This window comes from Acinetobacter sp. A2 (assembly GCF_012371325.1).
In the GTDB taxonomy this organism is placed as follows: Bacteria; Pseudomonadota; Gammaproteobacteria; order Pseudomonadales; family Moraxellaceae; genus Acinetobacter.
Window position 1 is genome coordinate 1 of sequence record NZ_JAAZQX010000019.1, and the last position, 51826, is coordinate 51826.

The 51826-nt window shown below is 40.5% G+C and carries 48 protein-coding genes, 5 tRNA genes and 2 pseudogenes; 23 read left to right on the forward strand and 32 right to left on the reverse strand.

Annotated features, from left to right (window positions below):
* Positions 1–2: 2 nt before the first annotated feature.
* The 4 genes from HHA43_RS08490 to HHA43_RS08505 all read right to left on the reverse strand — a co-directional run bounded on the left by HHA43_RS08490 (position 3) and on the right by HHA43_RS08505 (position 2093).
* Positions 3–75: transfer RNA gene (locus tag HHA43_RS08490), tRNA-Glu, on the reverse strand.
* A 25-nt stretch (positions 76–100) separates the two neighbouring features.
* Positions 101–176 (reverse strand) — tRNA-Glu (locus HHA43_RS08495).
* Positions 177–488: 312 nt separating this feature from the next.
* The gene (locus tag HHA43_RS08500) at positions 489–1907 is read right to left on the reverse strand and encodes an amino acid permease (protein ID WP_168461202.1); all 1419 of its coding nucleotides are present in this window, start codon (positions 1905–1907) and stop codon (positions 489–491) included.
* A gap of 110 nt (positions 1908–2017) precedes the next feature.
* Positions 2018–2093 (reverse strand) — tRNA-Glu (locus tag HHA43_RS08505).
* Positions 2094–2248: 155 nt separating this feature from the next.
* Between HHA43_RS08505 and HHA43_RS08510 the strand changes: the two genes are divergently transcribed.
* The 5 genes from HHA43_RS08510 to HHA43_RS08530 all read left to right on the forward strand — a co-directional run bounded on the left by HHA43_RS08510 (position 2249) and on the right by HHA43_RS08530 (position 6084).
* Positions 2249–2911: an IS1595-like element ISAcra1 family transposase gene (locus HHA43_RS08510; RefSeq protein ID WP_168461200.1), complete on the forward strand. Its 663-nt coding sequence runs from the start codon at positions 2249–2251 to the stop codon at positions 2909–2911.
* A gap of 171 nt (positions 2912–3082) precedes the next feature.
* Positions 3083–3604, forward strand: a complete 522-nt coding sequence (locus HHA43_RS08515; RefSeq protein ID WP_034589135.1) for a hypothetical protein — start codon at positions 3083–3085, stop codon at positions 3602–3604.
* A 231-nt stretch (positions 3605–3835) separates the two neighbouring features.
* On the forward strand, positions 3836–4339 hold the full coding sequence (locus HHA43_RS08520; protein ID WP_168461201.1) for a hypothetical protein: 504 nt from the start codon (positions 3836–3838) through the stop codon (positions 4337–4339).
* Between the two features lie 172 nt (positions 4340–4511).
* Positions 4512–5261, forward strand: coding sequence for a hypothetical protein (locus tag HHA43_RS08525; protein ID WP_034589131.1), 750 nt, complete (start codon positions 4512–4514; stop codon positions 5259–5261).
* 160 nt (positions 5262–5421) lie between these two features.
* Positions 5422–6084 (forward strand): IS1595-like element ISAcra1 family transposase, encoded by a 663-nt coding sequence (locus tag HHA43_RS08530; RefSeq protein WP_168461200.1) that lies wholly within the window; start codon positions 5422–5424, stop codon positions 6082–6084.
* A gap of 56 nt (positions 6085–6140) precedes the next feature.
* Here HHA43_RS08530 and HHA43_RS08535 read toward each other — a convergent pair whose 3' ends face one another.
* The 3 genes from HHA43_RS08535 to pyrC form a co-directional block, all read right to left on the reverse strand.
* Entirely contained in the window at positions 6141–6299 is a 159-nt protein-coding gene (locus tag HHA43_RS08535; protein WP_168418627.1) for a hypothetical protein, read from the reverse strand.
* 167 nt (positions 6300–6466) lie between these two features.
* On the reverse strand, positions 6467–7129 hold the full coding sequence (gene rnt, locus HHA43_RS08540) for a ribonuclease T (RefSeq protein WP_168418626.1): 663 nt from the start codon (positions 7127–7129) through the stop codon (positions 6467–6469).
* Positions 7114–8148, reverse strand: coding sequence for a dihydroorotase (gene pyrC, locus HHA43_RS08545; protein ID WP_168461199.1), 1035 nt, complete (start codon positions 8146–8148; stop codon positions 7114–7116). The genes rnt and pyrC overlap by 16 nt, the downstream gene beginning before the upstream one ends.
* Positions 8149–8345: 197 nt before the next feature.
* Here pyrC and HHA43_RS08550 point away from each other — a divergent pair, with 197 nt between their 5' ends.
* Complete coding sequence (locus HHA43_RS08550; RefSeq protein ID WP_168461204.1) at positions 8346–9605, forward strand: GGDEF domain-containing protein; 1260 nt, start codon at positions 8346–8348, stop codon at positions 9603–9605.
* 106 nt (positions 9606–9711) lie between these two features.
* Here the strand turns inward: HHA43_RS08550 and argG are convergent, their stop codons facing one another.
* Positions 9712–11055, reverse strand: a complete 1344-nt coding sequence (gene argG / locus HHA43_RS08555) for an argininosuccinate synthase (RefSeq protein WP_168418050.1) — start codon at positions 11053–11055, stop codon at positions 9712–9714.
* Positions 11056–11415: 360 nt separating this feature from the next.
* On the opposite strand from argG, the gene HHA43_RS08560 reads away from it, so the two are divergent.
* From HHA43_RS08560 to epmA, 4 genes are all read left to right on the forward strand, one after another.
* Positions 11416–13449, forward strand: a complete 2034-nt coding sequence (locus HHA43_RS08560; RefSeq protein ID WP_168461197.1) for an NADPH-dependent 2,4-dienoyl-CoA reductase — start codon at positions 11416–11418, stop codon at positions 13447–13449.
* Between the two features lie 129 nt (positions 13450–13578).
* A tRNA-Ser gene (locus HHA43_RS08565) sits at positions 13579–13668 on the forward strand.
* Positions 13669–13828: 160 nt separating this feature from the next.
* Complete coding sequence (locus HHA43_RS08570; RefSeq protein ID WP_168418052.1) at positions 13829–14896, forward strand: 4-phosphoerythronate dehydrogenase; 1068 nt, start codon at positions 13829–13831, stop codon at positions 14894–14896.
* Positions 14893–15873, forward strand: coding sequence for an EF-P lysine aminoacylase EpmA (gene epmA, locus HHA43_RS08575; protein WP_168461196.1), 981 nt, complete (start codon positions 14893–14895; stop codon positions 15871–15873). Before HHA43_RS08570 ends, epmA begins: the two co-directional genes overlap by 4 nt.
* Before the next feature lie 160 nt (positions 15874–16033).
* Here the strand turns inward: epmA and HHA43_RS08580 are convergent, their stop codons facing one another.
* From HHA43_RS08580 to ahcY, 6 genes are all read right to left on the reverse strand, one after another.
* Positions 16034–17269, reverse strand: a complete 1236-nt coding sequence (locus HHA43_RS08580) for a multifunctional CCA addition/repair protein (protein WP_168461195.1) — start codon at positions 17267–17269, stop codon at positions 16034–16036.
* A 102-nt stretch (positions 17270–17371) separates the two neighbouring features.
* Positions 17372–19651 (reverse strand): NADP-dependent malic enzyme, encoded by a 2280-nt coding sequence (locus tag HHA43_RS08585; RefSeq protein WP_168461193.1) that lies wholly within the window; start codon positions 19649–19651, stop codon positions 17372–17374.
* A gap of 138 nt (positions 19652–19789) precedes the next feature.
* On the reverse strand, positions 19790–22666 hold the full coding sequence (locus HHA43_RS08590) for a putative bifunctional diguanylate cyclase/phosphodiesterase (protein WP_168461192.1): 2877 nt from the start codon (positions 22664–22666) through the stop codon (positions 19790–19792).
* 182 nt (positions 22667–22848) lie between these two features.
* Entirely contained in the window at positions 22849–23565 is a 717-nt protein-coding gene (locus HHA43_RS08595) for a 16S rRNA (uracil(1498)-N(3))-methyltransferase (RefSeq protein WP_168418057.1), read from the reverse strand.
* Between the two features lie 36 nt (positions 23566–23601).
* On the reverse strand, positions 23602–24438 hold the full coding sequence (gene metF, locus HHA43_RS08600; protein WP_136144190.1) for a methylenetetrahydrofolate reductase [NAD(P)H]: 837 nt from the start codon (positions 24436–24438) through the stop codon (positions 23602–23604).
* 217 nt (positions 24439–24655) lie between these two features.
* Positions 24656–26038 carry an adenosylhomocysteinase gene (gene ahcY, locus HHA43_RS08605; protein WP_168418059.1) on the reverse strand — a complete coding sequence of 461 codons (1383 nt, stop codon included), beginning with the start codon at positions 26036–26038 and terminating at the stop codon, positions 24656–24658.
* 456 nt (positions 26039–26494) lie between these two features.
* Between ahcY and HHA43_RS08610 the strand changes: the two genes are divergently transcribed.
* From HHA43_RS08610 to HHA43_RS08625, 4 genes are all read left to right on the forward strand, one after another.
* On the forward strand, positions 26495–27421 hold the full coding sequence (locus HHA43_RS08610; RefSeq protein WP_167846472.1) for a DUF4424 family protein: 927 nt from the start codon (positions 26495–26497) through the stop codon (positions 27419–27421).
* A 294-nt stretch (positions 27422–27715) separates the two neighbouring features.
* Positions 27716–28315: a DUF3592 domain-containing protein gene (locus tag HHA43_RS08615; protein ID WP_104852276.1), complete on the forward strand. Its 600-nt coding sequence runs from the start codon at positions 27716–27718 to the stop codon at positions 28313–28315.
* Positions 28316–28355: 40 nt separating this feature from the next.
* A complete protein-coding gene (locus HHA43_RS08620) occupies positions 28356–28937 on the forward strand; it encodes a hypothetical protein (RefSeq protein ID WP_104852275.1) in 582 nt (193 codons plus the stop codon).
* A 102-nt stretch (positions 28938–29039) separates the two neighbouring features.
* Positions 29040–29678, forward strand: coding sequence for a DUF3592 domain-containing protein (locus tag HHA43_RS08625; protein ID WP_104852274.1), 639 nt, complete (start codon positions 29040–29042; stop codon positions 29676–29678).
* Between the two features lie 59 nt (positions 29679–29737).
* Here HHA43_RS08625 and HHA43_RS08630 read toward each other — a convergent pair whose 3' ends face one another.
* A complete protein-coding gene (locus HHA43_RS08630; RefSeq protein WP_168461190.1) occupies positions 29738–30259 on the reverse strand; it encodes a tetratricopeptide repeat protein in 522 nt (173 codons plus the stop codon).
* Positions 30260–30467: 208 nt separating this feature from the next.
* Between HHA43_RS08630 and HHA43_RS08635 the strand changes: the two genes are divergently transcribed.
* Positions 30468–30728, forward strand: a complete 261-nt coding sequence (locus HHA43_RS08635) for a hypothetical protein (protein ID WP_104852272.1) — start codon at positions 30468–30470, stop codon at positions 30726–30728.
* A gap of 77 nt (positions 30729–30805) precedes the next feature.
* Here the strand turns inward: HHA43_RS08635 and HHA43_RS08640 are convergent, their stop codons facing one another.
* Positions 30806–31192: a carboxymuconolactone decarboxylase family protein gene (locus HHA43_RS08640; protein ID WP_104852271.1), complete on the reverse strand. Its 387-nt coding sequence runs from the start codon at positions 31190–31192 to the stop codon at positions 30806–30808.
* Between the two features lie 211 nt (positions 31193–31403).
* Positions 31404–32417 carry a lipoyl synthase gene (gene lipA, locus HHA43_RS08645; protein ID WP_168461188.1) on the reverse strand — a complete coding sequence of 338 codons (1014 nt, stop codon included), beginning with the start codon at positions 32415–32417 and terminating at the stop codon, positions 31404–31406.
* A gap of 288 nt (positions 32418–32705) precedes the next feature.
* Between lipA and sthA the strand changes: the two genes are divergently transcribed.
* Positions 32706–34121 (forward strand): Si-specific NAD(P)(+) transhydrogenase, encoded by a 1416-nt coding sequence (sthA, locus tag HHA43_RS08650; RefSeq protein ID WP_168418062.1) that lies wholly within the window; start codon positions 32706–32708, stop codon positions 34119–34121.
* A 161-nt stretch (positions 34122–34282) separates the two neighbouring features.
* Here sthA and HHA43_RS08655 read toward each other — a convergent pair whose 3' ends face one another.
* The 5 genes from HHA43_RS08655 to map form a co-directional block, all read right to left on the reverse strand.
* Entirely contained in the window at positions 34283–35239 is a 957-nt protein-coding gene (locus HHA43_RS08655) for a TauD/TfdA dioxygenase family protein (protein WP_154320511.1), read from the reverse strand.
* 243 nt (positions 35240–35482) lie between these two features.
* Positions 35483–35617, reverse strand: coding sequence for a hypothetical protein (locus HHA43_RS13290; RefSeq protein WP_266096372.1), 135 nt, complete (start codon positions 35615–35617; stop codon positions 35483–35485).
* Entirely contained in the window at positions 35610–36821 is a 1212-nt protein-coding gene (locus tag HHA43_RS08660; protein ID WP_168461186.1) for an MFS transporter, read from the reverse strand. Before HHA43_RS08660 ends, HHA43_RS13290 begins: the two co-directional genes overlap by 8 nt.
* 155 nt (positions 36822–36976) lie before the next feature.
* Entirely contained in the window at positions 36977–38035 is a 1059-nt protein-coding gene (locus HHA43_RS08665) for an OmpW/AlkL family protein (RefSeq protein WP_104473685.1), read from the reverse strand.
* 313 nt (positions 38036–38348) lie between these two features.
* Positions 38349–39176 carry a type I methionyl aminopeptidase gene (gene map, locus HHA43_RS08670; protein WP_075166964.1) on the reverse strand — a complete coding sequence of 276 codons (828 nt, stop codon included), beginning with the start codon at positions 39174–39176 and terminating at the stop codon, positions 38349–38351.
* A gap of 207 nt (positions 39177–39383) precedes the next feature.
* On the opposite strand from map, the gene rpsB reads away from it, so the two are divergent.
* The 3 genes from rpsB to HHA43_RS08685 all read left to right on the forward strand — a co-directional run bounded on the left by rpsB (position 39384) and on the right by HHA43_RS08685 (position 41784).
* On the forward strand, positions 39384–40130 hold the full coding sequence (gene rpsB, locus HHA43_RS08675; RefSeq protein ID WP_168418066.1) for a 30S ribosomal protein S2: 747 nt from the start codon (positions 39384–39386) through the stop codon (positions 40128–40130).
* A 143-nt stretch (positions 40131–40273) separates the two neighbouring features.
* Positions 40274–41149, forward strand: coding sequence for a translation elongation factor Ts (gene tsf, locus HHA43_RS08680; protein WP_168461185.1), 876 nt, complete (start codon positions 40274–40276; stop codon positions 41147–41149).
* Positions 41150–41265: 116 nt separating this feature from the next.
* Complete coding sequence (locus HHA43_RS08685; protein WP_168461183.1) at positions 41266–41784, forward strand: DUF3465 domain-containing protein; 519 nt, start codon at positions 41266–41268, stop codon at positions 41782–41784.
* A 34-nt stretch (positions 41785–41818) separates the two neighbouring features.
* On the opposite strand, the gene HHA43_RS08690 is transcribed toward HHA43_RS08685, so the two are convergent.
* The 7 genes from HHA43_RS08690 to HHA43_RS08720 all read right to left on the reverse strand — a co-directional run bounded on the left by HHA43_RS08690 (position 41819) and on the right by HHA43_RS08720 (position 47928).
* Positions 41819–42274, reverse strand: coding sequence for a DUF962 domain-containing protein (locus HHA43_RS08690; RefSeq protein WP_168461181.1), 456 nt, complete (start codon positions 42272–42274; stop codon positions 41819–41821).
* A gap of 206 nt (positions 42275–42480) precedes the next feature.
* On the reverse strand, positions 42481–43089 hold the full coding sequence (locus HHA43_RS08695; RefSeq protein WP_168418070.1) for a septal ring lytic transglycosylase RlpA family protein: 609 nt from the start codon (positions 43087–43089) through the stop codon (positions 42481–42483).
* 294 nt (positions 43090–43383) lie between these two features.
* Positions 43384–44385 carry a lytic murein transglycosylase B gene (gene mltB, locus HHA43_RS08700; RefSeq protein ID WP_168418071.1) on the reverse strand — a complete coding sequence of 334 codons (1002 nt, stop codon included), beginning with the start codon at positions 44383–44385 and terminating at the stop codon, positions 43384–43386.
* 353 nt (positions 44386–44738) lie between these two features.
* Positions 44739–45389: a hypothetical protein gene (locus HHA43_RS08705; RefSeq protein ID WP_168461179.1), complete on the reverse strand. Its 651-nt coding sequence runs from the start codon at positions 45387–45389 to the stop codon at positions 44739–44741.
* Positions 45390–45407: 18 nt separating this feature from the next.
* Entirely contained in the window at positions 45408–46223 is an 816-nt protein-coding gene (gene queF, locus HHA43_RS08710; protein WP_168418073.1) for an NADPH-dependent 7-cyano-7-deazaguanine reductase QueF, read from the reverse strand.
* A complete protein-coding gene (locus HHA43_RS08715; protein ID WP_168418074.1) occupies positions 46223–46996 on the reverse strand; it encodes an ABC transporter permease in 774 nt (257 codons plus the stop codon). The genes queF and HHA43_RS08715 overlap by 1 nt, the downstream gene beginning before the upstream one ends.
* Positions 46993–47928, reverse strand: a complete 936-nt coding sequence (locus HHA43_RS08720) for an ABC transporter ATP-binding protein (protein WP_168418075.1) — start codon at positions 47926–47928, stop codon at positions 46993–46995. The genes HHA43_RS08715 and HHA43_RS08720 overlap by 4 nt, the downstream gene beginning before the upstream one ends.
* Before the next feature lie 179 nt (positions 47929–48107).
* Between HHA43_RS08720 and HHA43_RS08725 the strand changes: the two genes are divergently transcribed.
* The 4 genes and pseudogenes from HHA43_RS08725 to HHA43_RS13220 form a co-directional block, all read left to right on the forward strand.
* Positions 48108–48183: transfer RNA gene (locus tag HHA43_RS08725), tRNA-Arg, on the forward strand.
* 209 nt (positions 48184–48392) lie between these two features.
* Positions 48393–48683: a hypothetical protein gene (locus HHA43_RS08730; RefSeq protein WP_168542401.1), complete on the forward strand. Its 291-nt coding sequence runs from the start codon at positions 48393–48395 to the stop codon at positions 48681–48683.
* A gap of 85 nt (positions 48684–48768) precedes the next feature.
* Positions 48769–49554, forward strand: coding sequence for a hypothetical protein (locus tag HHA43_RS08735; protein ID WP_168542403.1), 786 nt, complete (start codon positions 48769–48771; stop codon positions 49552–49554).
* A 79-nt stretch (positions 49555–49633) separates the two neighbouring features.
* Positions 49634–49987: pseudogene (locus tag HHA43_RS13220) on the forward strand (hypothetical protein); the annotation flags it as partial.
* An 89-nt stretch (positions 49988–50076) separates the two neighbouring features.
* Here the strand turns inward: HHA43_RS13220 and HHA43_RS08745 are convergent.
* The 3 genes and pseudogenes from HHA43_RS08745 to HHA43_RS13315 all read right to left on the reverse strand — a co-directional run.
* Positions 50077–50565: a GNAT family N-acetyltransferase gene (locus tag HHA43_RS08745; RefSeq protein WP_004733307.1), complete on the reverse strand. Its 489-nt coding sequence runs from the start codon at positions 50563–50565 to the stop codon at positions 50077–50079.
* Positions 50555–50821, reverse strand: coding sequence for a DUF1778 domain-containing protein (locus tag HHA43_RS08750; RefSeq protein WP_004733309.1), 267 nt, complete (start codon positions 50819–50821; stop codon positions 50555–50557). The genes HHA43_RS08745 and HHA43_RS08750 overlap by 11 nt, the downstream gene beginning before the upstream one ends.
* A 795-nt stretch (positions 50822–51616) precedes the next feature.
* Positions 51617–51728, reverse strand: a pseudogene (locus tag HHA43_RS13315) (single-stranded DNA-binding protein); the annotation flags it as partial.
* Between the last annotated feature and the right edge of the window lie 98 nt (positions 51729–51826).

Here is a 51826-nt window from a genome sequence, read left to right on the forward strand (position 1 = left end):
GGCGTCCCTACGGGGATTCGAACCCCGGTTACCGCCGTGAAAGGGCGATGTCCTAGGCCTCTAGACGATAGGGACTTAAAAAAATACTTACTTCTGAAATTGGCGTCCCTACGGGGATTCGAACCCCGGTTACCGCCGTGAAAGGGCGATGTCCTAGGCCTCTAGACGATAGGGACGTTTCAGAGGTGGGCGTATAATAGGGCGTATATTGGGGGGTGTCAAACGCTTTTCTGCAATAATTTTGAAAAAAATGTCCGACTGGATAAAATTAAAACTATTCAGCTCAAGTCATTGCATTTAAGTGGTAAAAATCATGCTTTTCACACAATTTGAAGTGTGCACATTTTTAGTTCAGCTAGTTTAATAATTTATGTAACAACAAGATTGATCTTTAATCTAAATACAACGCAAAAATAAAACAGGAGAATAATCTTTTAGATTACCCTCCTGTTCGTATTCATTTTTAAAGTGAACTGTTGAATATAGACTTATGATTTTGGATGATAAATCGTGTAATAGCTGATATAGCACAGTGCAATAAAAATCATACAGCCAATAAAGCCAGCCCACATTTCAGGGTCAAATACCATGCTAAGGCAGGTGATAAAGCAAAACACAAAACCTAAAATAGGGACAAGCGGGAACAGTGGTGATGCAAAGCCAAGGTCTTGAACGGTTTTACCTTGTTTATACCATTGACGTCGGAAATTGAACTGGCTTAAACAAATACTCATCCACACCACTACCATAGTAAACGCAGCAACACCCAACAGGTTTTTAAAGATGGTTTCAGGTGCGAATTGTTCAGACAATAAACCTGGCATTGCCCCTAACATCGTTACCATCACTGCAATGTATGGAATACCGCGTGCATTCACTTTAGAGAAAATCTGCGGTAATTGTTTTTGATGTGACAACGACCACATCATCCGTGAAGCTGCAAATAAGCCAGAGTTTGCAGCAGACAGTAAAGCTGTAATAATCACAAAGCGAATAATATCTTCTGCATAAGGAATACCAATCTGATTAAACACGGTCACAAAAGGACTGCTGCTGACGCCTTCAGCGGCCAAACCTGCAGCCTGATGAGGCAATAAGGCACTGATCACGACAATTGTACCCACAAAGAAAATCAACAGGCGGAAAATGGCAGTGTTAATGGCTTTGGGTACATTTTTGGCAGGATCTTTAGTTTCACCTGCAGCGACACCAATTAGCTCAGTGCCTGAAAAGGCAAAATTCACAATTAACATGGTGGCAAAAATAGGGAGTAAACCTTCAGGAAACCAGCCTTGTGCGGTCAAATTGCTGAATAATGGTGCGGAGCTATAACCTTGATAAGATACAGCGCCAAAAATAGCCATTAAACCCAAAACAATAAAGGCAATTACGGTGACTACTTTGACTAATGACAGCCAAAATTCAGACTCTGCAAAAAGGCGGGTTGAAATCATATTCAAACTGAACACGACGCCACCAAAAATGAGTGTCCAAATCCACATGGAAATATGCGGAAACCATTCCTGCATGAGCAAGGCAGCAGCGGTAAACTCTGTACCCAAGGTGACTGACCACGTGAGCCAATACAGCCAAGTAATGGTATAACCCGTGCCTGGGCCAATATATTGTTTGGCATAAGCACCAAATGAACCTGAAACAGGCAAGTGTACGGCAAGTTCGCCCAAACACAGCATGACCATGTAGGCAATTAAACCACCAAAAATATACGCGATAATTGCGCCAATAGGCCCTGTTTGTGCAATCACTTCACCTGAGCCAAGAAATAAACCTGTACCAATGGCTCCGCCCAATGAAATCATAACCAAATGGCGGGTACTCATTGCACGTTTTAAAGGCTCAGCACGACCTTGATGCACAGCATCATTCTGATGATTGGATGACTGCATAAGTGATAGGAGAAAAAATAAAAGAAGCGAAGTATTGTAGAGAAAAACTACAATTCTGCAATCTTGAAAATAATATGTTTGAATTAGAAATAATCGTATAGCACGATAAATGGCGTCCCTACGGGGATTCGAACCCCGGTTACCGCCGTGAAAGGGCGATGTCCTAGGCCTCTAGACGATAGGGACGTTGTGAGGTGATGCGTATATTATTAATTTTTAAGGTGAGTGTCAAACCAGAATTAAATAAAATCCAATCACTAAATTGCAATTTGTTTAAAAAATAATAACTCACAAATAAAGAAGGCTCTAGACTAGCAAAATGATTATATTAGTCTAGAATCATGATAGAAAACAGTAAATTAAGTCACTACAAGATTAAAAAAATTATTCAATGCTTTTGTGTTGATATTCCTGCTTCCAAAACAGCCTTATTACTCAATTTAAATCGTAATACGATTAACTATTGGTACATGCTTTTTAGAGAAACTATCTATGATCATCAAACAGATTTAAGAGCTAAGTTTGTTGGTTCAATAGAAGTAGATGAAAGCTATTTTGGAGCGAAAAGGCAACGTGGGTTTCATGGAAAGTTAAAGCGTGGTCGTGGGACTCTAAAACAGCCAGTATTTGGAATATTCGAACGTAATGGGCTCGTCTATACTGAAATCGTACCTGACTGTAAAATGAAGACTTTACAAGAGGTTATCATTGGTAAAGTTTCACTTGAGAGTGTGATTTATAGTGATGGATGGCGTGGCTATAATGGTCTTGTTGATGTGGGTTATTCAAAGCATTTTAGGGTAAATCACGGAGCAAATGAGTTTGCTAGAGGAGAATGTCATATAAATGGAATAGAATCATTTTGGAGCTTTTGTAAAAGAAGGCTAGCAAAGTTTAACGGCATATCAAAAGAGTACTTTGATTATCATCTTAAAGAAACTGAATGGCGTTGGATGAGGGAACCTAATGAGTTAGCAACTGAGCTGTGGAACCTCATTAGGTAAAATTAAGTGTAAATCTGCTAGTCTAGAGCCTTTAGTTTATATGTCATTCATCTGAGGAAGCATGAGTTCTGCAAAAAATCGCGCTAAGCTAGTTAATAACCAATCCAGAACTGACTTTAATTCATTGGTCACAGCATTCAGCCTGTGACCAAGAGAAATGGGGTAAAGCCAATGAACAGCATCAGAATATCGTTATGTGGCATCCTGTTGGGCACTTGCAGCCTAGGGGTATACGCAGAGGAAGAAAAAGAGGTTGTGACTTTACCGAAGATGACCGTGATGGCCGAACCGGAAATGAGTAATGAAACCGGCTATGTGCCATTTGTACAGGAAGAGAAGAATCTGCGTGCGCTCCAGCATCAGGTGATTCGTGGGACATGGAATGCCGAGAATTTCATGGTCAATCCGGATATCGTTGCCAACCTGGATTTTCAGCCAATACCGGAACCGAATCTGAACTCCCTGTCGCCAGCGCTACAACAGTATGTCATGACCATTGCCCAAGGTTTGCAATCCAGTGACCCGACTCAAGGGCTATATACCATTCTGGGAAATTTCGGCATTGACCGTAGTAATAGTATGGATCCAGATCGTGGCATCAAGTTCAACATCAATATGGACAAGGTGAATATCGGTTTCCTGGAAAATCAGAATCATACTGTTCCTGCAGTGCAATTGCCGCGATATCCTTAAGGTATTGCTGACAGATCTATCCCCGCCAGTCGGGGATTTTTTATTTCTAGAATTTACTGGAAATGGATCATTTATTCTTAATTTCCAGCTAAAAATTAGCCTGAAACAAGCACCAGTGATCAGGCTGTAATGACCGTGTATCAACGCTCACAGGAATACTGATCACCTTTACACAAGTTCAAGCAAGAATAAGGTTTCTCCCACTGAAATGATGATGCGGAGGTTTTCCTTATGCGTCCCCTCGACACAACTTTTCTGATGTTACTGAGCCTGTTTACTGCACTTCGCCTGGTCGATGCTCATGCCGCGCCAGATCCCGTCACTTTGCCGACACTGACCGTAATGGCAGATCGTGAATTGCGAGAAGAAACAGAGTTCATGCTTCCCTTGCAAGAACAATATAGCCAGAAAAAGGCTTTAAACATGCGGATGATGAAGATTGAACGTGAACTGCAGGACTATACTGTCAATGCTGATTATGCCGGTGATATCGAGATTATACCAAGATCTAATCCGGCACGGCTGGATGACTTACCACCGGGCCTGCAGCAATATGTGCAGTCAATTGCTGATGGCTTGCGCTCCGCTGATCCGCGCGATGGTATTTACCTGATGCTGGCGCCATTTGGTATCGACCGAAATGCCACCAATGTGCAGCGAGCCCGAGAGCAGTTTAATCAGAACAATGTGGACCGGACTTTACTGAATCAATGGTGTGCAGCCAATGGCTGTTAAAAGCTTCAAGACCGTTTAAGCACGTTGCATCTTTAAAACGTGCTTAAATCGGTTGAAGCAATAGCCCGATGGCTGCTGTAGGTTTTTGTATAGCTAGATTGCTTTTTATCCAAAAAATCAGCATATTGATGAAAAGGTAATCGATGTTTACCTGCAGCAGAGGAGCATGTGCATGCCACGTGTCTTTGTCATTCTGGCTGGAGCAACGCTGGTGGTCTTTGCTGGCTTGTTCTATCAATACACCATGCAGAAGCAGGATAAAGCCCAGCTGATTGAATATGAGGCAGTGCTGACCGAAAAGACGGCAGAAATTTTCGAGCAGGCGCAGGATTGGGAAAAACCAATCCAGCTGGAGATTGAAGAAGAGCGGCTGGATGGTGACTATGCGGTGATGGCCGAGTATGTGCTGGGCCAGATGCGTGATCGTGCCGAAGAACGCAACCAGTACTTACGTGACCTCAAAGCAGCCAAGTGGGATCAGTTCCTGAATATCGACCGTCTCGCCAAGGATCAGACCCAAGGCTATAAAGAAACCGAAGCCATGCTCAAGCAAGTGCATCAGATTGTCGATGACTATGAAGCCACCATCAAGCGCCGTGAAGCCAACCAGATTGAAGAAGTGAAACAGCTCGATATCAAGCAGCGTTACCGTCAGCAGTTGGCACAGAACCTGAGAGCGACCGAGCAGGAAAATGATGCCTATGCCATTTTTGAAATTGAAAAGCAGAGTCTGGCCAAAGCCGATCAGCTCTTTGCCTTGCTAAAGAAATATAAATGGGAAAAACGCAACCGCATGTTTATGTTCCATGATGAGAAAGCGGTTCAGCCCTTTATCGCGCTATATAAAGATATTGAAAATTTAAATAAACAGATGCAGCAAATTAAGACGAAAAATCAAAAAATTGTCGAAGAAGCTTTGTAACATTTCTTAATAAATAAAATGCTATCTCCATCACATTTTATGTATATTGAATTGAATGAATAGAAAAGAAACAACCAATTGCCAGGATGGCGAGCGGTGAAATGATTCATTTGATATTAATGGCTCTAGACTAGCAAAATGATTATATTAGTCTAGAATCATGATAGAAAACAGTAAATTAAGTCACTACAAGATTAAAAAAATTATTCAATGCTTTTGTGTTGATATTCCTGCTTCCAAAACAGCCTTATTACTCAATTTAAATCGTAATACGATTAACTATTGGTACATGCTTTTTAGAGAAACTATCTATGATCATCAAACAGATTTAAGAGCTAAGTTTGTTGGTTCAATAGAAGTAGATGAAAGCTATTTTGGAGCGAAAAGGCAACGTGGGTTTCATGGAAAGTTAAAGCGTGGTCGTGGGACTCTAAAACAGCCAGTATTTGGAATATTCGAACGTAATGGGCTCGTCTATACTGAAATCGTACCTGACTGTAAAATGAAGACTTTACAAGAGGTTATCATTGGTAAAGTTTCACTTGAGAGTGTGATTTATAGTGATGGATGGCGTGGCTATAATGGTCTTGTTGATGTGGGTTATTCAAAGCATTTTAGGGTAAATCACGGAGCAAATGAGTTTGCTAGAGGAGAATGTCATATAAATGGAATAGAATCATTTTGGAGCTTTTGTAAAAGAAGGCTAGCAAAGTTTAACGGCATATCAAAAGAGTACTTTGATTATCATCTTAAAGAAACTGAATGGCGTTGGATGAGGGAACCTAATGAGTTAGCAACTGAGCTGTGGAACCTCATTAGGTAAAATTAAGTGTAAATCTGCTAGTCTAGAGCCTAAAGAATTAGCTGAACGAATCCATTTTAATGTTCGGGTGTTTGGTATTGCTTTTCTGCAGCTGTTTCTGTTGCGGGTACAGTTTGAGTTGGAGTTTCTGCCTTGTCGCTGTCACGGTTAACAATATAGATATATAACGCAGAAGGCGCCAAAATGACCAGAACCAAGAGAATCTTTTTTAACATGACAGCAAAGCACAAATAATTGAACTGACTCATTATAACCAAATAAAGGTTAAAAGAGTGATTCAGTGCCTAAGGTGAGTAAAAGATAAGTTGTTACTATAAAAAACATGGCAGACGTTTAACGGCTGCCATGTTTAGATCAATCAAAATGAGAAATTGGGGGGAGATTATGTTTCAGGGTTAAGTAGGGTTTCGACCAAGTGCGGTGCAAGTTTGTTTAGAATAAAACAAAAGAGTTCCGCTGTTTTTTGAGTATCGTACAGTGCCGAGTGAGCCTCTTTACCATCAAACTCAATACCTGCCTGAATACATGATTTTGCCAGCACCGTTTGACCAAACATCACAGCACTTAAAGTCACAGTATCGAACACAGAAAAGCTGTGGAATGGATTTTGGTTTTTAGTGCCTGTACGGGCAATGGCTGCTTGTACAAAGCCTAAGTCAAAATGTGCATTGTGACCCACTAAAATAGCATGGGTACAATTTTGCTGACGTCGCACTTCATTTATAGATTTGAAAATCCGCTTTAACGCTGTTTTTTCATCTTCAGCCATGGCCACACGCATTGGGTTAAATGGGTCAATCCCAATAAAATCCAATGAGCGACGGTCTAAATTTGCCCCTTCAAATGGGTTGATATGCGCATGATACGCTTCACCTGGAACAAATTTGCCTTCAGCATCATAAATGATGGGAATAGCAGCAATTTCCAATAAAGCATCGGTTTGGGCATTAAAGCCTGCGGTTTCAACATCGACCACCACAGGCAAAAAACCACGAAAACGTTGCCCCATAACGGGCAAAGTTGTATCTGTCACACTTTTCTCCATTGAATGGTTTTACCCGCATATAGCGGAATAATTTGTTCACCATCCAAGTAGTCTAAACTGGTTGGAATAGTTTGCTCTTCTTTTACCAAGGTAATGGTGTTGGTATTACGTGGCAAACAATAGAAATCTGCACCAAACAAGCTAGCAAAACCTTCTAGGCGATCAATACGGCCGACTTGGTCAAAAGCTTGCGCATAGAGTTCAATTGCAGTAGGGGCACTATAACAGCCTGCGCAACCACATGCATTTTCTTTAGCATTTTTTGAGTGTGGTGCACTGTCTGTGCCTAAGAAAAATTTAGGATTGCCACTGGTTGCAACTTCCAATAATGTTTGTTGATGCGTTTGACGTTTCAAAATTGGCAAACAATAGAAATGCGGTTTTACACCACCCACCAACATATCATTACGGTTAAACAATAAATGTTGTGGGGTAATAGTTGCTGCTACATTGCGACCTTGTTCTAAAACAAATTGTGCGGCTTCAGAAGTGGTAATGTGCTCAAGTACCAGTTTCAAGTTGGGGAACTGTTGTAATAAAGGAGATAACACTTCATCTAGGAAACGCTTTTCACGGTCAAAAATATCGACATGATGATGTGTGACTTCACCGTGCAACAATAAAGGCACTTGCTGCTCTTCAAGTTGCTCAATCACCGCATATACTTTACGAATGTCGCTGACCCCATTGTCTGAATTGGTGGTCGCGCCAGCAGGGTAAAGTTTAATTGCATTCACATGCGCAGATTCTTTTATTTTTTTAACTTCTTCAGGCGAGGTCTGATCGGTAAAATACAACACCATGCGAGGGTCAAATGCGATACCTTCAGGCACGTGTGCCATGATGCGTTCACGATAGGCCTCTGCTTCTTCCACCGTTTTCACAGGTGGAACTAGGTTAGGCATACAAATTGCGCGTGAAAATTGCTTGGCAAGATCGGGTACAGTACGTTGAAGTGCTAAACCATCACGTAAATGTGCATGCCAGTCATCTGGCTGGATAAGAGTAATCGTATTCAAGGCGCTGCCAGTCTGAAAAATAAAACAGATGATAATCTATAAATGTTAAAATGGTAACGTCGAAAGCCATAAAAAATAGAAATGGCTGAATTAATTTTGCTGACATTGTGTTATTTTTAAACCACTAAAAAAATTATATGGCTTGTTGGGGCATTGGGTTGTAGAACCTGAGCAGTTAAATGGAATTTAAAGCATCCATGGAATACAAATATAAATTAGCGAAATTACAGTACGACAAAGAAAAAAATGAGGCGTTGATTAAACGTCAGCGCAAACGTGCGGGGCAGGTTTTTCCAAAGCAGTTAGAGCTTGAGTTTTGGCAACAACATCTTGAACAAGCACGCCACAATATTAATCAATACTTTTGGTCGGGTGTACTGATTTACTTCATTTTGACCGTACTGATTATTACAGGTGATTATTGGATCATTGACCGTGCTGCTTTTAAGCACGATTTCATCCATTCTTTTCTAGGTTTGGTTAATGGAGCATTTTGCTTACTCACGCTGTTTTTCTTTGCACATTATCACGTATTGCGTCCGTACTACGCCTATGCCGCTATGGGGCTGATTTTCTGGGCAATTGTGTCGATGACATGGCTAACCATGACCGTACATACCGAAGTGTTCAGACACCAAGCCATGATGATTATTTGCATGATTTATATTATGGGGTATGTACTAACAGGGGTGAAGCCATTTCACATGCTGCTGACAGGCTTAATGGCGGCTGTAGTTGCGATGGTAATGCTTCTGACTTTATATATTCCTATTGATGTGATGGTGATGGGGCGGGTGTTGGTTGGCAGTACGGTGATGGGTTTTTTGATCAGTAAAATGCTGTGTACCCGTGAGCGAATGATTTTCTTGGTGATGCACCAAGCCCGACTCAGTGAAAAAATTAACCGTATCCATGCCGAAGAGTTGTTGCATTTAAGTCAGCATGATTCATTGACCAAAGTTTCCAATCGACGCACCTTTGATGAAATGCTGGACAGTTTTTTTGAGCAGGCTCGACATGATGAAACAGCTTTGTCTTTGTTATTTATCGATGTAGATTTCTTTAAAAAATACAACGACCATTACGGGCATCAAAAGGGCGATGAAGTGATTTCCTCAATTGCCAAGTCGATCAAAGATTCTATTCGCCACATGGATTTTGTGGCACGTTATGGTGGCGAGGAGTTTGTGGTGTTGCTGCCTGAAACCGATGCGCATGGTGCTTATGCAGTCGCTTCCAATATTTTTAAAGCGGTAGAGCGTTTGGCAATTCCACATAGCCAGTCTACGGTGGCAAGTACTGTTACCATCAGCTTAGGTTTTACGGTTTATAAAGGTGAGGCAGACATTTTTAAAAGCGATTTTCTGCAACGTGCAGACCAAGCGTTGTACCGTGCTAAACAGTTAGGACGCAATCAAATTTATTATCACACTTTGCAAGTGGAAGAGATGCTTTAAAAACTGTTTGTACTTAAAAAGATTTTACAGGTAGTAAGTTTCTGATTCAAAACTAAAAAAGCCGCTCATATTGAGCGGCTTTTGACTTTGCAGACAATCATCAAGATTATTTGTTTTTGTCTTTAAGTTGAGGTACAGCAGAACCTGTACCAATTGACAATAAACCTGAGTTTGTGTACAAGCCTAGTTTTGCACGTGTATCGGTAATGTCAAGGTTACGCATTGTCAACTGACCAATACGATCCATTGGCGTAAACATTGAATCACCTTTTTCCATCGTTAAACGCTCAGCTTCATAAGTGAGGTTTGGAGATTCAGTGTTCATGATGGTGTAGTCATTACCACGACGTAATTCTAAAGTTACAGTACCTGTAATCGCTTTTGCTACCCAGCGTTGTGCAGTTTCACGTAGCATCAGTGCTTGAGAGTCGAACCAGCGACCTTGATACAATAAACGACCTAAACGTAAACCGTTAATGCGGTATTGTTCAATCGTATCTTCGTTATGAATACCAGTCACTAAACGCTCATAAGCAATGTGCAATAACGCCATGCCCGGTGCTTCATAAATACCGCGAGATTTCGCTTCGATGATACGGTTTTCGATTTGGTCAGACATACCCAAACCATGACGACCACCAATACGGTTGGCTTCAAGAATCAACTCAACTGGGTTTTCAATACGCTGACCATTTAATGCAACAGGCATACCTTCTTCAAAGGTCACAGACACTTCTTCTGCTTTAACTTCAACGTCATCTTTCCAGAACGCCACGCCCATGATTGGATCAACAATTTTGATGCCAGCATCAAGATATTCAAGGTCTTTGGCTTCGTGTGTTGCACCTAGCATGTTTGAGTCAGTTGAATAGGCTTTTTCTTTTGACATTTTATAGTCAAAGCCATTGTCGATAAGAAATTGTGACATTTCCGCACGACCACCTAACTCATCAATAAAGGTTTGGTCTAACCAAGGCTTATAAATTTTAAGCGCTGGATTGGTCAATAAACCATAACGGTAGAAACGCTCAATATCGTTACCTTTATAAGTTGAACCGTCACCCCAAATGTTGACGTCATCTTCTTTCATTGCGGTAACCAACATGGTGCCCGTAACTGCACGACCAAGCGGTGTAGTGTTAAAGTAAGGTATACCACCTGTGCTGATATGGAATGCACCACATTGAATTGCAGCAATACCTTCTAAAGCTAACTGTAAACGACAGTCAACTAAGCGTGCTTTTACTGCACCGTATTCTTCTGCTTTCTTTGGAATGGCATCATAGTCATCTTCATCTGGCTGACCCAAGTTTGCGGTATACGCATACGGTTCAGCGCCTTTTTGCTTCATCCACAATAAAGCAGCTGAAGTATCTAGACCACCAGAAAAGGCGATACCGACTTTTTTGCCTACTGGTACATTCTGCAAGATAGTTGCATTATCAGTCATTGCTAGTCCTAACTTTTTTAAAATAGGCACCACATTTGGTGGCCAAGGAGAATTCTAAACTGCAAATTATAGCACTCTTTAAAATGCTTGTTTTCGTTTAAAAAGCGCATTTGATAAAAAAATCAGGTTCTCGCTTAAATTTTCATTTAGAAATGGCAAACTGAGGATAGAAGATGATAATCAAAACAGATATTTTTTGGGCATCATTAAAATGCTCTATTTTTAACAGTTTGAGATCAAGGAAAGCGGTAGATTGACGTTTGCGCCACACAGTCGAACTTTAGAGTCATAAACAGTTTATAAAAATCAGTTAAAGTATTCATGCAACAAGTTGCAAAGCTAATTATATAAGGATTCATCATGACAACTCGCTATGCAAATATTCTAAAACCATTACATTTAGGATTTACCACCATCAAAAACCGTGTCGTGATGGGTTCAATGCACACGGGCTTGGAAGATCGCTTTTATAATTATCCAAAGCTTGCAGCTTATTTTGGTGAACGTGCCAAAGGTGGTGTGGGCTTGATTATCACAGGGGGTATTTCACCTAACCGTCAAGGCTGGTTATTGCCTGCAGGTGGCACCATGAATACCCTGGGTGATGTTGCACCGCATCGACTAGTGACACACGCGGTACATAAGCACGGTGCCAAAATTTTAATGCAAATTCTGCATGCAGGGCGCTATGGCTACCAACCCTTTGTGGTTTCTGCAAGTCCAATTAAGTCACCAATTTCACCATTTAAACCCCGTAAAATGAGTGAAAGACAAATTTTAAATACCATTCAGGACTACGCCAAAACTGCCAATTTAGCCAAAATGGCGGGCTACGATGGTGTAGAAATTATGGGCTCTGAAGGCTATTTGCTGAATCAGTTTTTAAGTCGTCATGTCAATCAGCGTGAAGATCAGTGGGGCGGTTCGATTGAAAACCGTACGCGTTTTGCTTTAGAAGTGGTAAAAGCCATTCGTGCCGAAGTTGGTGAAAAATTTATTATCTGCTTCCGTTTGTCTATGCTCGATTTAGTGCATGATGGTAATACCATGCAGGAAGTAATTACAGTTGCCCAAGCGTTAGAGCAGGCAGGGGTGAACTTACTCAATACCGGCATTGGCTGGCATGAAGCACGTATTCCAACTATTGTGACATCTGTACCGCGTGCCGCTTTTGTGGATTACACCGCAGAGGTGAAAAAGCATGTGGAAATTCCTGTGATCGCCTCTAACCGTATTAATATGCCTGATACAGCAGAAGAAATTTTGGCAGCAGGTAAGGCGGATATGATTCAAATGGCACGCCCATTATTGGCAGATGCGTTTTGGGTCAATAAAACTGCAACCAATCGTGTCAATGAAATTAATACCTGTATTGCTTGTAACCAAGCGTGTTTGGATCATACTTTTAAAAATCAACGTGCGACCTGTCTCGTCAATCCACGTGCAGCTTATGAAACTGAATTGGTCTATGAAAAAACCAAACAGCCAAAACGTATTGCGGTAGTCGGTGGTGGTGTTGCGGGAATGTCTGCAGCTACAGTTGCTGCTAGCCGTGGGCATCAAGTGACTTTGTTTGAAGCAAGCAATGAAGTGGGCGGACAATTCAACTTGGCGAAAGTTGTGCCAGGGAAAGAAGAATTTCACGAAACCATTCGCTACTTTAAAGTACAAATTGAAAAAACTGGGGTCGATTTACGTTTAAATACCAAAGTGAATCGTGAACAACTAGAACGTGAAGGTTTTGATGAAGTTGTAATTGCAACAGGTGTGGTACCACGCGCCTTAAAAATTGAAGGGAGCGATGCACCACAAGTATTGTCTTATGCTGAAGTATTGCGTGGCGCACCGGTTGGTCAAAAAGTTGCTGTCATTGGTGCGGGCGGTATTGGTTTTGATGTATCCGAGTTTTTATTAAAACCTGAAAATCAGCCACAGCCGCAACCATTAGTAGATTGGCAGCGTGAGTGGGGAGTAGATCCAAATCCTAACTATGTGACCGAAGGCGGGATGTTGGCTGCAGAAGTACATCCACCTATTCGTGAAATTTACTTATTACAGCGTAAAACTACAGCTTTAGGCGCGGGTTTGGGTAAAACATCAGGTTGGGTGCATCGTGCACAATTGAAAAAACATGCAGTGCGTATGTTACGTGGGGTGCAGTATAAAGCCATTAGTAACGAAGGTTTGTGGATTGAAATGGCTGGGCAATCGCAACTGTTGCGTGTAGATAGTATTGTCGTCTGTGCAGGGCAAGAATCTGTAAAAGACTTAATGCCGAAGGCAGATGAAAACACCTTGGCAAACTATCACATTATTGGCGGTGCGAAACTTGCTGCAGAGTTGGATGCAAAACGTGCTATTCGTGAAGGCGCAGAGTTGGCAGCACAACTTTAAAAAGTTTAGGTGCTATGCTGTTGTTTTGATGAAACATACAGATAATTTGGTGAAACAATATTCATTTGAATGACTGGGTGCTATTTTTTACTTGTCATCAAATCAAAAGCTTCGTATGATTGCGCACATGGAAGCGTGGCAGAGCGGTTTAATGCACCGGTCTTGAAAACCGACGAGGGTGTGAGTCCTCCGTGAGTTCGAATCTCACCGCTTCCGCCAAATATCAGCAATAAAGCCCTGACAATGTCAGGGCTTTATTGTTTTTGGGTTATGCAATGTAAGTAGCATAGACAAAACATATTCAGATTATCTCAGCTCGAATAGTCATCCCGAACAACACAAGCTATCATAAGCAGGCAAATACACATGGGATGGCAATATGAAAATCATTGCAGATGAAAATCTGGCATATACCGATTATTTCTTTGCAGATTTGGCAGAAATACAGCATAAAGCAGGGCGCCGCCTGACGCATGAAGATGTTCAAAATGCCGATGCATTATTAGTCCGTTCCGTTACCCAAGTGAATGCAGTACTCATTCAAAATACTCCGCTTAAATTTATTGGCAGCGCCACCATTGGTACTGACCATCTGGATATTCCTGCGATAGAGCAACACGGTATTGCATGGTCAAATGCCGCAGGTTGTAATGCGCAAGCGGTGAGTGAGTATGTGATTACCGCATTGCTTCATCTCAAGCCTGAATTACTACATGCCAATCAAAACTTTACGCTTGGTGTGATTGGGTTAGGTAATGTCGGTTCCAGATTGGTCAAAATGGCACAATTGTTAGGTTGGAATGTAATTGCACATGATCCTTTTGTGCAACTGCCACAGGTTCAACAATTCAGCTTGGACGAATTATTAAAACAGGCAGACGCTGTCTCTATTCATGTGCCTTTAACTGATACGGGAGAGCATCCAACTTATCACTTAATTAATGCAGCACGATTGGCATGTATGAAGCCTCAAGCTATTTTAATTAATTCTGCACGCGGGCCAGTGGTTGAAGAAGCTGCGTTAATACATGATATTCAGCGTACCCAGCGTCTAGTGGTACTAGATGTGTTTGAACACGAACCAGAAATTTCCGCAGAACTGCTAGCTTTACTGGCTTTGGCAACGCCACATATTGCGGGTTATAGCTTGGAAGGTAAAGCGCGAGGCACTCAAATGATCTATCAGGCGTTCTGCCAAACTTTCGATTTGGAAGCAAATAAAACCTTTGAAAGTCAGTTGCCTGCTTGTGAAACCTATTTTCAAAAGCAAGACCTGAAAAGCAGTTTACAAGCACATTTAACTCAAATTTATAATATTGCACGAGATGATGCCAATTTACGTGCTTGCCTAAAAGATGGCAAAGTCGAGCAGCAGGCTTTTGATCATTTAAGAAAAACCTATCCTTTGCGTCGTGAATGGGCAGCACATGGGGGCCCGCAGGCATGAGTTCGATAATTCAGTATCAACCCACCTGTGATTTAAACAGCATGCGTGCGCGTGCCAAACTTTATGCACAAATTCGTCAGTTTTTTGCTGAGCGTGAGGTGCTTGAAGTTGAAACACCCGTGTTATCACAAGCAGGGGTGACCGACGTCCATTTGGCTTCTGTACAGGCACTTCGTCATGTGCAGGGCAAACTACATACGCATTATTTGCAAACTTCTCCTGAATTTGCCATGAAGCGTTTATTGGCAAGTGGCAGTGGGCCGATTTATCAAATTTGTAAAGTGTTTCGTGATGATGAGCACGGTCGAAAACACAATAGCGAATTTACCATGTTGGAATGGTATCGCCCTGAGTTTAGTCTGAAGGATTTAATGTTTGAGGTCACAGATTTGCTAAATCTGACTTTAGAACAGCGTTTTGGCGAAGTGCGACCTACGCTGCTGAGTTATAAACATGCATTTATGGACCGTTTAGATTTAAACCCACTGCAGGCGAGTCTGCAACAACTGAAAGATTGTTGTCATCGACTTGGGTTGAATTTGGACTTGGGGGATGACCGTCTAGGATATATCGATCTGTTATTCTCTCATTTTGTTGAACCGAGTTTAGGGTTTGATGCACCTGTTTTTTTAATCGATTTTCCACCTGAGTTGGCTTCATTGGCTAAAACAAAAAACGATGCAGATGGTGAATTGGTCGCTGCTCGCTTTGAGTTATATATCGAAGGTTTAGAACTTGCAAACGCCTATGATGAGCTGATTGATGCAGCGGTATTACGATCACGTTTCGAGGCCGATAATGCTGATCGCGCACAACTCGGTTTGCATGTGATGCCAATTGATGAATATTTGTTGGCAGCTTTGCCCAATATGCCTGCTTGTTCAGGTATAGCCTTGGGGATAGATCGTTTACTAATGGTCGCAACAAAACAGATGCGTTTAGAACAGGTGATTAGTTTTCCTGCTCAATTGGCTTAAAGCATGATGCTGGGGCATCATTAGGTTTCGTCAGAGCTTGATATTGAATTTGATTGAGTAGATAAAACCTCAGGGCTCAGCCTGAATATAAAAGCCGCTAGTTGTATTGCTAGCGGCTTTTTATTTAAAACTGGTCTAGGTAAAGAGATGAAGCAATGGTTTAAGCAGTGACTGCTAAATGACGTGCCTTTAATTGCTCAATGGCTTTAATACGTCGTTCAATCAGCATTTCACCAATATCTGGACCTTGAATATCCGCAGGTAAGTCCTGCGCTTTGATACTGCGCACAACTTGTACAGCCTCTAACACATATTGTGCTTGCGGGTAGTCACGATCTTCCAAACCCAAGCGACCTCGTGAGTCACATTCACAGGCTTGTACAAAGGCTTCGACTCGCTCAGGGCGACGTAATACATCTAAACGCTGTAATAAACGCCATAAAGTGCCAGGCTTTAAAGTCAGCGCCTGATGGCATTTTAAATGTTCCTTACATACCGCAAGCGCCAGTTGTTTGGTGTTTGTTGGTACTTTAAGTCGCTCACACACTTCTGTAACAGGTTTTAAACCACGTTCTTCATGCATGATGTGACGTGGCAATTCATCTGCAGGGGTCAGGGCTTTGCCTAAATCATGTAGAAGCACTGCAAAACGTACATCCAGTGAATAATTGGCACGACAAGCTTGCTGCAGCGACATCATGGTATGCAAACCACTGTCAATTTCAGGGTGATACTCAGGACGTTGTGGAATACCAAACAGTGCATCCAACTCAGGGAATAAAACTTTTAAAGCACCACAGGCACGTAAAGTTTCAAAATAAACATCAGCACGTTCTTCCATCAAAGCACGCGAAGTTTCTTTCCAGACACGCTCCGGTGTCAGCGCCTGTAGTTCGCCTGATTCTGCAAGTTGCTGCATTAGCAACAAGGTTTCAGGGGCAACCTGAAAACCCAAGCCGTGATAACGTGCAGCGAATCGTGCAATGCGTAATACACGCAAAGGGTCTTCTGCAAAGGCATCAGACACATGACGCAGGACTTTATTGCATAAGTCTTGCTGCCCACCGTACGGGTCGTAAACAGTGCCTTCATCATCCATCGCCATAGCATTGATGGTCAGGTCACGACGAATTAAATCTTCTTCTAAAGTCACACTCGGGTCTGTATAAAACTCAAAACCATGATAACCATGACCCGACTTGCGTTCAGTTCGGGCAAGTGCATATTCGTCTTTGGTGTCTGGGTGTAGAAAAACAGGGAAGTCTTTGCCCACAGGCTGAAAGCCTTGAGTCAGGAGTTGGTCGGGTGTCGCACCAACTACAACATAATCTTTTTCGTGATAGGGGTGACCGAGCAAGTGATCTCGAACTGCACCGCCTACTAAATAAACTTGCATGAAAAAACCTCTATTCTTCAAGCAATCATGCTACAGAATAGAGGTTTTCTCAAGTCCATAATTCTGAGTCAATGGCTCAGAATTGCATGGAGTATCTATAAATTATAGGCTGTCACGTTCCGTTTGTTGAATTTCAGCAACGGTTAACGCAGTCATATTCACTACACGACGTGTCGTAGCAGTTGGCGTCAAGATGTGTACAGGTTTCGCTGCACCCAATAAGATTGGGCCAATTGTGACATTGTTACCAGAAGTAGATTTCAACAAGTTAAATGAAATATTTGCAGAATCTAAGTTAGGCATAATCAACAAGTTTGCAGAACCTTTGAAGCGTGAGTTCGGGAAAGCAAATTGACGGATATTTTCGTCTAATGCTGCATCACCGTGCATTTCACCTTCAACTTCAAGCTCAGGTGCAATTTCGCTCAAAATTTCAAACACTTTACGCATTTTTTGTGCGCTTGGGTCTTGTTGGTCAGAGCCAAAGCTAGAGTGTGACAATAAAGCAACACGTGGTGTCATACCAAAACGACGTACTTCTTCAGCAGCCAAAATAGTCATTTCAGCAAGCTGCTCAGCAGTTGGGTTGGTGTTGACATAGGTGTCTGCAATAAACAGGTTGCGGTCTTCAAGCATTAATGCATTTAGGGTAAAGAAGTTGGTACGGCCTTCTTTTAAACCAATTACATTTTTCACGAAATCAAGGTGAATGTCATAGCTTGAGTAAGTACCACACAACATACCATCTGCTAAACCATGTTTCACCAACATTGACGCAATAAGGGTAGAGCGACGACGTGCTTCACGTTGTGCATACTCAGGTGTAACCCCTTTACGCTGCATAGTGGTGTAATAATCTTCTGCGAATTTTTCGTAATTTGGGTTGTTTTCCTGATCAACGATTTCAATATTGACACCGTGTTCAAGACGCAAACCTAATTTTTTGATATTCGCTTCAATGACCGCAGTACGACCCACCAAAATTGGTTTTGCCAAGCCTTCATCTACTGCAATTTGTACTGCACGCAATACACGTAAATCTTCACCTTCGGCATAAGCAATACGTTTTGGATCAGTTTTAGCCTGTGCAAAAATTGGCTTCATCATAAATGCTGAGTTGTAAACAAACTCAGATAGACGTTGACGATACGCTGAGAAGTCTTGAATTGGACGGCTTGCAACGCCAGAGTCCATTGCTGCCTGAGCAACAGCAGGTGCAATTTCAAGAATCAAACGCTGATCAAGCGGACGTGGAATTAAATAGTCACGACCGAAAGATGCAGATTTTTCACCATAGGTAGCGGCATCCGCTTCGATGTGCGCCATACGCGCAATGGCATGTACACACGCAATTTTCATTTCTTCGTTGATGGTGGTTGCACCCACATCTAACGCGCCACGGAAAATATACGGGAAGCACAGTGCATTATTCACTTGGTTTGGATAGTCAGAACGACCTGTCGCCATGATGACATCTGGACGTACTTCATGCGCATGTTCAGGCAAAATTTCTGGGTCTGGGTTGGCCAAAGCAAAGATGATTGGATTTTCAGCCATTTCTTTAACCATGGCTTTGGTCAAGATTCCTGCTGCAGAAAGGCCAAGGAACATATCAGCACCGCCAATGACATCGGCAATTTGTGTTCCTTCAATATCTTGCATATAGCGTTTTTTCGACTCATCTAAACCTTCACGCTTAGTGGTGATTAGGCCGCGAGAGTCAGCAACAATGATATTTTCTTTTTTTGCACCCAAGGCACATAACAAGTCCAAGCAAGATAGTGCTGCTGCACCTGCGCCTGAAGCGACGATTTTAATTTCATCAATTTTTTTGCCATTGAGTAACAAGGCATTGAGTAGGGCAGAACCTACAATAATTGAAGTACCGTGTTGGTCATCGTGGAACACAGGAATGTTCATGCGTTCACGTAGTTTTTTCTCGATGTAGAAACATTCTGGCGCCTTGATATCTTCAAGGTTAATCCCGCCAAAAGTCGGTTCTAACGCGGCAACAATATCGACAATTTTGTCTGGATCATTTTCAGCAATTTCAATATCAAAGACATCGACACCAGCAAACTTTTTGAAGAGTACGCCTTTACCTTCCATTACAGGTTTAGAGGCTAAAGGACCAATATTCCCTAAACCGAGTACAGCTGTACCGTTACTGACTACAGCAACCAAGTTACCACGTGCGGTGTAAAGTGCTGCTTTTGAAGGATCACGTTCAATCTCTAAACATGGTGCTGCGACACCTGGGGAGTAAGCGAGCGCTAAGTCACGTTGATTGACCAGCTGCTTACTTGGTGTAACGCTGATTTTTCCTGGTGTTGGAAATTCGTGATAGTAAAGTGCCTGCTGTTTTAATGATTGATCGTCCATCTGAATCTCGTATGTGACAAGTTAGCCAGCGGTGCTGGTGGATTTTTATGAATCCTATCGAATATACCATTACTTGCCCTATTAGCACAGTCGTTGCTGTTTATTTTTAGAGCAAACTTAGAGCTTTCGGGTCTAGTTTCAGATTAAGGAGCTATAAGCGCGTGAGTCCTGACGTGCTTGTAGAAACAGCGTTGCTTCCTGTTCAGGTAAAGGCTTGGAAAATAAATAGCCTTGCGCAATGTCACATTTCAAATTCTGCAAATACTGTAACTGCTGTTCAGTTTCAATCCCTTCAGCCACCACACTCATGCCCATGGCTTTGCCCATAGCAATCATGGCACTAACAATGGCTTCTTGTTTGGTATTCCCAATTTTAGAAACAAAGCTACGGTCTATTTTTAAACTGTCAATTGGGAAGTCTGTTAAGTAAGAAAGTGAAGAATAGCCTGTACCAAAATCATCTAAGGCGATATGAATATCACGTTGTTTAATTTCATCTAATAAAGACTTCACGGTTGTGGAGTTTTCCACTAAAGAGGATTCGGTAATTTCTAATTCTAAGCTTGCACCTGAAATTTGATAGGTATTAATCGCATCATCTAAATCTTGCAGCAATTGACCACGTTGCAGTTGTTGTGCAACTACATTAACCGATACTTGGATATGATCAAAACCTAACAGATTCCATTCACGAATTTGCTTGGCAGTTTGTTGAATTACAACCCGACCAATATCGGAAATTAAACTGGTTTGTTCCGCAATAGGAATAAATAGGTTCGGTGGAATAATGCCTTTGGTTGGATGTTTCCAGCGCACCAATGCTTCAAACCCAACTACCTGATAATTATGGAAATCAATTTTAGGTTGATAATATACAATTAACTCATCATTTTTAATGGCTTGGCGTAAGTCACGCTCTAAATGCACATCTTGTTCTAGCAGTTTGGTGTTGTCTAAAGCGTAATATTTAACGGTATTACCACCCAAACGCTTGGCTTCAGACAAGGCTTGTTCTGCACAATTATTCAGATAATCCAGCTGGCGTCCATGTTCAGGATAGAGGGAAACCCCCATCGACAGGGTAATAATATGTTCTTGTCCCTGCACATTAAACGGCAAATTAAAGGCTTTGGTGATGCGTTCACAGTGCTGCTGTATAGAAGGGCGAATATGAGAAATTTCATACACAATTGCAAAATCATCGCCATTTAAGTGCGCGACAAACAGCGCTTCGGCATTGGTGATGCGTAAACGCTGCGCCACTTGACGGAGTAATTCATCGCCACCATTATTGCTTAAATATTCATTTAAAGGTCTGAAACGGTCAATATTGAGTCGAATGACCGCCAATTGCTGCAATGAATCTTGCTGCGAAATAAGATATTGATGTAGTTGATAATTATAGTAAAAGCGATTAGGCAAGTCGGTCAGTGGGTCGTAATTTTCTAAATAGGATAGACGTTGTTCTTGTAGTTTATGTTCGGTTAAATCAGACACAATCCCAATATAATTAATAATGCGGTTTTGCTCATCGGTGACGGCATTGATATGCACACGAACTGCGAGTTCTTTACCAGAGCGGAATCTTGTATTCATTTCAGCATCATATTTACCTGTGCTGAGCAATTGTTGAAGAATTTCTTCTTGCGTAATGCGTTGATGTGCTTTGTGGGACTCGACCAAATCAAACAGATATTTGCCTAAAATATGGTCGCGTTTAAATCCGCTCATTTGTGCATAGAATGGATTGGCTTCAATATAGCGTAGGTTTTCATCTAAAATAAAAATACCTTCGGCTGCCTGTTCAAGTACGCTGGCAGTGAGTTTTAAGCGTTCTTGCCCAATCCGTTCTTGGTGAATGTCACGGCGAATCCCCACCATGCGTAAAGGTTTATTGGTGACAGGATCACGCTCAATCACCCGCCCAATATCATGCACCCAATACCATTGACCTGAACTATGTTGTACGCGATATGTGGCTTGATAGCGTTCAGTTAGACCCCGTAAATGTTGTTTCATGGTTTGGTGAAAGTGCGGAATATCATCAGGGTGAATCAGTTGCTGTAATTTATTCCGATGCTGTTTAGTATTCTCTAAAGGAGTTTGCTGTGCGCCACTACCAAAGACAATACTGCGTTGCCGTATATTCCAGTCCCATGCTTTTAGACCTGCGGCTTCATGTGCCAAAATTAAACTATGTTGTTGATTGATTAAATCTTGGTGCGTTTGTTCTAAGTCAAAGGTACGTTCTCTTACTTTTTGTTCTAGCATTTGATTGTTGAATTGGAGTTGCTGCTCAATGTCTTTGGACTTGTTTATTTCAGCTTGTAATTGTTGGCAGAGCTGATCTGTCCATTCCACTTGTTGTTCGGCCGTTTTTTTGAATTGGTTGTTTTTAAAATAAACACTCGATAAACGCCGATGCATGTGCATAGAAGTATTGGCGCAAATGAGCAAGGTAATGAGAGCAAAGTTAGTGGCCACGAAAAAGAAGGCCGAGTTTTCTGTGCGAATTAAAAATTGCGCAGCGATATAAGGTAAAATCGCAGGTATAAACACCCAACAAAAATAACTGAGACGTTGCGTTAAGAAGGTCAGGGCAAAGGTCTGACTGACAATAATCAGCAATGCCGCTAAAATAATGGCTTCGTAGCTGCTGAGTTCAAGATTGTGCTGCGGCAAATAGTAGTACAGTAAGCTGACGCCAAATGCGATGGCCGTGCCTGTCAGAAAACATACCAATTTTAACCAGCTATGCGCATGCTCTAGCTGATATTGTCCTGCTTTAAAATGGACTGCGGTTAAAAGTAGACACGAACCTATGGTTAATTCGGTCAGAATAAACCACACATTAAAATAAATAGATGAATGAGCAAAAGAATATTGGTAAATAAAAAACACATACAGACAGACAATTGCGATGCTGACTAAAAAAAAGCGCAGCAGTCGAATCGTATTGGTTATTTGCGCAGCATATAAATATTGCTGTAACAACTCATCCTGAACGTCTGACATATATCCCCAAAGTCTAACAAATGATCAAATGACTTCTATTTTTAAATAACTTGTTGCTGCTAAAATTCTCGGTGTTTTGTGATTGAATTTTAGACAGATATTTTTAATATATGGCTTGAGATTAATCATGTAAATCGTAAAAAGCAACGTGTTTACAGGGTAAATCTGCAAAAACAGATAAATTATTTATCCATCGTATAATTTAGAATCGATAATGCTACTACTGGCGCGGTTTCAGTGCGTAAAACACGTGCGCCAATACACCAGTTCTGAAAGCCAACAGCGTTTGCAGCAGCAATTTCAGCATCACTTAATCCACCTTCAGGGCCAATCAACAAAGCAAAATCTTGGCTTGCGTTATCCAATACATTCACTTGTTCTTTATTCGGCGCAAGAACCAGCTTGGTGTGTGGTAAATCACCATTCAACCAGTCAGATAGACTTAAGGGCGCTAAAATTTTAGGCACAAGATTCATACCGCATTGCTCACAAGCTGCAATGGCAATACCTTGCCAGTGATCCAGTTTTTTTTGATCTCGATCATATTTCAAACGCATTTCACAACGCTCTGAAGTCAGTAACTGAATTTCAGTCACCCCAAGCTCCACTGCTTTTTGAATTGCGTAATCCATACGGTCACCCTTGCTCATGACTTGACCTAATACAGTGCTAAAGCGAGGTGTGCGATTGTCTGGATTGAAGCCTTGAACTTGGACACAGGCTGTTTTTTTTGCAATTTCGGTAAGCTCAACCTGATATTCACCACCTTGTCCATTAAACAAGGTGGCGCAATCACCCACTTGAGCACGCAAGACTTTAACCCAGTGATGAAATACTGTTTCAGTCAGATCAACTTGCGTATCTACTGCTAAATCAGCCTCAATATAAAAACGGGGCATAGGTCTTACTCGTTCAGGTGAATAAAAGGTAAAGGATTAAGCCAAACCAAGATCAGTCACTAGCTGACGTGTTGGTTCAGTATTGTTCATGGTATAAAAATGCAAACTTGGTGCACCACCTGCAATTAGGCGTTCACATAGCTTGATAATCACTTCATGGCCAAAGGCTTTAATTGACGCAGTATCATCGCCATAAGTTGCCAACTGTTTACGAATCCAGCGTGGAATGTCTGCACCTGTGCTGTCAGCAAAGCGAATTAAATTGCTGGCATTGGTAATAGGCATAATGCCTGGTGCAACAGGAATATTCACCCCTTGCTTTTGAATACGTTCTATAAAATAGAAGTAAGCATCTGGATTGAAAAAGAGCTGGGTAATGGCAGCATTTGCACCTGCATTGACTTTGGTCACAAAGTTTTGAATGTCGTGATCAAAGTTATCTGCTTGAGGATGCATTTCAGGATAAGCCGCAACTTCAATGTGAAAGTGATCGCCTGAATGTTCACGAATAAAGCGTACCAAGTCCGACGCATATGGCAATTCGCCTAAACCGACCTGACCTGAAGGTAAATCACCACGTAAAGCCACAATACGATCAATACCTTGAGCTTTATAGATATCAAGCAATTCGGCAATGCGTGCTTTGTCATCACCAATACAAGATAAATGCGGTGCGACAGGTGTGCCTTTACCATTTAAATCACTAATGGCCGATAACGTGCGCTCACGCGTTGAACCGCCAGCACCATAAGTGATTGAGAAAAATTCAGGTTTTAGAAGTTGTAATTCTTGATGTACAACTTTGAGTTTTTCTGCACCTACATCGGTTTTAGATGGGAAAAATTCGAATGAAATAGGAACTTGTTTCGACATAGTTAAATCCTTTTTATAAATACTTATTTATATTCTTTCACCTCTCCTAAATCCTCTCTCTTGCGCTGGGTTTAAAAGCAGTGCTTTAAACTTGCTCAGGAGAGGACTTACCCTCGAATACATTCATTAAACAATGAATAATTCCCTCTCTTGCGTTGAACTTCAAAGCAGTGCTTGAAGTACGCTCAGGAGAGGGTTAGGGAGAGGAATTGAAAACTTAGTATTTATAAGCGTCCGCTTTAAATGGACCTTCAACTGCAACCCCTAAATAGTCCGCTTGAACTTGGGTCAATTGAGTTAATACACCACCGAAACCAGCAACCATTGCTGCAGCAACTTCTTCATCTAGTTTTTTAGGTAAGATTTCAACACGAATAGCTGCTTGTTTTTGCTCTGCAGGTAGGTCTGCAAATTTTTCTGCAAATAAGTGCATTTGAGCCAACACTTGGTTTGCAAATGAACCATCCATAATACGTGATGGGTGACCTGTCGCATTACCCAAGTTCACTAAACGACCTTCAGAAAGTAAGATTAAATAATCGTTTTCGTTTTCTGAACGGTACACTTGGTGTACTTGAGGCTTCACTTCAACCCACTTATAGCCACGTAGGTAGTTGGTGTCGATTTCAGTGTCGAAGTGACCAATGTTACATACAACCGCACCTGCTTTTAAGGTATCAAGCATGGCAGCATCACACACGTGATAGTTACCTGTAGTGGTCACAATCAAGTCAGTGTTTTGAAGAAGTTCTTGGTTGACATCGGCTTTGTTGCCTGTTTGCACGCCATTGTTATATGGAGATACAACTTCGTAGCCATCCATACATGCTTGCATTGCACAAATTGGGTCAATTTCAGAAACACGTACAATCATGCCTTCTTGACGTAAAGATTGCGCAGAACCTTTACCTACGTCACCATAACCAATCACTAATGCACGACGACCAGACAATAGCATGTCTGTACCGCGTTTAATGGCATCGTTGAGAGAGTGACGGCAACCGTATTTATTGTCGTTTTTAGATTTAGTCACAGAGTCGTTGACGTTAATTGCAGGCACTTTTAAAGAACCATCTTTCCACATTTCAATTAGACGTTGTACGCCCGTAGTGGTTTCTTCAGTAATGCCGTGAATGCGCTCTAATAATTCAGGATATTTCTCGTGAACAAGTGCAGTTAAGTCACCGCCATCGTCCAAAATCATGTTGGCATCCCATGGTGTGCCATTTACATTAATTTGTTGCTCTAAGCACCATACGTATTCTTCTTCAGTTTCGCCTTTCCAAGCAAATACAGGAATACCCGCAGCAGCAATAGCAGCAGCAGCATGGTCTTGAGTCGAGAAAATGTTGCACGATGTCCAACGAACTTCTGCGCCTAATTCAACTAAAGTTTCAATTAAAACCGCAGTTTGGATTGTCATGTGGATACAACCCAAGATTTTAGCACCAGCAAGTGGTTTAGCAGCAGCATAACGCTTACGCAGACCCATAAGGGCTGGCATTTCAGCTTCTGCAAGTTTGATTTCTTTACGGCCGTAGTCAGCAAGTGAAATATCGGCAACTTTATAATCTGTAAATGAAGCATTAACCGCGTTCATCACGATCTCCTTATAGAAAAAAATAAATGATCATTATGTTCGCGGATGCCGTTGTTGGTCTAAATGAACATTTAAACCGATGGTCGAGCCTAGCGATTTTACATTTATGTGCCTGTAAAAACGTCGCAGCATCCCTCGACTAGCGGGGTATTGTACTTGGATTTAGTTTTAGTTCCAATCTTAAATTGTTTATATAAAAAACAAGCAATAAATGCCCTGCATGTACATGAAAATTGGTTATCGTATTAAGAAATCGAAATTTGTCGTTCTTATTGAGCCTGATTTTGGCGTTTAATCGGTTATGATTTGAGGTGAAATGATTCACAAAAAATTGAAAGTTCTCACTGTTTCTCAGCAGAGCAGTGGTTTGAAATTGTGTTTAACAGAGTTAAACATAATAAAAATGGGGAAAATCAGATGAAAACAAAAATAATTTTCAACCTCATCGGGATTGTAATGGGTAGCTTGATGTTGAATATGGTTCAAGCCAACGATAGCACAGGTTATGTGGCAACCAGTGGCGTACAGTACCTGAAAAATAAAGATATTCAGATGTATAGCGAAGATCTCTATATCAGTAAAAAAATCATCAAAGTTGATTATCAATTTAAAAATTTAAGCAACAAAGACATCAAGGAAAATATTTTATTTCCTTTGCCGAAGGTGGAAAATTTCTTTGACTCGGACTTTGCAGATACTGAGGGCTTGTTGAAAAGTTTTCAGGTGAAAGTCGATGGGAAAAAGATTCAGCCCAGCATGCATGTGCGTGCTTATCTACAATTGGGTGATTGGCAGAATCCACAATATGTTGATGTCACCACTGAATTTAAACAATGTGGCTTCACACAGCAGGATTTACTGAATCCTTGGACACGTAAAGTCCGTGATTCTGACTATTACTGGGAAAAAGTACAACAATGTAAGCATCCAAAATTAAAGAAATATTTTACTGATAATCAAGGTTCACTAGAGTGGTCATCAGAAGTGATTTATAGCTGGCCGCAGACCTTTAAAGCAGGAGCAATGACACGGGTACAACATGAGTATCGTCCTTTAGTGGGTGGTTCAGTTGCTATGTATTTAGAACAAGATGCGAAAGACTTTTGTATGGATCGTGCTTTTTTAAATGGTCTAAAAAAGAAGAATGCGGAACATGCACCCATAGCAACTTTAGGTTATATCTTGACTACAGGTGCCAATTGGGCAAAGCCAATACAAAATTTTAAATTGACAATTGAGCGTGATGCAAGCGAACTGATTTCGTTATGTTGGGATGGTAAAATTAAGAAGATCAGTCCAACGAGATTCCAAATTCAAGAGAAAAAATTTACACCTCAGCAAGATTTAAATATTTTGTTTTTAGATACCACACGTCGTTATTAATTCAAAAATCAGGAAAATTTCAGATCATTCTTTCACTTGAAAATACTGGAATTTTCCTTCTGTTGCATCATTCATCCCTAGATGAAAAAGTAAATATTCCATGCATTCATCTGTAAGACTTTGAACAGGATCAACAACATATTTTTTGATTTATATCAAAAAAATTTTAATGAAAAATCTAGCAGTTTTGTAAATACACGCATTATTGGCGATACTTGCACCATTAAAGTGCTATGACAAAATCTAATCTATTTTTATAGCCGTTCTAAAAATTAAAAAATAAGGACGTCAGCCATGATTAGCTTGGTTTTTTTCTTGGTTGGGATGGGCACACTATTTTTAGCATGGGTGCTGTATCAACAGTCACAGTATTTTAAAAGTAATGTGATTGAAGTGCAGGGACGTATAGTCGATATTCAGATTCGAAAATTCAGTTCAAGTAAAACCCAGCGTATTGTACATCGACCCATTATTCACTATGTTTTTCAGGGTAAAACTTGGCAATACGAAGCAGAATATGACGTCCGCCAATACAATCAAAATACAGATGCTTTTGTCAGATTACATTTCAAGCCTGAGCATCCGAGTTTGGTTCGAAGTGAGCCAGATCTGAGAGATGGTCATATTTTAATTTTTATTTGTTTAGGTTTAGGTCTGCTTTTTAATGGTTTAGGTCTGCATTTAATCATCGATAATTTTAACGACATTAAAATCAGTTTATTGGACGAAAAGTTTTTTATCGGGATGGGCGTGATTGCTATCGTGATGTTTTTTACTTTGTTTTGGCAGCGTGAAAACCTTTTATGGATGTTCAACTTGCCCAATGCGACAAAAAAATGGGGCTTAACTGATAATGCAATTTGCCTAGAACAGGGATCAGACCATTCGATATAAAAATGTAGTGCTTCGAAAATGAACGAGTGGAGGGAGGTCAATGCTTGAAATAATCACATTTATTGGAGTCTTTTTTGTCGGTGCTTGTTTTACCTTTGTTGGCGCTATGATTTTATGGCGTAATACATTTTTTCAGCAACACGGGATAAAAATTTACGGACGTATTGTCGATTTTTCATCTGAAACAAAGGATTCGAGTCGCCGACTTCCGATCATTGAATATCAATTTCAAGCACAGAAACGTCGTTTTGTTGATCAATTTTCGGGGCAAATGACACCTGTAAAAATGAACCAAAATATTGAAATTTATGTTTTTCAATCTCATTTAGACACGGCAATGACCGTACATTTTATTGAGGAAATAAAAGCAGTGGGCTATATCTTCACTGCGATTGGTCTTGTGACCTGTATTGTTGGTTTAGTGGTGGCAAATGTGTATTTTAAAGATGGTATTGAGCTTGCCAAAATTTCAGTGGCTCATCCAATGTTTTATGCAGAGCTGTTTTTTTCTATCATGTTTTTTATCGCTGTTATTAAAGCAGCATCCGCATTTTCTGAAATCTTTAAAATTGCTTTAACTGGCATACCATTGGAGAAAAACACGGATTTGGTCGATCAATAGCACAGGAGTCAAGAGAAATGACGAGAGCAGCCTGATTAAGACGGAGAAATTGACAATATATAAAAAAGAATCTAGATCAACTCAACAAAAGAAGAATGAACAATGACTTATATTTTATTTGCGCTTATTTTTTGCGGCTTACTTACTTTGGTGATTTGGGTAAAAAAGCAAAATCAATTTTTTAAGCAACATGGGCTCAAGGTAATTGGACGTGTGGTGGCTCTTGAAGAAAAAACCATGCAGCGACCTAAAGGTGGGGGTAGCTATACAGTACAGCTTCCTGTGATTGAATATCCACATAAAGGACAGACGTGGCAGCTACAAGGAGATGCATCCGCACCGCAGCAATACAAAGAAGGTGAAATTGTCAATTTGGTGGTGCATCCAGAGCTGCCTATAGCAATGACAGAAAAAGAACTTGAGCAGCGTAATATTTTATTGCTGGTGCTGACTGGTCTATTGATTGTCCCCATTGGTCTTATTTTGGGATTTCATTCATTACTCAGCGGTGATGCTGCACAAATGATGATGTTTAAAGGGTACGGTATCACCGTTGGACATTTTTATGATTTTATGGGGGGCGCAGCACTGCTCACATTTCTTGTCAAAATGTATCCTATTTGGAAGCGTTGGAAAGAGAAACAGGATCAGGCTTTTATGGGGTTACCCTATAATGTCAAAGCGGTTAGCCCAAAAAATACCATGCATGAGCAGCAAGCATACAAAGCTCATTCAGGTTAAATATGTGCATTTATAAGATAGATTTAAAAAAGCCGAGTAGTAAATACTCGGCTTATTTCTTATTCAGTTTTCTCAGCAGCTTCTGCTTTTTCAGTCCAGTAATCGGCTTTTTCTTCATTGGCATCTATACCTAAACCATTGGCATAAATAAACGAAATATCACGCATGGCTTGGACATCGCCCAGTGTTGCTGCTTGCTCCACCAATTCAATAGAGCGAGCTGTATCTTGCTCAACCACATCGCCACGACGGTAAAAACCAGCCAATTCTAAAATTGCGGCAGCATGCTCTTGCTCGGCAGCTTGTTTGAGCCAATGGTGTGCATGTTCAAAGTAGGTTTTCGATTCTTCAGGATCACTTTCACGTAGCTCTTTGGCATAAACAGTGTAGCCTTCACCCAGCCAGTACATGGCTTCGATATGTCCATTTGCGGCTGCTTTGAGTGCCCATTCTTCGGCCAGTTCAATATCTTCATCAAAATCGCTTTGCATATACAGCACGGCAACTTCAAACTGAGCTTCAGCTTGCCCAGCAATCGCGCGGTTAATTAGTGCAGTAGGAATAGAAACAGATTCTGACATAACGCCATCCAACACAATTTTGAACTTTTGAATGAGCGATAGCCTAAAAGGTCTATCGGGAAAAAGCCATCTTCGGTGTGATTTTATTTTCTAAAATGAGGGTCTGTTGATCTTTCACTTATGCAGACAATAACAAAAAATCACTTGAGCCATATCGTCAAGTTTCAATATGCTGAATGTTAAACATGGTCATAATGAGAACAATAAGATGGCAAATTTTTTAACTGCTGAACAAGCAAAAGTTTATTCAGATCATGCCAAGCTAGATATTGAATTATATAAGCAGCGTTTGGCGTCTTTAATCGAAGAGAATGCCAAGCAGGGCAATACCGCAGTTTTTACCGTGCTGCCAAAACATTTACCTTTAGAAGATGTTCGTAATTTATCGGCACAATTAACCGATTTAGGTTATCAGGTGCGCTTTGAGTTAAATGAGTTCTTTTATAGCTTTAATGTGTATTGGATTTAAAACTCAATCACATCGACATTTCACGGAATAGTTTCAGTGAAATGTCGAGTATTTATATTTTTTGATTTAGATTGCGTTTAAGTATTTGGAGTGTGTTCTGCCAAAACTTCCAACGCCGCACGAAAAGCTTCCTGAGTTGCAGGTGCGCCACAATAAGGCAAGCTGTGTAACAAGACTTCCTGAATTTCTTCGACACTTGCCCCGTTATTTAGCGCACCACGAATATGTCCTTTAAGCTCTGTCGGGCTTTTTAAAGCAGTTAAAAAGGCGATAGTAATTAAGGAACGGTATTTGCGTGGTAGCACACCTTCACGTTGCCAAGTTGAACCCCATGCATGTTCATTAATCCAGTCTTGCAAAGGTTGGGTAAATGGTACAGTGTTGTCCTGTGCGCGTTTTACAAAGCTTTCGCCCATGACTTCAGTGCGAACTTTTAAGCCATTGTCATAGTCTTGTTGTGACATTTTACTATCCCTGTTTTATTGTTTGAGCTCGGTGTATAGATTAAGTGCATAGATTAACAATTTATGGCGATGACACCATGCGCACTTGGTCGTAGACCATCAAAAAATATTCACATCTATCTATTTTTAATATATCCACAAGGTATAAAAAACCCCGAACATAAAGTCGGGGCTGTTTTGGCTTTATCGCAAATTTGGAAATAAGCGAGTGTTAAGCCTCAATGGTTTGCACGCTAATTTTTTTAGCAGGGTCTGCTTTGCGGCGTACAGTTGGAACAGGTTCGCCATAGTATTGACGGTCTGCAAAATAACTTGAACGCACCATTGGTGCTGCCCAAATATTTTTAAAGCCAAGCTTTTGACCATGTGCGGTGTAGCGTTCAAATTCTTCTGGTGTTACAAAACGGTCAATTGGCGCATGTTCTTTAGACGGTTGCAAATATTGGCCAATGGTCACGTAATCTACGTCGTGCGCCTTAAGATCATCCAATAACGCAATCACTTCTTCTTCAGTTTCACCAATGCCCACCATCAAACCACATTTGGTTGGAATATCAGGACAGTATTCTTTAAACATTTTGAGTAAGTTTAAAGAGTGTTGATAGTCTGAACCTGGACGCATGGCTTTATATAAACGTGGCACAGTTTCAATATTGTGGTTGAAAACATCTGGCGGACATTCAGTCATAATGCGTAGTGCAATATCCATACGACCACGGAAGTCTGGCACCAAAATTTCCAATAAGGTGTCTGGACTGAGCGCTCGGGTTTCTTTAATACAATCTACAAAATGCTGCGCACCGCCATCTAATAGGTCATCACGGTCTACAGAGGTGATCACGGCATATTTTAAGCCTAAATTGGCAATGGTTTCTGCCATGTGACGTGGCTCTTCAGGGTCAAGCGCATTTGGTCGACCATGGGCAACATCACAGAATGGGCAGCGACGGGTACAAATATCACCCATAATCATAAAGGTTGCAGTACCACCACCAAAGCATTCAGGTAAGTTTGGGCAAGCGGCTTCTTCACAAACGGTATGTAATTTTTGCTGACGCAAAGTGGTTTTAATGCGTTGAACTTCTTCAGGTGCCGTCATTTTGACCCGAATCCAGTCAGGCTTGCGAGGCGTTTCAACCGTAGGAACAACTTTTACAGGAATACGTGCGACTTTTTCAGCACCACGGAGTTTGACACCCTGTTCAGGTTTACGGTTTGCAGACATATTCAACTTTTCCACTGTTTTTGAAGGGGAGAGATTTAGTATGGCTTACATTTTACAGAATGTTGAAGCAAAATATGCCAATTCCAACATGCACGGTAAAATGTCAACGAACATTCATCATAAGAGCATATTATTATAACGAAATTGTGCTTAAATTGGGTAAAAACGATATTCATATAAAAAATGTGGTTATCACGTAATATATGCACACTAAATACAGAAAATTCAAACGATTTACGTCATAATATGGCCCATTGAAAAGATAGATTTAAAGAAAAGGAGCGTTGAATGCCACGTAAAAAAGAGGTCGTTAGTGGAACTTTCGTGAAGTATGATGCGGTCGTTCTCGGTTCAGGCCCTGCGGGTGAAGGCGCGGCAATGAAACTTGCCAAATCAGGTAAGCGTGTTGCGATTGTAGATATTCGTGAACAACTCGGTGGTAACTGTACGCATGTGGGTACAATCCCGAGTAAAGCACTGCGTCAGACGGTGTCTAATATTATTCGTTACCGTCGTGACCCAATGTTTAAAAAAATGGGTGACTGGCGTCAGTTTACCATGAAGCAAGTGCTTCAAAGTGCACATAAAGTAATTCAACAGCAGGTTGAAACGCACTCACGTTTTTATGATCGCAATGAAATTGCGATTTATCATGGCCGTGCTTATATTCAAGATAAAAATACAGTTTTGGTTTTTAGTGCAGACGGCATTAAAGAAACCATTATTTGTCAGCAAATTGTGATTGCAACGGGTAGTCGTCCGTATCGTCCTGAAATTTTAGATTTCAACCATCCACGTGTATTTGATTCGGACAAAATTTTGGATTTGGACTTTTCTATCCAAAAAATTATTATTTACGGTGCAGGGGTAATTGGCTGTGAATATGCGTCTATTTTTATTGGTTTAGATCACAAAGTCGATTTGATCAATACACAGCATAAATTACTCAGCTATTTGGATGATGAAATTTCCGATGCGCTGTCATATCACTTGCGTGCGCAGGGTGTGTTGATTCGCCATAATGAGCAAATTGATCATTTAGAAACTTTTGATGATCACGTGGTTTTATATTTGCAAAGTGGTAAAAAAATTAAAGCCGATGCAATTCTGTGGTGTAACGGTCGTTCAGGTAATACCGATGGTTTAGGTCTTGAAAATGTCGAACTCAAGCCAAACAGCCGTGGTCAGTTAACAGTTAATGATCAATATCAAACCGAAGTAGATAATATTTATGCTGCGGGTGATGTGATTGGTTGGCCATCATTGGCATCTGCTGCGTATGACCAAGGTCGTTGTGCGGGTGCGAATATGAGTGGCGAAGAAAATGTGGTACCTGTAACTGATATTCCAACAGGGATCTACACCATTCCAGAAATTTCTTCGATTGGTAAGACCGAACAGGAATTAACTGAAGAGAAAATTCCGTATGAAGTTGGTCAGGCGTCGTTCCGTCATTTAGCACGTGCGCAAATTACGGGTGATACCGTAGGTGAATTAAAGATTCTGTTCCACCGTGATACTTTAGAAGTGTTGGGTGTGCATTGCTTTGGTAATAATGCTGCAGAGATTATTCACATTGGTCAGGCCGTGATGAACAGCCCGAACAATACAATTAAGTATTTTGTTGAAACAACATTTAACTATCCGACTATGGCTGAAGCCTACCGTGTAGCAACTTTAAATGGTATGAACCGCTTATTCTAAGTTGCTGCAACATCGCTTAAAGTTCATTAAAAGAAGAACCCGTAAAGTTTAGGCTTTACGGGTTTTCTTATTCTAAGTTATTCGTTTGGTGTTTTAGTTTTGGTACGTCATTTTATTTGAGTCCAATAATGGCTCGATAGATTATCTGCATGATGAACAAATTAAAATGGTCGGCTACCCGCCAAACTAATTCTTTTAAGTAAGCGCCGTTGCTCGGCAGGGAATGGCTCCCTAGAGTGTAAGGTCACTTGATTGTCCCAAAATACCAAATCCCCTTGTTCCCAATGATGCGTGTAGCGGAAGGCTGGCTTTAAAATATGTGCGCGTAGCCGAGCAATTAATTCACTGCCTGCCTGATCATCATAATTGAGCAACTCCACTTCAGAATGGGTGTTCAGCCAAAGGGCTTTACGTCCAGTTTCAGGGTGGACTCTCACCAAAGGATGTGGATAGCCATGACCAACAATAGGTTGATCATGAAAACGATACAGCGGTGAATTACCATAGCTGCCTGTCGCAGTCGTATTTTGCGCACGCACAAAAGGGTTGTATGTAATGAGTTGAAGGTGATCAATCTCCGCTTTGGTGGTTTCATCTAAGGCATCGTAGGCTTTAATGGTGTTGTACCACGTGGTTTGTCCGCCTTGTTCTGGAATTTCTATGGCATACAGCAGCGAGGCAAAAGAGGGTAACGGTGTCCATTGATGGTCTGCATGCGGTTTAAGTTCTGCATGTCCCGTATAATCACCTTGCCCAACAGCATTTGATACTGGCACTACATCAGGCGGTGTACCTGTGTCGGCTTGACTGCCCAAAACAGGATTGTCTGAACTTGGACGGAAAATAGAACCAAAGTAACTGGCAAATGCTAAATACTGTAAATCATCTAAATGTTGTTGTTTAAAAATCAAAACTAGATGTTGTGCCAAAGCTTGTTTTAGACGATAAATAGTTGCCCCTGTTTGGGCTTTTTTCGCATCTAGCCCTGTCACGACAGCACCTAAGGCAGCACCTGCTAAAGGTTGTATTTGAATATCATTAGGATTTTGTAATGAATCGGCTTGATGCCAACGTGGTGCATCGTGAATCGCTTGAGAAAGCGGGCTTAGACTGCTCATTGGTTTTTACTCTTTCTTGGTATATGGTCAAGAAAATTTAAGTAAAAACAGTCATCAGATAAAATTAAAAGAAATGCTAAACTTATGAAAAACATTATTTTTTAAATAAATGTATGATCTTGAACCATTTAACTTATTTTGCATAGATTTGCTGTTTAAATGCAATGTAGTCTATGGAACAAGTTATATCAGTTGCTCCTTTAGTATTAATACATTGATAATGAAATCGAGTGACTTAAGCGATTAATGCGCACAGAATGCCTGATTAAAATACTCAAACAGTTGAGGCGTTTGCATCCATAAAAAAATTGAAAAGACGAGCAGGACAATAACCGCTAGTGCGAGCAGCACTTTAAAATTAAATAAAGAATTAGTCATGAATAACGTGCTCCTCATTGACCCAGAAATGCACCAAGACCGCAAATGCGCTTAAGGCAATTGAAACGATCCAAATTGCATTATAGTTGCCTGTTAGGTCGTGGTTTAAGCCACCGAGCCATCCCCCAAAAAAAGAACCGACTTGGTGGGTAAAAAACACAATGCCGCTAAGCATAGTCAGATATTTGATACCAAACATATTGGCCACAATACCATTGGTTAGCGGAACAGTAGATAGCCACAATAAGCCCATGATGATGCCAAATGCATAAATTGTCCAGATGCTCAATGGCAGGGCTAAAAATGCGATAATCGCAATGCCACGTAGCCCGTACAGCCACATCAACAAATGTGCTTTGGAATAGCGACCGCCTAACCAACCTGCTGTGTATGTCCCAACAATGTTAAACAAACCAACCAAGGCGAGAAAAATGGTTCCTGTGGTGGCATCAAAACCATGGTCAATTAAATAACCTGGTAAGTGAATGCCAATAAATACCACCTGAAAACCACAGACAAAAAAGCCTAGTGCCAAAAACCAGAATGGTTTGTGATTTTTAGCGATGATCAGAATTTGCTTAAATCCCAAAGCTGGTTGCGTGGACGACGCAGAGCTTGGGCTTTGATACATGGGTGCTTTGAGCATCCATGCCAAAGGAACAATCAATGCAATTAAAATAGCACTGACAATTAAAGCACCCGACCAACCAACATTTTGTAATAACAATAAGGTCGATGGCAGCATAATGAATTGCCCAAAAGAGCCTGCTGCACTGGCAATACCCATCGCAAGGCTTCGCTTTTCAGGTGGTGCCGCACGACCAACTGCTGAAAGTAGTACAGGAAATGAAGTGGCAGATAAAGCGAGACCTAAAATTAAACCCACGCTCAAATTTAGCAACAAGCCTGTTGAGCTGACGGCCATGAGTAATAAGCCAATGGTATACAGCGCACCGCCTACGGCCACCACAATTTTACTGCCGTATTTGTCTGCAAAAGCGCCTGTAATGGGTTGGACTGCACCCCAAATGAGGTTTTGCATGGCAATAGCCAGACTAAAGACATTATGCCCCCAGCCAAATTCATGGCTCATTGGCACCAGATACAGGCCAAAGGCATGTCGTACCCCCAATGACAGCGCCAGAATAATGGCACTTCCCATCAGCATATAAATCAGGGCTTTGGAAAAACGGGTATCTGACATAAAAAGTCCGGCAGCCAGGAAAGACCTGCTTATGTTAGTAGATTGCCGCGTGGGAGGCGATAGAATAAAAATTAAATAAAAGATAAAATTTTTTTATGGCTGCATCAAAAAAGACAGCCCGAAAGGCTGCCTGATGATGGACTGAAAATTAAAGCCTAGAAACGGATACCAATACCGGCATAGGCCAGAATCGGATTCACTTCAATATCGGCCTTAGAACGAATAAGTTCGCCATGTGTGGCATCGGTCACGGTAATGGTGGTGTCATTTTGCAGATGTGCATAGGACAGCGAACCAACCGCAAACCATTTTTCATTAAAGTCATAAGTAAAGCCTGCTGTGATTACTGGAGCAAAGGCATCTGTTGCTTCAACTTTGACTTTAGGATTGGCTTTGTCATTCGGTGACCCATCTAGTGATGCTCCGGCTTTATTATCCAGAATATTAGCGATCATATGTCCTGCAGCAATCAGGTCTTTTTCAGTCTGTGGATTAATTTCCAGTTCATTAAAATAAGCATACATTAAGCCTACGCCAACATAAGGACGGAATTTATTTACGCCAGTCTTGCCAAAGTGATACTGAAATTCAAAAGCAGGCGTCCATGCCCGAGCTGAAGCGGCAGGGCCATGTGCTTCTAAATCCGTAATAAAAATATCATTGTCTAACTCAATGGAGCCCACAAGTGGGGAAGCTATAGCACTGAATGGAGCATATATTTTTCCCTTACCTTGTAAGTCTACTTTAGGTGGAATGCCAGCTTTCATTTCAAACGAAATATTATCGGTAAAAAAATAGTTGGTCATAATGCCTAAAGTGGTAACATCATCAGCCTCTAATCCAGTGCCTGGATTCGTCCAGTTCTCTAGGCCATAAACTTGTGCTGTACCGCTCATGAACGCAGGTAAGGTACTATCTGGATTGATGCCATTAATTAAATCAATTAACCAATTCGCTAAACCAGATGAATTTTCTACGCGGTTATCAATGACTGCCTGCGATGAAATTTCTCCAACGTCAGACTGTATTCCTTCATAGGCAGCAGTATTAACTTTGAATGGCTGCGCTTTACCTTGTGGCATCACATGTAAAGCACCCACTGATACAGAAAAACGTTTAAAACCATCACCATCTTGCAGGCTAAAATACGGTGAGGCATAAGAAACAGCAGGTAAGGCCAATAGCGTGCTGGCAAATAATAAGGTCTTCTTCATATAAGGGACTCCATGTCCAATTTGTTGCTCGTTTTTATAAGGGCCATTATTTAATAGTTAGATAAAGCAAGACTGTTGTTTTTGAAGAAGATTGTTTTATTACATTTGTAACATTCTTGAAATAACTTTGCTGCTCTGTGACTTATTTATGACTTGTGTAGCTAGAAATGGTAATACGGTTTTTAGGGATGAAACCTGAATATTGATATAAGTATTTGATTTATTTATTTTAAGTTGAAGTTTTAGGCGATAAAAAAGGCCACATCAATGTGACCTTTCTGACAATTTTTTTAGTTTTTACGCCAATGACAGCTTAAGACTGGAAACGTGACAGGTCTTCTTCAGGACGTGCAGTCAGGACTTCCAGACCGTCTTTAGTCACTAAAATAGTGTGTTCATATTGCGCTGAAAGTTTGTGATCTTTGGTCACCACGGTCCATTTATCGCCAAGTAATTTGGTTTGCCAAACACCCGCGTTTACCATTGGTTCAATGGTAAAGGTCATGCCTTCTTCTAAAATCATGCCGGTATCTGGCTGGCCATAATGCAGCACTTGCGGTTCATCATGGAAGGTTGTTCCAATGCCGTGACCGCAATATTCGCGCACCACACTAAAGCGCTCAGATTCGACATATTTCTGAATGGCATGGCCAATATCACCAATGGTCGCGCCCGGTTTTACAACTTCCATACCGCGGTACATAGCTTCCTGTGCTACTTTGCATAGACGGTTGGCAAGAATAGAAGTTTCACCACCAACGATGTACATCATGTTGGTATCGCCGTGGTAACCATCTTTAATGACCGTGACATCAATATTCAGGATATCGCCTTTTTTTAATGTCTTGTTTTCAGATGGAATACCGTGACACACCACGTGGTTTACCGAAGTACAGATGGTATGCTGGAAGGCTGGACGACCTGGGGCTGCACCATAGCCCAGGCAGGCTGGAATGGCATTTTGTACATTGACAATATAATCGTGACAAATCGTATCAAGCTCAAGTGTGGTTACACCCGGTTTGATATGTGGCTTGATCATATCCAAAACTTCCGCTGCCAGTCGTCCCGCTACCCGCATTTTCTCAATTTCATCTGCGGTTTTAATTAATCGACGAGGCGCTTGATAAGTACTGTTCATGATCTCTAAAAACTTTTGGAAATTTATATGTGACTATGGTATAAATAGCCGCCCATTTTATCAAATGCTTTTTCGTGAATAAATTTCGCGGGCATTGTGCGATGGGGCAACAAAATCCGCACATATATCGTCACATTACTCTGGGTGCCCTTTGGGGTGGAGAATGCGGATATATGGAGGCCTAACCCAAACTTTAAGGTAAAGAAAATGGCAGATTACAACGTAAGCATGCGCGACCTTCTTCAAGCTGGCGCACACTTTGGTCACCAAACACGTTTCTGGAACCCAAAGATGCGTCAATACATCTTTGGTGCGCGTAACAAAATTCACATCATCAACCTTGAACACACTGTTCCAGCGTTAAATGATGCTTTGAACTTTGCTAACAACTTGGCTAGCAAAAAGAACAAAGTTTTGTTCGTAGGTACTAAACGTGCTGCTTCTGCAATCATCCGTGAACAAGCTCAACGTGCTGGTCAACCATATGTAGATCACCGTTGGTTAGGTGGTATGTTGACGAACTGGAAAACACTTCGCCAATCTATCAACCGTTTAAAAGATCTTCAAGTTCAATCTACTGACGGTACTTTCGCTAAGCTTACTAAACGTGAAGCTTTAGAGCGTAGCCGTGAAATGGAAAAACTTGAGCGTGCTTTAGGCGGCGTGAAAAACATGGGTGGTTTACCTGACGCATTATTCGTAATTGACGTTGACCACGAAGCAATTGCAATTAAAGAAGCGAAAAACTTAGGTATTCCTGTAATCGGTATCGTTGATACAAACTCTAACCCAGACAACGTAGACTACGTTATTCCGGGTAACGACGATGCGATCCGTGCAGTAACACTTTATGCTTCTGCAATGGCTGATGCGATCATTGCTGGTAAAGAATACGCTCAAACTCAAGCCAACGCTCAAGCGAAAGGCGAAGAAGCTCCTGCTTCTGAGGCTTAATGCGTTTTGACGCAAGCTTGTCATTTTTGCGACATGTGATGGTGGCAAAGTAAGCGTCATGTATGCAGACGGCCCAAGAGACACCCTCTGGGCCGTTTCTGTTAAAAAGAGAATTCATTTTCTACCGATTTTAGGAGATTAACATGACTGCAGTTACAGCAAGCATGGTTAAAGAATTGCGTGATCGTACTGGTCTAGCAATGATGGAATGTAAAAAAGCATTGACAGAAGCAGGCGGTGACATCGAATTAGCGATTGACAACCTTCGTAAATCTGGTCAAGCAAAAGCTGCTAAAAAAGCAGGCAACATTGCTGCTGACGGTGCAATCACTATCGTTCAAGAAGGCAACAAAGCAATTCTTTTAGAAGTAAACTGCCAAACTGACTTCGTTGCTAAAGACGAAAACTTTGCTGGTTTCTCTGCAAAAGTTGCTGCTGCTGCATTGGCTGCAAACGAAACTGATGCTGCTAAAATTGCTGAGCTTAAACTTGAAGATGGCGCAACTGTTGAAGAAACACGTATTGCCCTTGTTCAAAAAATTGGTGAAAACATCCAAGTACGTCGTGCACAAATCGTTGAAGGTGAAAACCTTGCTGTATACAAGCACGGTCTAAAAATTGGTGTTGTTGTTTCTTATACAGGTGATGCTGCGACTGGTAAAGGCATTGCAATGCACGTTGCTGCATTCAACCCAGTTGCTGTTACTGCTGAGCAAGTTCCTGCTGATCTTATCGCAAAAGAGAAAGAAATTGCAGAAGCGAAAGCAATCGAATCTGGTAAGCCTGCAAACATCGTAGAGAAGATGGTAACTGGTTCAGTAGAAAAATACTTGAACGAAGTTGCGCTTGATCGTCAAATGTACGTAATTGACAACGAGAAGAAAGTTGCTGAAGTATTAAAAGCAACAGGTACTACAGTTGCTCAATTCGTTCGTTTTGAAGTGGGTGAAGGTATTGAGAAGAAAGCAGAAATGAGCTTCGCTGAAGAAGTTGCTGCTGCTCAAGCTGCTGCGAAATAATTTTACTGTCGTAAAATATTTTGTAAAAAAGCCCCAAGTTTATTTGGGGCTTTTTTATGAGCGGTGTTCGGGTATAAATATCGAAATGCAAACTAGACTAAAAGTGTGATGACAATATGGCAAATAAAAAGAATTTAGGTGTTGGTGCAATTATTGTTATTTTAATTGCAGCATTTTTTGGCATAGATTTACAGCAGTTTCAAACTGAAACACGCCATGACCCATCCATTTCAAGTGAAAGCACAAAATCTACTCTATCTAAGGATGCTCAAACACCTTTTAAGCATGAAAATGGGTCAGATGATGTTGCCAAGATTGAGCGAGCATTTCGGCTAAAACAGCGTGATGTGCAAGTTCGTGCTAGTGGTCGGGTAATTGCAATTTTACCTGATGATAATGAGGGTTCACGTCATCAAAAATTTATCTTGAAACTTAGCAATGAACAAACACTTTTAGTGGCACACAATATTGATTTGGCGCCTCGTATAGCCAATATTCAAAAAGACGATAAGGTTGAGTTTTTTGGTGAATATGAATATTCAGACAAGGGTGGGGTAATTCATTGGACGCATCATGACCCAGCCGATAAGCATGTGAGTGGATGGTTAAAACACCAAGGAAGAACCTATCAATAAAGGTTCTTCCGATTATTCTAATTGGATATAGCGTTTAAACGCGCAAATCGCTCGTTTTTTGCCGTGTTTGCCAAGAAGGTAGGATTTTACCTAAATATGCATCCATGCACCAAATTGGGCCAATGAGAAGGAATTGGACGTCTTTAAAGAATGAAGGCTTTTTACCTTCTACTTTATGTCCATAAAACTGGCCAATCCAAGCCAGAACAAACAAGGCAATATAGAAACCAGAACCTACAGGTAAAATATAAATTAACCATGCCATCACCAGCATGAGTGCCGCCATGGCGACAGCTAAAACTAAATCGAGTCGCGCATAAAAAATAAAACTAAGGACTAACAGCAACGTGGTGAGTAGCGCGCTAAAATGCGCCAGAATACCCACAATTGAAAAAAAGATTGTGGGTACGCATACCCAATGAATAAGTTTATTGGTTTTATTTTGATGGCTTTCACTATACTCATCAAACCACTCTGTTACAGTCTTCATGCTCTACTCCTGTAGAAAACGATTCATTGTTATTTTTAGACTGAATAAAATATAGCGTAGAACGATGCAGCGGTCAAATGTATAGCGTGGTGAATAAGGGGGTAGATCTATATTTTGCTCTAAGATTTAAGGGCAAAAAGCTTAGATGTTAAAAAAGCCACATAAAGTGGCTTTTTTTGTCAAATGTTCAGGAGTAAAGCGAAGTTTTAAGAGTTAGGACCTTCAACACGCTCAATACTCACTTTACCTACGCCTGCATTGGTAATACCCAATTGCTTCGCAGCGCCGTAAGAAAGATCAAGTACACGGTTGCCATGGAACGGACCACGGTCATTTACTTTTACAACAACGCTTTTGCCGTTGTTTTTATTGGTCACGCGAATATAACAGTTGAGCGGTAGGCTACGGTGTGCTGCGGTCATTGCATTCATATCGAATGTTTCACCGCTTGCAGTTTTACGACCGTGGAATTGACGACCATACCAAGACGCCATACCTGTTTGGCTAAATTTACGTACAGTATTTGAAGCCACAGTGTTTAACTTCTCAATCACTGAAGGTTCTTCTGCAGGAATTTCAATTTTCGCTGCAATCGTTTGACGACGAATTTGGTCGCCTGAACGTTCGGTGATTGAAAGGCTGTTTAAATTTGAGAAATGTGAATTAAAACTTTGAGCTTCTTTATTGAGTACACGTGCAGCAAGGCTAGATGACTCATTGTCATTATTGAATGATGATTGCACCATTTCAGCTTGCGACTGACTTAGGGCAACAGCTGCAGAAAGTGCAAGTAAGTATTTAAGTGAACTATGCATGGTTTGAACTCCTGAAGACAGAATTTTTAACTTATTTCGCTCTTAACTGATTGAAATAGTGGTAATCCTGTCTGTAATTTCACTTTTTTGACTACATTTGACGAAATGGATAATATTCATCCCTTACCAAAGGTGTCTAGTCTTTATACGAAAATAATGACAAAAAGTACCAAAAAACAACTTTGTTTGATTAAAAAATAATCAATATTGTAACAATATATTTAAAAAGATGATTTTGTGATCAAATTGTCAAAAATATTTCTTGACTTTACTTGTTTGGTTTGGGTGTGGGGTTTATCGGCTGGCAATTTCAGTACCGAGTAACCATAACGCAGTTGCATACATACGGCTGCGGTTATAGGTCGTAATCACCTGAAAATTTGGGTAAGTAATATAGTAAATTGGCCCATAATTCTCTTGCAATTGAATGACATTCACCAAATCCAGATCATCTATTTGTACAATAGGATTCAGCGGTGCGATGCCTTGCGATTTTAAGACACCATAAGGTGTAGGTAAGGTTAAATCTTTGGCAATCACGCTGTCAGGATTGTTACCTGTATAACGTGCTGCAAATGCAATGGGTTGATTTCGCTGCCAGCCATGCTGTGCCAAGTAATTTGCAATTGAGCCAATCGCATCTACTGCTGAATTACGAAGGTCGATATGACCGTTGCCATCATAATCCACCCCAAATTTTGGAATGTTGCTTGGCATGAATTGAGGGTAGCCGACTGCACCTGCATAAGAGCCGACCACAGAAGAGGTTGGAATACCATCTTTATATGACCATGCAATGAGTGCAGCGAGTTCATCTTTAAAGTATTCAGCACGACGTTCGTAGCCAAAACCTAACGTTGCTAAAGCGTCACGAGTAATAAATGAACCTTTATTGCTGCCAAAGCCTGTTTCTACGCCCAATATACCTAATATGATGGCTTGAGGCACACCAAACTGCTGCTCAGCACGATTGAGTGTATCTGCATACTGCTGTTTAAAACGTACACCACGCTGAATAGTGCTTTCTGCAAGGAAATTCGTTTTATAGGCATACCAAGGCTTACTTTCGCCTGGACGGTTCATAATATTGATGATATTGGGTAAATTTTTAGAACCATTCATTGCCCAGTCAACTTGCGCTTCGCTCAAGCCATAAGTTTGCATCGTTTTTTGTTTAAAACTGGCATAAGACGGATGTTGCTGAAAATCATTGGCCTGACAGAAACTGGTGATAGAAAATGCACCGATCAGTAAAGAAACACGTTTTAGTTTGTTATAAAAATCAAGTTTGAACATATTGGGCAAAATTCCAAATTGATGATTTGCACAACTTATTTATATGCAGTAAATAAGTTTGTACTTATATAGAAGAAGAGGTCTTAGATTGACCTTAAAGCGCTAAAGCGAAGTCAGCGGCTAAGATAGCATTCAAGCGCGCTTGCTTTGTAAAAACTTATACAAAAATAGACAAAGAATGTGTAAAAAGCGCGCAGGATTTGTAACAAAGTTAAAACGCATCACAAAAACTTGCTGCAATTGTCTAAAAACGGACAGATTTGACAGTATTTATTCTCCGAATAAAAATGCCTGATCGAAATCAGGCATTTTGTCAGTTCATTACATGATTAAGATGTATGTACGTATCTATATTAAGGATGGAATAAAGTGTCGTGATATTCCGCTAATACCATCAGCTCTTCTTTGTTAAGATTTGGAATGATTTTATCAACAGCAATATGAACGGCTTTAATTACCGCAGCAGCACCGATATCTGCAGCTTTACGTTTAATCATGCCTAAATCTAAGGTTTTATTAAAGTCGCTCATAAAGTGACGTACTGTCGCTTCTGCGAACTGTTTATACAGTTCAGTTAAAGCCGCTTTATTGACTTCATTGCCTGCTTGAATTTCGGCATAGTTGTGTTTAAGGCTGGTCACCAAACTCGCATCTAGTGTTTCTCCGATGCGTGCATTGCCTGCCGCATCTTTAAAGCTACTACGCTCAGAAAATTCAATCGATTGTTTGACGACATCATTCGGTGCTTTGCTTAATAATTGTTTAAGCAATACCGCAACGGTAGATTTGATATAACCCGCAAGTTTTTCGGCAGTGTCACGCTTATCACTGGCAGGAAAACGGCGTACCAACTCCGTTAAAATTGCATCAATGATTTCATCATTAATCATGAGTGCTGTTTTGTCACGAAGCGGGTACAGCGGTTCACTTGAATTTTTTTTCTGTTGTGCAGTTTCAATTGTATTTAATAATTCTGCAGATGGAATAAATCCAAAAAATGGCATTGTAAAACCTCAATGTTTTTATTGTCGCGCTAAACGAATAGGGCGAGGCATCCATGTTAAGTCCGATACACGACATGGGTTAATGTCTAAACCACCACGACGTGTATAGGTTGCATATACCATCAACTTTTCTGGTGCAAATTTTTGCCAAATATCTGCAAACATTTGTTCCACGCATTGTTCGTGAAAACCATTATGCTGACGATATGAAATAATATAAGCCAAAATACTGCGATAACAAGGTTTTTTGCCTTGATAACGGATAAAAACTGTACCCCAGTCAGGTTGTCCAGTGACTGGGCAATTACTGCGCAATAAATGAGAGTAAAGTTGTACCTCTACATCTTCTGCCTGTTCTAAATCAAACTGTAATAAGCTTGGATCAGGATGTTGCTCCAAGCGTTCAGGACTAAGTTGATCTATGCAAATGCCCTCAGGCTGACTGATGGCTAAATCATCAACCTGAAATAGCGTTAGCGTAACTGGTGCTTCTGCTGCTGCAGTTAAATCATGCTCTACCGTTTCAATAAAATTGGCAGGAGATTGAAAACGGGTAAAGTTCATACTGTTGAAGTAAAGCTTTAGCGATTTAGATTCAATCAGGTTAGGCGAGGATGCAGGTAAGCTAATACGACCAATCGCAACCTGAGGGACACCTTCAGCATTTAGCCAAGAAATTTCAAAAACGTGCCACCAGTCCTGACCGAGTTGGATGCCTTCAACGTCAGCATATTTTTCACGTGCAGCCGCACGTGAAATAGGGAATAAAATATCGGGTTGATATTCGGTTGGGTAGTTGGTGTCTTTACCAAGGAGAGATTGTTCAACACTCATTATTCACGCATTCCTGAGCCACGAGAAAGTAAATGATAGGCGATGCCATACAGCGCGGCACAGCATAGTGTAATCACTGTGAGTGAAATCGTCACGTTTACATCGCTATGACCTAGAATGCCGTAACGGAACGCATTGACCATATACACGACTGGGTTAATTAAAGATAAGTTTTGCCAAAATGGACTGAGAGCGCTAATTGCATAGAACACACCGCCTAAATACGTCAGGGGTGTTAAAACAAACGTTGGAATAATGGAAATATCATCAAAAGATTTGGCATAGACTGCATTAATAAAGCCACCTAAAGAAAACAAAAAGGAGGTGATTAAAACAGTATAAATAGTCACGAACCAATTGGTAATATAAAGGTCTGTAAAGAAAAGGCTCATTGCTGTCACAATAATGCCGACCAATACACCACGGCAGACGCCACCCAATACATAGCCCCATAAAATGGCATGTAAAGGTACAGGACTCATAATCAGCTCTTCAATGCTTTTTTGGAATTTTGCACTAAAAAAACTTGAAGATACGTTGGCATAACTGTTGGTGATGACAGCCATCATAATTAAGCCAGGCACAATAAATTGCATATAGCTAAAGCCGCCCATTTCACCAATACGTGAGCCAACCAAATTACCAAAGATTACGAAGTACAAACTCATGGTGATGGCAGGTGGTAATAAGGTTTGCGGCCAAATCCGCATAAAACGACGAATTTCTTTATGAACTAAGGTGTAGAGTGCAATACGCAGTTGGGTAAAATTCATTGCGCAGCTCCATCTAAATTCTTTTCGACCATTTTGACAAATAACTCTTCTAGACGGTTCGACTTGTTTCGCATACTGCGCACCCGAATACCTTGTGCTTCTAACAGTTGGAACAAATCGTTCAGGCTATGGGCTTTATCCATCGTGACTTCTAAAGTCACAGCATCGATTAGATTAAAGCGAACCCCAATGATGTCCAGTTCAATCGGTTGAATGGGTTCAGCCAAATCAAAAATAAAAGATTCTTCATTCAGTTGATTGAGGAAGTTTTTCATAGAGGTGTCTTCTTTAATCACACCACGGTCAATAATCGCAATGCGACGACACAGCATTTCTGCTTCTTCTAAATAGTGTGTGGTCAGAATGATAGAGGTGCCTTTATCATTCATCTCCGTGAGAAAATCCCACATAGAACGACGTAATTCGATGTCAACACCTGCAGTTGGTTCATCTAAAATCAGTAATTTCGGTTCATGCATCATGGCACGTGCAATCATCAAGCGGCGTTTCATCCCACCCGATAACATGCGGGCTTGAGTGGCGCGTTTATCCCAAAGCCCAAGTTTTTCTAAATATTCTTCTGCACGTTGTTCTGCGATCTTTTTTGGAATACCGTAGTAACCTGCTTGAGTAACTAAAATATCAAAGGTTTTTTCAAACTGACCAAAGTTAAATTCCTGCGGAACAACACCCAAACACTGCTTGGCTTGCGATGGCTGTGTATCTAGATCATGACCAAAAATTTCTACTGTGCCTGAAGTTTTTTTGGTGAGAGAACTGATGATGCTAATGGTTGTAGATTTACCTGCACCATTTGGCCCAAGTAGGGCGTAAAACTCACCCTCAGGTACGCTCAAATTAATGCCCTTAAGCGCTTGGAAGCCATTTCGATAGGTTTTCGATACGTCCCTTAACGTCAATGCATCAGTCATGAAATTCTCACTTGAGGAATAGAGCAACTATTGTGAGCGATCTTGCGCAATAAACCAAGTGAGCAGCATGGAATTCTATGTTGCAACTTTGGAACATTGCTTAAAGCATAAGCATAAAATTGTTCAACTTATATATAGTTGCTTTACCTTGAGCAATTTTTTGTTATGATGTGCAGCGCGCGCTCATAGCTCAACTGGATAGAGTACAGGTCTCCGAAGCCTGTGGCGTGGGTTCGAGTCCCGCTGAGCGCACCAAACCAACATATTAAACTATTGATTTTAAAGAAAAATATAAGTAAAAATTGTTTCGCATGTACTCATTTGTGTGCTTATAATTAATTTCACCACTTTGTAAGCTAATATTTCATTTTTTCCATAACTATCCTCTATTATGTTGATATTACTACAATTGTACTGATTTTTATAAAAATTGGTTTAAGCCTTTGATAAGAGTTGAATTAAGAATGATGCAACGACTTTGTATAGCCACGCCAACAGATGAAGAGTTTGATAAAGCCCAAGAACTGTTATTTAAAATGGGGTATGAGTGGAATGGCTTTGAAATGGAGATTGATGGTGCTCAAGAGCTAACAGATCGCAACGGCGCAACGGCGATTTACACTCATCCTGATGACAATACCATTGATTCCTGGATGGGATTTATAGATGATCCCTTACCAGCACAAGATGATTTTGACGGTGGATATAGATTGGTGGCCTTTAAGGACTTAATCTCATTATCCACGGGTAATTGAAGTATTAAGTTTGTTAGAATAATTTAGTTGAACATTCAATTTACTGAAATGTTCCGAGAGATTAATTCTATTTCTGGATATAACAATGCCACTTTTTAGCCGTTGCTTCATATTGTCTATTGCTTATTTTAGCTTCCAATTAACAAATGCAGACTTAGTTGAATTAGATACTAACCCTAACAGTGTATCAGCTGATCGCATTGATCAATTAACACGGACATTGGCTGAAGGTTCATTTGGTAATGTAGAAGAGAAGGTTGTAGTTACTGCAAAAGAAGCGGAAGAAGCAGCGGAAAAAGTTCCTATGTTTATTGATCCTAAAGAATACAAAGCATTAGGAATTAAAAGTAGCTATAAAATATATGGTGATTCTGAAATCTGGTATTTACCTGAATCGCAAGAGTATGCGGAACAAAAATATTTCTCCAATAATGTAAAGTTCTTTAAATTACTTGGTAGTGATGTAGCCTTATTTGCCGATATGGATGATGAATCTGCCACAGATGATGATTATTGGACAGTAAATTGTTCCAAAGATCGTATTACAGATGAAAAGATATATTTAATGGGTAAATATGAAATGATGTTTATCCGATCTTCTAAGACAGGTTGGATGTTCTCAGTAAGTAAGGAGTTAAAGCAACTTAATCCTACACAATACCAATATATACGGATCGATAAAGCCCCTGCACTTAGGTCTCGAAACTTTTTCAAAGGTCAGCAAACACTAAATATTATTGAACAAATGAAAAAAGGGAATACAGCTTATACTCGTTTCTACGAATGGTCTGGTCAATACGAAGAAACCATACCTTTAAAGGGCTTTTCTATTGCTTATAATACTTTGAATATTATGTATTCGAAATTATAAGGACTTAAAAATTTAAAAATTAATTTTAGCCATCTATTTATTTTATTTAAATGTTTAAGCACCCCCAATAACTCTGTAACACTCCAAAACCAGCTATATAAATTCAGGGATCTGTTCTACCGTAGTGGATGTGATGATCCCTGATTTTTTTGGGTCAATGACAAGTTATATTTAGACCTAGTAGCAAAAGATAAGACCAGTAGAGTGCAGGGGATTTCAGAGAATGTAATAACCTACGGCGATGTACAAAACCAGGGTAACGCATTTGGTAATGTCTCTATCTAATCAGCGATTATGTGTGGAGCAAATCGTATCAAGACAGTTCAAGTTAAGCGCGCCGTCTTGGGTTGTAGATGGCAAAAGCGAGGATTTACTTAAAGCTAAAAAAGTTCAGATTGATGATTTTCAACTTCTGAAGTTTAAAATTAATTAAGTGTATATGTATTTGCAGATTATTGGATAAATCAGCCACTAATTCCTGTAAGCAGTTTACCAGTCACTCCTATTGCTAGTAGACCACTTTCAATTGAAACTAGGTATTTCACTCACTGGGTATATTAATGTTAATGGATTTGATGTTAATGAAATAAAGCCGAAACGCTGATAAAACTCCATCGCTTTTTTATCTTTAGCATGTATTACAACAAAATTAACACCAATAATTTGAGCAACTGTTGAAACTTGTTTAAGAGCATGGGCTAAAAGCACTTTCCCAATTCCTCGCCCCTGAACGGTTTGATCAACGGCAAAGCGACCTACAACTACACAAGGGAGCGGATAACGAGGTAATCGTTTAGTAAGCACAGTATCAACTACATCAAATCCTATGGATGTGCTGGATAAACAATAAAACCCTCTCACTTGTAGATCATCATCAATAGCAACATACGTTTTACTTGTTCCTGATTTCTGATGTTGGGATGCATACTGTTTTATGAATTTATTTAAATCATCTTGCCCGCAATTAAATGATTTTTTCTGATGATGGGCTTGTAAAACCTCAATTTTCATCTAATAAACTCATTAATTTTTTCATCTCATCATTTGCAGGGCGTGGGTTCTCAAGTATGTTCATTAACATATCTCGATCAGCATTATTTACTTTTAACTCATAATTAGATTTAAGTAATTCTTTTGCTCTTTCAAATGAGGATTGAAGCATAAAGGAACTTACACTGAGTCCCAATAAATTCGCAGCTTGTTCAATTACATTTTTTGCATCTACTGTTGAACGAATATTAATTCGTTCCGTTGCTAAGTTAGTCATATCCCACCCAACAAGTACATCAATTTGATGTACAAATTATAGCAGATTAAGATTGTGCTTCAAGATTCAAATTTGGATATTTTGTTTTGAATTATTTGAATAGAAAATCAATGGCCTACTACTATCCAAAATGAGTGGCAGGATTTGAATAAGAATAACTGGTAGGTTTACATAAGAATACTCATGTATTCGATCACGGCTGTTTTTTTATTACATACTTAACAGTGATACATTTTGCTAGTCCTAAATTTTGAAGGCTGACCAAGCTGGTTTTATATACTATTTGAATAGAAAATCCGAAATATTGATTAAATTTTACTCATGTCTACCGTTACTCAGGAAAAGTTATGTTCAATACATGCAGAGGCCCCTGTTCAATACATACTTTTTTTGAGCTTTTTTTTATGTTCAATACATACTTTTTCGGGTTCTGTTACACGGGAATTTTAAAAGTGTTACACGGAAATTTTAAAACCGTTACATAACCAAGTGGAATATTTTGCTAATTCACTAAATATTTGTCTGTAAAAATGCCAAAACAAAACAACTAAACTACAGACAGTTATAGCTAAAAATAGCTAAATCATGTCTAAGGTTTTGTCTAATTAGTCTTTGCTTATCTAATACAATCTAACGTAGTTTCAACTATTCGGTAATACTTGAATATCGAATTACAGCCAAAAAAAACCATACTGGGGGGTATGGGCAAAACTAAAAAACTACAGCGATTTATAAACGTATTATAGAACGGCGTATTTCTCACTTGTATTGCAGTTGGTCGGAAAGTGAAATACATCACAGCAATTGCAGAACATCTGCCTTTATCTCTGCGACTTCCCGATCTGCACCGCTGGTCTTTCCATTTCCGTGTACGCAATGAACCCTCAATATAGACTTTGCTGCCTTTCTAGAGGTATTGAACCGTACCGGGTTTGTCGGAGACTTTTTTATTTAAGTTAGGCCACCTGACCTAACGGGTTAATCTTATCATAGTACATTGCTTCA

Coding starts and splice junctions, on each gene's coding strand:
- HHA43_RS08570 (WP_168418052.1), top strand. CDS start 13,829: ATGAAAATCATTGCAGATGAAAATCTGGCATATACCGATTATTTCTTT.
- HHA43_RS08625 (WP_104852274.1), top strand. CDS start 29,040: ATGACTTATATTTTATTTGCGCTTATTTTTTGCGGCTTACTTACTTTG.
- tsf (WP_168461185.1), top strand. CDS start 40,274: ATGACTGCAGTTACAGCAAGCATGGTTAAAGAATTGCGTGATCGTACT.
- HHA43_RS08655 (WP_154320511.1), bottom strand. CDS start 35,239: ATGAGCAGTCTAAGCCCGCTTTCTCAAGCGATTCACGATGCACCACGT.
- HHA43_RS08515 (WP_034589135.1), top strand. CDS start 3,083: ATGAACAGCATCAGAATATCGTTATGTGGCATCCTGTTGGGCACTTGC.
- HHA43_RS08690 (WP_168461181.1), bottom strand. CDS start 42,274: ATGAAGACTGTAACAGAGTGGTTTGATGAGTATAGTGAAAGCCATCAA.
- HHA43_RS08630 (WP_168461190.1), bottom strand. CDS start 30,259: ATGTCAGAATCTGTTTCTATTCCTACTGCACTAATTAACCGCGCGATT.
- mltB (WP_168418071.1), bottom strand. CDS start 44,385: ATGTTCAAACTTGATTTTTATAACAAACTAAAACGTGTTTCTTTACTG.
- HHA43_RS08530 (WP_168461200.1), top strand. CDS start 5,422: ATGATAGAAAACAGTAAATTAAGTCACTACAAGATTAAAAAAATTATT.
- HHA43_RS08500 (WP_168461202.1), bottom strand. CDS start 1,907: ATGCAGTCATCCAATCATCAGAATGATGCTGTGCATCAAGGTCGTGCT.
- metF (WP_136144190.1), bottom strand. CDS start 24,438: ATGTCGAAACAAGTTCCTATTTCATTCGAATTTTTCCCATCTAAAACC.
- HHA43_RS08510 (WP_168461200.1), top strand. CDS start 2,249: ATGATAGAAAACAGTAAATTAAGTCACTACAAGATTAAAAAAATTATT.
- HHA43_RS08735 (WP_168542403.1), top strand. CDS start 48,769: ATGCCACTTTTTAGCCGTTGCTTCATATTGTCTATTGCTTATTTTAGC.
- HHA43_RS08660 (WP_168461186.1), bottom strand. CDS start 36,821: ATGTCAGATACCCGTTTTTCCAAAGCCCTGATTTATATGCTGATGGGA.
- HHA43_RS08590 (WP_168461192.1), bottom strand. CDS start 22,666: ATGTCAGACGTTCAGGATGAGTTGTTACAGCAATATTTATATGCTGCG.
- HHA43_RS08595 (WP_168418057.1), bottom strand. CDS start 23,565: ATGCCCCGTTTTTATATTGAGGCTGATTTAGCAGTAGATACGCAAGTT.
- rpsB (WP_168418066.1), top strand. CDS start 39,384: ATGGCAGATTACAACGTAAGCATGCGCGACCTTCTTCAAGCTGGCGCA.
- HHA43_RS08665 (WP_104473685.1), bottom strand. CDS start 38,035: ATGAAGAAGACCTTATTATTTGCCAGCACGCTATTGGCCTTACCTGCT.
- HHA43_RS08750 (WP_004733309.1), bottom strand. CDS start 50,821: ATGACTAACTTAGCAACGGAACGAATTAATATTCGTTCAACAGTAGAT.
- HHA43_RS08720 (WP_168418075.1), bottom strand. CDS start 47,928: ATGACTGATGCATTGACGTTAAGGGACGTATCGAAAACCTATCGAAAT.
- HHA43_RS08580 (WP_168461195.1), bottom strand. CDS start 17,269: ATGCAAGTTTATTTAGTAGGCGGTGCAGTTCGAGATCACTTGCTCGGT.
- HHA43_RS08640 (WP_104852271.1), bottom strand. CDS start 31,192: ATGTCACAACAAGACTATGACAATGGCTTAAAAGTTCGCACTGAAGTC.
- HHA43_RS08715 (WP_168418074.1), bottom strand. CDS start 46,996: ATGAATTTTACCCAACTGCGTATTGCACTCTACACCTTAGTTCATAAA.
- HHA43_RS08745 (WP_004733307.1), bottom strand. CDS start 50,565: ATGAAAATTGAGGTTTTACAAGCCCATCATCAGAAAAAATCATTTAAT.
- HHA43_RS13290 (WP_266096372.1), bottom strand. CDS start 35,617: ATGACTAATTCTTTATTTAATTTTAAAGTGCTGCTCGCACTAGCGGTT.
- lipA (WP_168461188.1), bottom strand. CDS start 32,417: ATGTCTGCAAACCGTAAACCTGAACAGGGTGTCAAACTCCGTGGTGCT.
- HHA43_RS08520 (WP_168461201.1), top strand. CDS start 3,836: ATGCGTCCCCTCGACACAACTTTTCTGATGTTACTGAGCCTGTTTACT.
- HHA43_RS08525 (WP_034589131.1), top strand. CDS start 4,512: ATGCCACGTGTCTTTGTCATTCTGGCTGGAGCAACGCTGGTGGTCTTT.
- map (WP_075166964.1), bottom strand. CDS start 39,176: ATGAACAGTACTTATCAAGCGCCTCGTCGATTAATTAAAACCGCAGAT.
- rnt (WP_168418626.1), bottom strand. CDS start 7,129: ATGGAGAAAAGTGTGACAGATACAACTTTGCCCGTTATGGGGCAACGT.
- ahcY (WP_168418059.1), bottom strand. CDS start 26,038: ATGAACGCGGTTAATGCTTCATTTACAGATTATAAAGTTGCCGATATT.
- HHA43_RS08695 (WP_168418070.1), bottom strand. CDS start 43,089: ATGCATAGTTCACTTAAATACTTACTTGCACTTTCTGCAGCTGTTGCC.
- HHA43_RS08550 (WP_168461204.1), top strand. CDS start 8,346: ATGGAATACAAATATAAATTAGCGAAATTACAGTACGACAAAGAAAAA.
- HHA43_RS08705 (WP_168461179.1), bottom strand. CDS start 45,389: ATGCCATTTTTTGGATTTATTCCATCTGCAGAATTATTAAATACAATT.
- HHA43_RS08610 (WP_167846472.1), top strand. CDS start 26,495: ATGGGTAGCTTGATGTTGAATATGGTTCAAGCCAACGATAGCACAGGT.
- HHA43_RS08635 (WP_104852272.1), top strand. CDS start 30,468: ATGGCAAATTTTTTAACTGCTGAACAAGCAAAAGTTTATTCAGATCAT.
- HHA43_RS08685 (WP_168461183.1), top strand. CDS start 41,266: ATGGCAAATAAAAAGAATTTAGGTGTTGGTGCAATTATTGTTATTTTA.
- HHA43_RS08560 (WP_168461197.1), top strand. CDS start 11,416: ATGACAACTCGCTATGCAAATATTCTAAAACCATTACATTTAGGATTT.
- HHA43_RS08620 (WP_104852275.1), top strand. CDS start 28,356: ATGCTTGAAATAATCACATTTATTGGAGTCTTTTTTGTCGGTGCTTGT.
- HHA43_RS08535 (WP_168418627.1), bottom strand. CDS start 6,299: ATGTTAAAAAAGATTCTCTTGGTTCTGGTCATTTTGGCGCCTTCTGCG.
- epmA (WP_168461196.1), top strand. CDS start 14,893: ATGAGTTCGATAATTCAGTATCAACCCACCTGTGATTTAAACAGCATG.
- HHA43_RS08615 (WP_104852276.1), top strand. CDS start 27,716: ATGATTAGCTTGGTTTTTTTCTTGGTTGGGATGGGCACACTATTTTTA.
- HHA43_RS08585 (WP_168461193.1), bottom strand. CDS start 19,651: ATGGACGATCAATCATTAAAACAGCAGGCACTTTACTATCACGAATTT.
- sthA (WP_168418062.1), top strand. CDS start 32,706: ATGCCACGTAAAAAAGAGGTCGTTAGTGGAACTTTCGTGAAGTATGAT.
- HHA43_RS08730 (WP_168542401.1), top strand. CDS start 48,393: ATGATGCAACGACTTTGTATAGCCACGCCAACAGATGAAGAGTTTGAT.
- queF (WP_168418073.1), bottom strand. CDS start 46,223: ATGAGTGTTGAACAATCTCTCCTTGGTAAAGACACCAACTACCCAACC.
- argG (WP_168418050.1), bottom strand. CDS start 11,055: ATGACTGATAATGCAACTATCTTGCAGAATGTACCAGTAGGCAAAAAA.